A 55,383-nucleotide genomic window follows, 5' to 3' on the forward strand; every position below is an offset into this window, starting at 1 on the left:
GGAAGGCGCGCGGCATCACGAGGCCGTCGTACCACTCGTTGGGGGAAGCACCGTTCAGGGCGCGGTGCACCTCGTCCCACGGCGTGTCGTAGAGGAAGCAGTACTCGTCCGCCCCCACGCAGTAGCCATAGAGGAACAGCGTCTCGTCCGCATAGCCCAGCTCGCCATAGAGCAGCGCATCCGCCTCCGCCACGCGTCCCGTCAGCGGGGCGAAGTGATGGACCGGCAATCGAAAATGCCAGGTGGTGAGCTGCGACAGGAGCGTGCGGACATCGGACGGGAGTTCAGCGGACATGGGCGGGGACCCTGGCGTTGAGTTTCCATCAAGCCCTGGACGCGGCATCCCCGTCCAGCCAGGCGCCGCCCCAGGCGCAGCAGTCGCTCGTCGTGGGTGTGGAGGCAGGCGGCGGGGGCCCGAGAGCGGCCGCATGCTGGACCCCTTCGCGGGCACCGGCGCGACGCTGGTAGCCGCGGCGAAGCTCGGTCGTCGCGCCATGGGCATCGAACTCGAGGAGCGCTACTGCGAGGTGGCGGCCCGCTGGCTGGAACAGGCGCTGCGTGAAGGTGCGGGCCGCGCGGCCTGAGGAGGGATGGGAAGGGCGCCAGCTCCGCGCTGGCGCTCTACTCGTTCAACCAAAAGATCTGGTCCCCGCTGCTGAGCGCCCGTTCCAGGAACTCGCCGAAGGTCGCCGCAATCTGGCGTGCCTCGCGCGGGTACGTCTCATGGTAGGCGTCGAGGAGAGGGTAGGGGCTTCCCGGCCGGGAGGTGTCGACGAGGACGAAGTCCGAGTCCTGGCAGTCCACCAGCGGGAACCACGAGGCGGCAGGCGGAGCACCTTTGTCCCTGAAGCGGACGCGCTCCGTCTTCCGCTGGATGTCCGCGAGCGAGAGGATGCTGTAGTTCGCGTCAGGCAAGGGGCGGAACAGCTCGGCGCCGTTGCAATGCAGGTAGAATGCGCGTAGCTCCGCGTCGAGCCGCCAACCCGCCTGCGCCTCGAACGCGGCAATCTGCTCCGGCGTAGCTGGCGGGCGCGGGAAGTGGGCGCGAGAGATTTCGGCCAGCATCTGTTCCATTGTCATGGCGACTCGACGTAGGGCTTGTCCTGCCCCACTGGGCCCCGCGCGTGTAGCACGCGGGGTAGGCGAGATTGATGACGTCGTGCACCCGGAGCATCAGTGGGCAGAGCCCGTACGATGAATTTCTTGGGAGCACGACCGTCAACCCGCCCAGGGCCGGAAGGAACCGGGCCCGCAATGACCCCAAGGGCGCTTCGTGGGTGGGGGCTTAGCAACCCCCCCACCGGGGCGGTAGCGTACGGGCCGGAATGGACTTGCAACCCGGAGACAGGTTCGGCCGCTACGAGCTGGTGTCGTGGCTCGGTCGGGGAGGAATGGCGGAGACGTGGCGTGCTCGCCTGGTGGGCGATGCCGGCGTCACCAAGCCCGTCCTCATCAAGAAGGTGCTGCCGGAGTTCGCTGGCGACGAGGCCTTCATCTCCATGTTCATCAGCGAGGCGCGCATCTCCGCCACGCTGTCGCATGGCAACGTGGCCCAGGTCTTCGACTTCGGGAAGGTGGACGGCGATTACTTCCTGGCCATGGAGCTCGTGGACGGCCAGCCGCTCCACCGCATTCTCAAGCGCGCGGCCAGGACGGGGCTGACGGCGCTGCCCATTCCCCTGGCAACCTTCATCGCCCTGGAGATGTGCCGGGGGCTGCACTACGCCCACACCCGCACCGATGAGAAGGGCGTGCCGCTGGGCATCGTCCACCGGGACATCTCCCCCGACAACGTGCTCATCAGCTACGAGAGCCAGGTCAAGATCGTCGACTTCGGCATCGCCAAGGCGCGCTCCCTGCGCAACTACTTCACCGAGCCCGGAGTGGTGAAGGGCAAGTACCTCTACTTCTCGCCGGAACAGGCGCGGGGCGAGGAGGTGGATGCGCGCGCCGACGTGTGGGCCACCGGCGTGGTGCTCTACGAGCTGCTCTGCGGGCAGTTGCCCGTGTCCGGGGAGCAGTACACGCAGTTGACGGCGATGACGCGGCTGTCGACCGGTGAGTTCCCATCCCCCCGGCAGGTGCGCAAGGACCTGCCCGAGGAGCTGGACGAAATCGTCATGCGCGCGCTGTCGGTGAACCTCGACATGCGCTTCGAGTCCAGCCACGCCTTCGGCGACGCCCTGGCCTCGTTCCTCAACCGCTTCGCGCCCCGGTTCTCGTCCATGAACGTGGCGTACCTCGTCCGTGAGTTGTTCCGGAAGGAGCTGGCCAACGAGGAACGGCAGCTCGCGGTGCCACCCGCGTTCCTCGAGGAGCTGGCCGTGTGGCGCACCCACGATGCCGTGGCGCCCGCTCCGCCTTCGAACAGCGGAGTCGCCACGGTCGTGCGACCCATGCGCCGGAAGGCGACGGCAGGCGCCGCCGCGCCCGAGCCCGCGGTGGTGCCCGGCCGCTCGTCGCGCGTCTCCCTCGCCACCGTGGGCCTCGGCGCGGGCGCGGTCCTCGCCCTGGGGGCGGTGGCCCTGTTCCTGACGTCCTCTCCGAAAGCCGTGTCGAAGGACCCGTCGCCGCTCCAGCCCCTGGGTGGGCCAGTGATGACGGCGTCTCCCACGCCCGGCGCGCCGATGGGAGACACACCTCGCGCGAGCTCGGAGGGGCAGGGCGGGCCCGGGTCGGAGGAGGGGGAAGCCAGGCTCCCCACGAATGGAGCGTTGCTCCCCGCATCGAGTGAGGCGCTCCTGACGGATTCCGGAGTCGCCGAGTCACCGGGGGCCGCGGCTCTCGCGCCGGGGACGGAGGCCTCCTCGGTGGATGGAGGACCTGACTCGCTTTCGGCGCAGGCCCTGGCGCTCGCTCCGAGCGGTGCAGCCGACGCCGGCCTCGATGGGGCGCTGGTGCCAGAGACCGTCGCCCCTTCCTCCACCTGGTTGGACGCGAAGCGGCACGTCATCGTGCTGAATCGAAAGCTCGTCGCCTTCCCGGGGCTGTCCGCTGGCAGGACCTATCGAGTCTCGGAGCTCTCCGACGTGCCTCGTCCGGAGCCGGAGAGCGTCAAGGCACCGACTGCGTCGAATCAGCCGCCCGTTCTCTTCCTGCTCCTGGGGTCCTCGGTGTCCGGAGAGACCACCCTGGGAGAAGTCACCCGGGACGGCCAGGACTTCCGGGGCGCGTCGGCCATCTCCTTCTTCACGCTGGGCTCGCCGCCCAATGGCCGGGCGCCACAGCGGACCCTCCAGCTCTCGAGCTCGCAGGTGGGCCCTGCGAAGCAGTGGGTCTTCCACCCGGAGTCGAGGGTGGCCTCCGTGGACAAGGCGGCGCTGATAGAGGGCTTGAACCGCTGGGACGCGTATTCCCTGACGCTGACGTCCGCCGGCACGGGGGCGTTCATCCATGGCCTGTCCCGAGGCCCCGCGCGCAGGGTTGCCTGTGTCCAGTGGAGCCCATCCCAGCTGGCGGGAGCGCCTGCCGCGGGCTGGCCCGTGGCGTTCCTCGTGGAGCAGGACAGGGAAGTGCGTGTCGAGGGAGTCGAAGCGCTCAGGTGCGGCTTCGTCGACGATGACCCCTCCGACAACCAGGGCCGGGCGGAGCTCCAGCTCCGGCGGACGGGCAGGGCGAAGGGGGACTGGCCCCCCAGCTCGGAGCCCGAGGAACTGGCGCGGAACACCTCCAGGGCCATTCGAGAGCGGGACTACGTCAAGGCCACCCAGCTGGCCAGGCAGTGCCTGGAACTCGAACCCCTTCACGCCAGTTGCCTCCTCCATCTGGCAACGGCGCAGGCCCGGCTCGGGTACAACGAGCCCGCCGCGGAGAACTACCGGCTCTTCGTGCAGCATCACCCGGACGACCGCCGGGCTGACCGTGTCCGCAAGTTGCTCGCGGAACATGATGTGCAGATGCAGAAGCCACGGACAGGGCAGCCGTAGCACGGTTGCGGCGGGCCCGCGTCAGGTTCCGTGGGGCATTCCAACGGCTGACAATGTCCGCGTATGCTTTGGGGAGTACCCCTCCCGGAGGACGCATGCGAACGCTGCTATTCGGTGGTCTGTTGGCGACGGCTTTGATGTCGGTGGGATGTGGCGGAACCCTGGAGCAGGAGGACGCCCTGGACCTGGAGTCGCAGAAGGCCCCGCTTCCCGACTGCTCCTCCGGCGTGAATGATCTGCGCAACTCTTACAGCGACGCTGCCCACACGAGCCTGGTTGGGCAATGGGGGTGCTGGTGCGGCGGGTTGTACAACTGGGGCACCGGTTCGCAGTACGTCGAGTACATCCTGGAGTGCTAGCCATTGCGGCGGAGCGGCTCGCTCGTCTCGTCTGGCTACTGCGGGCGCACGAGGGTTACGTCCGAGCCGCTCCCCACGGCTGCCCAGGGGACACCGTGCGCGTCCAGCCAGAACGCATGGAGCGACGAGCCGGCGATGAGCTGCAACGGTTCCCACTCCGTGGCGCGGTGCCTGCGGAACATGCTCTCTGTGAGGATGTGAGGGGAGTCGCTGTCGCGCTCCCAGGCCACCCAGGGCTCATGGTTGGCATCCATGACGAGCCTCACGTTGAGGGGCCCGTAGAACGGGGTCTCTTCATGGACCTGCTCCGGCGGACCCCAGTCGTTGTTCGACAGGCCGTCATCCTTCCACCGTGAGACGAAGATGAGGCTGCCGCCAGACGACAGTCTTTCCGTCCAGGCGACTGCCGGCCCGGCGACCCCGTCCAGCGCGATGGCGACATCCCTCGCGTTTCCACCCTCCGTGGCGAGGAGCGGCCTTCCCAGGGGAGACCAGCGTCCATCTCGGAACTCCATCACGAAGACGTGCGGGAGGGCGTGGTCCACGGGCTTCTCGGACCAGGCCACGACCACGCGGCTGGCATCCACGGCGATGGCCGGGTACGCCGCGAGGGTACTGCCCTCTGGATTGGCGGTGAGGAGATACCCCAGACTCTCCCAGGCCATGCCGTTCCAGCGGACGACCCCGAGTTCCTGCTCGAAGCGCATCTGGTAGACGAGGACGGGGTGGCCATCCGGGGCCAGCGCCATCCGGAACCGGGCAGAGCTGGGGGACAAGGTGTCCTGCGGCTTGCCCAGGCGGGTCCACGACGTGCCGTCAAACCGCATCACGTGGATATACATGAGGCCGAAGAGGTCATCCTGTTCGCCCCAGGCAAGCACCAGATTGCCCTCGGGGGAGCTCACGAGCTGGGGTTGGAGGGCGTTGCGCGTCCGCGCGTCCACCTCGCGAGGTGCGGGAAGGCGCTCCCACGCCTCACCGTTCCAGCGCGCGACGCCTGGCTCGTCGATTCCGTCACGGCCCCCCTCCTCGAGACAGGCGACGAACGGCACCTCCCGTGGAGACGTCTGCAGGGCGAAGGCACAGGAGCCGGCGACGGTGGGCGTCTCGCTCATCGAGGGCACCGCCCGAGCGAAGGGCCAGTAGCTGAGCTCCTGCTCGATGCTGGAGAAATCCCATTCGAGCAGGTTGCCGGCCCGGTCCTTCAGGTCCCGCTGGGACAGCTCGGCGTGCAGCGTCACCGGTGGACGCAGGGGCGCCGTCGGCACCAGCCGGAGTGTCTTCCCGTCCTCGCTGAGCACCGCCTGGTGCGCGACCGGGACGCCGTTGCCATCCCGCAGCACGGTGGGCGAGGCCTGGAGCGATTCGGGCAGGAGCGGCTCGGAGAAGACAATCTCCACCGGTGTGTCCGCGGTGGGAAAGGAATGCCCTGGCCGCCAGGACGCGACCTTCGGCCGCTGTCGGTCCACGACGACCGACGCGCTCGGGCTTTCGACGCTCCGGCCTCCGGCCGTGGCCCGTGCGACGAAGGTGAAGCCGCCCTCGGCATGGGTGGCACAGTTGACGGTGTGGACGTATGGGCTGGCGAGCGTCGTGACGCTGCTCCCGTTCGTGACGAGCACCACCTTCTGCGGCGTGCGGCCCGAGAATTCGACGGAGAGCTTCCACGTACTGCCCTCTCCGCAGAACGCCGGCCCTGTCGCCCGCACGGTGACGCCGAGTTCGGGGGGCGGCACGTCCGGCGCGTCCGGCGCGGACTTCAGTGAGTCACAGGCGGTGAGCCCCAGGGCCGTGCAGAGCAGCAGGGGCATCCAGGGGCGTGACAGCGGGTGGGAGGACATGCGGAGGCTTTCGTGGCGGAAGGGGCGTAAGACTTCCCTTGGACACGCGAGGCCGCCGGGATGGGACGTGCGCACTGGCGCCGGACGAGTGGCAAGGTGCTCCGGGCCGAACAGGCGTTCACGGTCCGCAGACCCGTTTCGCCTCGTTCGCGCAGCCGTTCGTGTCCCGGCAGCTCGTGCAGCGCAACTTCGTGCTGTTGTGCTTGTAGTAGCAACTGACGGGCTCGGAGCGGGCGTCACGAACCTCGCAGAACACAATGGTCCCGGTGGAGCAGAGCGGCTCCGCGACGGGCTCGCCGCAGCATCCCTCGCCGTCGAAGTGGGGCCGCAGCTCCGTGGTGCACTCCATCCCGGTGGGCGAGTCCGTTCCCTCGTCTCCAAGGTCCATGCCGGAACACGCTGTGAGGGTGAGGGCAAGCAGCCATCGCCACGGTCTGGAGGTCATGTGTTGAGCCTGTCTGGGGAGGTGGGGCCCGGAAACACGAAGGCCGGCAGCCCTTTGCAGGACTACCGGCCTTCATTGTGAGCGGCGGAAGGGATTCGAACCCTCGACCCCGAGCTTGGGAAGCTCGTGCTCTACCAACTGAGCTACCACCGCAGGCGAAGCGAGAGCCAAAGTAGGGGGCGGCCCTCGCCTTGTCAACGGGAAGTGTCGGGCTACTCCCCCTCCTCGACAGTGAGCTGATAGGCGTCCTGGAAGTTGGCCTCGCGGTTCTTCGCGTCGCGCACCTCGAAGACGTAGACGCCCGGCTCGGCGCTGTAGCGGATGCTCTCCGGCTGGTCGCCCTTGGCTCGGTCGGCCGTCTGCACGAGTGTCAGCTTTCCGTCCGGCTGCACGCGGTGCAGGTACAGCCCCACGTCCACCTTGAGGATGCCCAGCAGGGTGGCCTTGATGGGCGTGCGCACCGGCCGGTCCGACAAGTCCAGCCGGTAGAAGTCCGTGTCCTTCACCGGGAACACCGTGCCGCGCACCGCCTTGCCCGGCGTCAGCTCCTGCGCCCGGTCCGCGGTGTTGTTGGGCTCGCGCTCCTCACCGCCGTTGTCCGCCACCGTGGTGATGCTGATGCGGTAGGGCTGCTCGGCGTTCTCGAAGTCCTTCACCCACTTGCCGTCCACCTTGCGCGACGCGCCCTCCACCCGGAAGTAGCAGGTGCCGCTGCACGCCACGTTGTTGAGGCGCTCGGGCTCCTTCACCTCGCCGTCGTTGGCGCGCAGGAGCACCGTCTCCTTCCCACCGTCGCCCTGCGGCGGCTCCACCATGGAGAGCACCAGGTCCAGCCGCTCCACGCCGGACAGCTCCACCTTGGCCAGCACCGGCTCGGCCGTCTTGAGCACGAAGTGGTCCAGGTCGCCCTTCGGCGAGAGGAAGCCCTCGCGGTAGCCCCCGGCCGTCAGCGGCGTGGCCTTGTAGAGCTCGTCGTTGGGCTCCAGCTCCGCGTTGGCGCCGGCCTCCTCCTGCGTCACCGTGAGCGTGTACGGCGCGGTGGCGCTGAAGGTGCGGCGGGCCTCCTTGCCCGTGCCCGTCCAGCCTCCCTTCACCACCACGTAGACGACGCGGTCCGTGGCGCGCACGCCAATGTTGCGCAGGGACAGCGCCTCGCCCTCCTTGCCCCGCAGGGTGAACAGCGGCGCCTCCGCCGCCGACAGCACGGACAATTCCGGCCGCACGCCCTCCACCCCGGACAGGTCAATCTTCAGCGCCACCGACGGAGGCTCGGGCGGTATCGCCGGCGCCGCCGTCCCGGCGTCCTGCGCCTGCGTCGCGGCCTGCGCCGCCGCCATGCCGCCCACCTCGCCCGGCGTGGGCTGGCCCTCGGCGGGCGGAGCGGGCGGAGGCGGCTCGCCCCCGGCGAAGGTGCCCTCGGCGGCGGGCGGGGTGCCTTCCTGCGCGGTGCCCTGGGGGGCGGCGCCCTCGCCCCCCGGAGGCGGCGGGGTGCTGCCGGAGCCCGGCGCGGGGGCGCCTTCCGTGCCCGTGCCGGGAGCCGGAGCCCCCTCGGGCGCGGGCGCGGTGCCCTCGGAGCCCGGAGCGGCGCCACCGGCGGGGGCGGCGGGCTCGGGCAATTCGATGCGGTACCAGTCCTCGTCCCCGGCGTGGCCCAGGAAGGCCGTCACCGTCTGGCCCAGGGGCAGGGGGGCCGCGTCCACGGCCCTGTCGTTGGGCTCGCGCTCCTCGCCGTCGTTGGGGGCGCGCATCCGCACGTCGAGGGTGTAGGCGCCGCCCACGCCCTTGCGCGCGGGCACCACGCGCACCCAGCGCTCGCCCTCCACGTAGAGGTTGGGGTAGCGCTCCGGCTTTCCCTCGCCCTCGCTGTTGATGGCGGCCAGCCGGTTGCGGTCCCTGTCGTACACCTCCAGGGTGATGTCGCCGCCGGGCAGCCCGGACACGGTGACGTCCGCGACGCGGGCCGCGGGGGGCGCCAGGCGGTACCAGTCCTCGTCCGCCTTGTTCGGCTGCGCGGCCAGGTCCGCCGTCACCGTGCTGTCCCGGGTGAGCGCGAGCGCCTGGTCCGGCCGCTCGTTGGGCTCCTTCTCCGTGAGGGCGGAGGGCCCCGTCTCCACCGGGCCCGCGTCCGAGACTGCCGGCGTCTTGTCCTCCTTGCAGGCAACCAGCATCGCCGCCAGCACACAGCCCCACCCCCAACGTCGCATCACGGTCTCCTCCGGAAACGGGCCGTCATCCTTCCTCGCGGCGACCCGGTGTCAAGCGCCCCAACATCCGCGCCGGTGCTTTCATCCGCGATTGGAGCCCCCTCGCCCGGCGATCAAAGATGCACGCCCATGCGAAGCCTGCTCCTCGCCACCCTCCTGTTCGCCACCGCCGCCACCGCCGCCTCCAACGTCCCCCCGGGCTATGTGGAGACCTCCGACTGGCTGGAGCGCAAGGGCCAGCCGGAGCACTACGGCCCCCTCAACCTGCTCGACGGCCGGGACACCACCGCGTGGTGCTCCACCGGCGAGTCCCCGGCCCCCATCACCATCGGCTTCAAGGACGCCGTCACCGTGGACGAGGTGCGCGTCTACACGGGGGACGGCACGGACCGGGCCGCATTCAAGGCCCGCGCCCGCGCGAAGAAGCTCACCCTCACCAGCGTGGACTCCGCCCGCGCCCTCAAGGTGGAGGACAAGCGCGGCCTGCAGGCCGTGACGCTCAGCCAGCCCCTGAGCGGCGCGCGCTTCATCCTCGAGGTGGTGGACCGCTTCCCCGGGGCCGACGACGCGGCGCCCGTCTGCATCACCGACCTGGTCTTCTACTCGGGCGGCAAGGCCCTCAACGGCACGTGGCTCGCCCCGCGCCTGAAGTACGACGCGCGCCTGGCGCCGCTGCTGGGCACCTGGTTCGGCGGCCTGGAGGGCGCACCCGAGAGCTTCCTGTCGTTCTACATGGACGGCACGTTCCGCTTCACCCGCGAGCCCCTGGAGGGCGGCGGCCCCACGTCCGTCACCGGCACGTACACGCTGTCCGGAAATCGACTGTCCCTGGAGGTGCCGAAGCGCGGAAAGGTGACGGCGCGCCTCCAGAAGGGTGGGGAGGAGGGCGTACGGGTGCCCGAGGCCTCGCTCGACGTGGAGGGGGCCCTGGCGGAAGAGTGGGGCCGCGAGTTCCGCGGCAGGCCCTGAGCCGAAGCGGGGCGGCGGCGAGCGCCACCCGGCCTGGGCTCCGGGGGGAGCCGGGCGCCTAGAGGGCCGCCAGCTTCTTCTTCGAGCTGAAGTGGCGGAAGAAGGCGATGATTTCCTCTGCCGCGATCTTCACGTCGGTGGCGTCCTGGAATTCCGATTCCAGGAAGATGCCACCGCAGGACTCACACGTGTCGTAGTGGAGCGGGTGCTGGCGGTCGCCACCGTCCACCCGGACGAGGTCCACCTGGCATTCGGGGCACTGACCCGTCAGTGCCTGCGCATCCACCTTGCCGCCCTGGCTCTCCAGCCCGGGGAGGTTGTTGTGGAGCAGGACCCGGTTGAGGTCCGCGACGTCGATCCAGAGACCGCCGCAGTCTCCACACTTTCGCAACGTCAGATCATCCCCCTCGAGATCTGCCATCTCGACGTTGCAGCTGGGGCAATCCATGGGGCCGTTCAATCTCCTGCAGTGGGGGAGGGAAGCTCCCCAGTGGTTCGGAGAATGATAGGTCGCGCGAAAATTCGGATGCAACCCACGTTGCCGCTTCTGTTGGCAACGCGCCGTCTCTGCGCCCCTCCCCCTAGTCCCTCACGCCTTCGCCTTCACCCGCCGGATGTCCGCGCCCAGGCTCCGCAGCTTGCGCTCCAGGCGCTCGTAGCCCCGGTCCAGGTGGTACACGCGGCTGACGTCCGTGCGCCCCTCGGCCCGCAGGCCCGCGAGGATGAGGGACGCGCTTGCCCTCAAGTCGGTGGCCATGACCGGCGCCCCGCTCAGCCCCTTCACCCCCTTCACCACCGCGGTGTGCCCCTGGATGGTGATGTCCGCCCCCAGCCGGTGCAGCTCCGGCACGTGCATGAAGCGGTTCTCGAAGATGTTTTCGCTGATGACGGACGTTCCGTTGCTGACGGACATGAGGGCCATGAGCTGGGCCTGCATGTCGGTGGGGAAGCCCGGGTGCTCGGTGGTGTTGATGTTCACCGCGTTGAGGGTGCGGGGGGCCTTGCAGCGCAGGCCGCCGCCCTCGGCGGTGATGGTGCAGCCCGCCTCGCGCAGCTTGTCCACCACGGCCTCCAGGTGCTCGGGCACCGCGTGCTTCACCAGCACGTTGCCGCCGGAGATGGCCGCCGCGACGAGCAGGGTGCCCGCCTCGATGCGGTCCGGGAGGATGGCGTGCTCCACGGGGTTGAGGCCCTCCACGCCCTCGACGGTGATGACGGAGGTGCCGGCGCCCTCGATGCGGGCGCCCATCTTGTTGAGGACGCGGGCCAGCTCTTCGATTTCGGGCTCGCGGGCGCAGTTCTCCATGACGGTGCGGCCCTTCGCGAGCACCGCGGCCATCAGCACGTTCTCCGTGCCGGTGACGGTGATGACGTCGAAGTTGACGGTGCCGCCCTTGAGCTGCTTGGCCCGGGCCTCCACGTAGCCTTCCGTCAGGTGGATGTCCGCGCCCAGGGCCTTGAGCCCCTTGAGGTGCTGGTCGATGGGGCGCGCGCCAATGGCGCACCCGCCCGGCATGGACACGCGCGCCCGGCCGAAGCGGGCCACCAGGGGGCCCAGCACCAGCACGCTGGCACGCATCGTCTTCACCAGGTCGTACGGGGCTTCCGGGTGGATGTGGCCGTTGACGCCCACCTGGCAGACGTCCTTCTTGCGGGCGGTGAGCCGCTCCGCGTCGCAGCCCATGGTGCGCAGCACCTTGAGCATGGTGCCAACGTCCGCCAGGTCCGGGACGTTGCGGTAGGTGGAGGTACCATCCGCCAGCAACGCCGAGGCCAGGATGGGCAGCGCCGCGTTCTTCGCGCCCGAGGCCTGCACCTCACCGTGCAGCTCCGCGCCACCCTTCATCACGATCTTGTCCATGGTTCCCTAGCTTCTTCAGCCCTGTGGCCCGTCAGCCACGGGCTGTGTCCCAAAAGCCATGCGCTCCCGCCGCTCCAGGTCCTTCTCCACTCGCGCGTCCGCGTAACCCGCGGCCCGCAGGAGCTCCAGGACGGCAGGGCCCTGTGTCTCGCCAATCTCCATTGCAAGGAGCCCGCCAGGCTCCAGGAAGCGTCGCGCACCCGTCACCACCCGGCGGATGGCCACCAGGCCGTCCGGCCCGCCGTCCAGCGCCAGCTTCGGCTCGCGGCGCACCTCGGCGGACAGCGTCGCGATTTCCGCGGTGTCGATGTAGGGCGGGTTGGAGACCACCACCCGGAAGCGCGCGTCCGGCGGCAGCGGGGAGAAGAGGTCTCCCTGCAGCACCGTCACCCTGTCCGACACCTTGAGGGCCTCCGCGTTCTCCTTCGCCAGCGCGCACGCGTCCGGGGACAGGTCCGTGGCCACCACCGTGGCCTGCGGGCGCTCGGCCGCGAGGCTGATGGCGATGCAGCCCGAGCCCGTGCACACGTCCAGGGCCCGCGCCGGCGCGTCCTTCGGCAGCATGCGCAGCGCCGCCTCGACGAGGAGCTCCGTCTCCGGCCTCGGAATCAGCACCCGCGCGTCCACCTTGAAGGTGCGGTTGTAGAACTCGCGCACGCCGGTGAGGTACTGCGTGGGCTCACCGCCCAGGCGCCGTTCGATGAGCGCGCGGAAGGTGCCCAGCTCCTCCTTGGAGAGGGGCCGGTCCAGGTCCACGTACAGCCGGACGCGGCCCACCTTGAGCACGTGCGACAGGAGGACCTCGGCGGTGAGCCGGGGGCTGTCCACCTGCCGCTTCTCGAAGTGCTGCGTCGTCCAGGTGAGGACCCTGCGGATGGTCCAGGTCTCGCTGCTCATGCGTCGGGAGAGGCAGGCCGCGAGCCGCCGGTCTGCGCCTTGAGCGCCTCGGCCTGGTAGTAGGTCCGGCAGGCGGTGATGACGTCCTCGATGCCGCCCCCCATGATGCCCGGCAGGTTGTGCACGGTGAGCCCGATGCGGTGGTCCGTCAGCCGGTCCTGCGGGAAGTTGTAGGTGCGGATCTTCTCGCTGCGGTCGCCGGTGCCCACCTGCGAGCGGCGGGTGGAGTCACGCTCGGCGCGCAGGCGCTCCTGCTCCATCTCGTAGATTTTCGCGCGGAGCATGCGCAGCGCCATGTTGTAGTTCTTGAGCTGGCTCTTCTCCTGCTGGCACTTCACCACGATGCCCGTGGGCCGGTGGGTGAGGCGCACCGCGGAGTCCGTCGTGTTGACGCTCTGGCCACCGGCGCCGGTGGAGCGCATCGCCTGCCGGTCGATGTCCGACTCGTTGAGCTTCACGTCCACCTCCTCGGCCTCGGGCATGACGGCCACCGTAATCGTGGAGGTGTGGATGCGCCCTTGAGTCTCGGTGGCGGGCACGCGCTGGACGCGGTGCACGCCGGACTCGTACTTCAGGCTGCTGAAGACGGCGTCCCCGGACAGCGTCACCGTGGCGTCCTTGATGCCTCCGGCGTTGCCCGCGCTCATGTCGATGATGTCCGACTTCCAACCCCGCCGGTCCGCATAGCGGAGGTACATCTGCATGACCTCCTCCGCGAAGAGGGACGCCTCGTCGCCACCCGCGCCGGCGCGAATCTCGAGGATGACGTTCTTCTCGTCGTTGGGGTCCTTGGGCAGCAGCAGGAGCTTGAGCTGGGCCTCCAGCTCCTCGCGCTGCTCCTTGAGGCCGGGCAGGGCCTCGCGGGCATAGGCCTTCTCGTCCGCGTCCGAGCTGCCGAGCCAGGCTTCGACCTCGTTCAGGTCGGCCAGCACCTTGCGGTAGGTGCGGAAGGTGTCCACCAGCTTCTCCAGGCCCGCACGTTCCTTGGAGACCTTCTGGAGCCTCGCCGAGTCGGCGAGCACGTCGGGGTTCGACAGGTCGGCGGTGAGGCGCTCGAACCGGCGCTCGACGTCTTCGAGTTTGTCAATCATCGTTCTTCCGGGGGGTATTGCCCCTTTGTCCGCCCTCTGGCAAGGGTGGGCGGAGTCAAGAAAATCCTTGGCTGCCTGGGCGGTCGCATGAAAGAAGGGCCGCCCTCACCGCCTTTGGCGGTCGGTCTCACATCACCTACCCGGAGTCCTTCCACATGCCCGCCCAGAAGGGAAATCGTTCCAAGAAGAAGGTCGCCAACCGCGCCAAGGGTCGGAAGGCCCAGCTGAAGCGCCGCCGTAGCCGCGCCAAGAAGGGCCAGTCCAACAACAAGGTCTAGTTGGCCGGCTACTCCCTCCCTCGGGGTTCGGGGGAGGGAGGCGGGCGGGCCCACGGCTCCAGCTCGGGCAGCATCCGCTCCACGGTGCCCGACGAGCTGGCCAGCAGTCGCAGGACGTCCTCCGCCTCGGCACCCGTGACGGGCACCGGCTGGAAGGGCAGCTCCGGGAAACGGTCGGAGCGCAGGGGCAGCACCTCGCTGGAGAGGTAACCGCCGGGCCCGAAGCGGGCCTTCCACAGCGCGCTGCGCTTGTCGCGCGGGTTCCAGTTTCCACCAAAGACGAAGTTGCCCAGCGAGTAGACGACGGGCGCGCCCTGGAACAGCTCCATGGACTGGAGCACGTGCGGGTGGCTGCCGAGCACGCCGCTGGCGCCGGCTTCAATCGCCGCGTGGGCCAGGCGCACCTGGTACGGCTCCGGCGAGTAGGTGCCCTCGCGGCCCCAGTGGAAGAAGGGCAGGACGATGTCCGCCTGCTGCTTCGCGGCGAGGATGTCCTCGCGGAGCATCCGCTCCATGACGTCCACGTCGGAGAAGTGCCCGGCCACGCCCGGCGTCGTCTCGGTGGCGTAGACCTCGGGCGGCTCGATGTTGCGCTCGCCGAGGAAGAAGTAGCCGAGGAAGGCCACGCGCAGGCCGCCCACGGTGAGGATGGCGGGCCGGCGCGCCTCGGCGAGATTCCTTCCCGCGCCGAAGTAGGGGATGCGCGCCGTCTCCAGCGTCACCAGCGTGTCCACCAGCCCCTGGGGGCCGTAGTCCATCATGTGGTTGTTGGCGAGGCTCACCACGTCCACACCGCCGGCCAGCAGCGCGCCCACCAGCTCTGGCCGCGCGCGGAAGTTGAAGTTCTTGGGCAGCTTCTCGCCGCCCTCGGTGAAGGGGCACTCCAGGTTGACGGCGAAGAGGTCCGCCGCGTCGCCCAGGGGCTTCACCTCCTTGAAGCCGTACGCGAGCATCTCCTCGCGCGAGCGGCCCTTGGCCACCTGGTCGTCGAAGTACGTCTGGAGATTGTGACCCAGCGTCACGTCGCCACCGACCACAAGAGTAATGGGCTGGACAGGCGGGCCGGCGTCCGCTGCCCCCGCCAGCGTGTCCGGCGGGGCAGGGAGCGAGACGACGCCCGCGTCCGGTGGGACGGGGACGCTCTGGCCGGGCCCCGGCACTGGAGGAAGCTCCGCTGGGGGAGCGGGGCGCGGATGACAGGCGGCGAACACGAGCAGCAGGAGGGCGGCGTGGCGCATGGGCAGGGGGAAACTCTACCTTGCACCTGTCGTTGCGCGGCGCGTAGATTGCCCGCGCGCTCATGGCCCGGGAAAAGGACAACATCGCGCTCTCCGACGAGCACAACACTCGCGGAATCGAGCTGGCGGACCGGGGTTGGCTCGACGAGGCCATCAAGGAGTTCAAGAAGGCCATCGATCTGGACCCCAGCTCGGCCCACGCGCACGACAACCTGGCGACCGTCTACGCGGAGAAGAAGCTCTTCCGCGAGGCGCTCACCGAGTACCTCACCGCCCTGAAGCTGGAGCCGGAGAGCGCCACGGCGCACTACAACCTGGCCTGCTTCCTCTCCACCCACGCCGGGGAGATGGCGGTGGAGGAGTACAAGGAAGCCATCGAGCTGGACCCGGAGTATCCGGACGCGCACCTCAACCTCGGCCTCACCTACGCGGACCAGGGGCGGGTGGAAGAGGCCATGCGCGAGCTGCAGACGGCCATCGAGCTGGACCCGCAGGACGCCTTCCCGCGCCACGAGCTGGCCGCGCTGATGATGGACGAGGGCGACTACCGCTCCGCCATCACCCAGCTGAAGGAAGTGGTGCGGCTGGAGCCGGACAACTTCGAGGCGCAGTTGGACCTGGGCATCTGCTACGCGCAGAAGGGCTTCTACGCGGAAGCGGAGCGCGCCTACGAGCGGGCCCGGGCGCTGAACCCCGAGGACCTGCTGCTCAACTACAACCTGGCCGCGTTGTTCGCGCTCTGGGGACGGCCGAAGGACGCCGTGCAGTACCTCCAGAAGTCGCTGGCGGCGGACCGACCGAAGGTCATGGGGTGGCTGTCCACGGACCCCATGTTCGACGCCCTCAAGGGCGACCCCGACTTCGAAGCCCTGTTCTGAGCCACCGCCATGGGAATGGAATGGGTGTTCCTCGGGCTGGCGATCCTCCTGGTCTTCGCCAATGGCTTCTTCGTGGCGACCGAGTTCGCCATCGTGAAGATTCGCGCCACGCGCCTGCAGGCGCTGGTGGACGAGGGCCAGCCGGGCGCCGCCACCGCGATGAAGATGGTGAGCCACCTGGACGCGTACCTGTCCGCGACCCAGTTCGGCATCACCCTGGCGTCGCTGGGGCTGGGCTGGCTGGGTGAGCCGGCCTTCGCCGCGCTGCTGGAGCCGGTGCTGGTGAAGCTGGTGCCGGAGGGCTCCGCCACGACGGTGGCCCACACCGCGGCGGTGGTCATCGGCTTCAGCATCATCACCTTCCTGCACATCGTCGTCGGAGAGCTGGCGCCCAAGAGCCTGGCGATTCAACGCGCCGAGGCCACGACGCTCGCCGTCGCGCTGCCGATGCGGGTGTTCTACTTCGTCTTCTACCCGGCCATCGTTCTGCTCAACGCGCTGGCCGCGTGGGTGCTGCGCCTGTTCGGCCTGCACTCGGTGGGCGAGGAGTCGCACGACGCGCACAGCGAGGACGAGCTGCGCGTCATCCTCCACAGCTCGGCGCAGGCGGGGGCGATTACGACGGCGCGCGCGGAGCTGCTCGAGCGGGCGCTGGAGATGGCGCAGAAGACGGCGCGGCAGGTGATGGTGCCGCGCAACCAGGTGAAGTTCCTCGACGTGGAGGAGCCGCTGGACAAGTGCATCGCCGACGCGCGCGCGGCGGGCCACACGTGGCTGCCGGTGTGCCGCGGCAACCTCGACGAGGTCGAGGGCCTGGTCAACGCGAAGGACCTCTTCTTCCTGCTGTCGCGCGGGGAGCTGCGCAGCCTGGCCCAGGTGCAGCGGCCGGTGCTCTTCATCCCGGAGAACGCCACGCTGGAGCAGCTGCTGGCCGAGTTCCGCCGCCGCCGCCGTCAGACGGCGCTGGTGGTGGACGAGCACGGCGGCACGTCCGGCCTGGTGACGATTTCCGACGTGGTGGCCGAAGTCGTGGGCGACGTGGCGGAGCTGGGCCGCCGCGTGGAGGAGGTCCGCTCGCTGCCGGGCGGCCGCTTCGAGCTGCCGGGCACCACGCAGCTGGATGATTTGGAGGAGCGGCTGGACGTCAGCTTCGACCTCGACGAGGACGAAGAGGGCGAAGTCACCACCATCGCCGGCTACCTCATGGCGCGGCTGGGGCGTGTCCCGGAGAAGGGGGACATCCTCAAGCTCGACATGTGGCGCATCCAGGTGGAGGAGGTGGACGGGCCGCGCGTGGTGCGGGTGACGGTGGAGCCCCAGTCCCGCCCCGCCACGCCGCTGCGCCCGGCCTCGGATGCCGCGTCTTCTCCGGCCTCGGAGTCCGCGGCGGCGCCTCCAGGGGAGACGCCGCCGACGTCCTCGAACGAGTCGGCGTAGCGCCTAGCCCTTCGGGTCCTTCTTCGCGGCCACGGCCTTCTTCATCACCTTCGACTTGCTGGCGGCCTTGGGCGGCTCCGGGCGCTCCACCTTGAGCAGCTCCAGGTCGGTGCTACCGGCGGTCTCCAGCTTGATGATGCCCACGCCGGGGGCGAACCAGATGAAGCTCTCCATGGAGCGTCCCTGGGCGCCGGGCCGGCTGGAGCGCGCGGTGGTGATGTTCTTCACCTTGAGCGCCTTGAACGTCCCGGCGGCGACGGTGACCTCCTCCTCGCCCACCACCGTGGCCTCCTTGTCGAACGTGGTGGCGATGGTGGGGCGCAGGCCGCCCGTCTTGCTCGCGGGCGGCTGGAGCTTCACGGAGAGGCTGTTCTTCCACGTCCCTCCGAGCACCATCGTCGAGGGCGCGGGCACGGCGACGCCCTCGGCGCTCACCACCTGCACGTCCATGCCGGACGCGGAGAGCAGGGTGCCCTCCAGGCCGCCCAGGCCCGTGCGGATGCCCTCGGAGGTACAGGTGGCCTCCGTCTGGCCCTGGCGGTTCTTCAGCTTCACCGCGACGGTGCCCTTGAGGCCCTCCGGCACCGGCGTCACGTCCTGCGTGGAGAGCACCATCTCCGAGGACTTGCCTGCCCGGTAGGTCAGCTTGAGGCCGTCCTCCAGCGGGAAGTAGGGGTTGGGGCAGGCGGCCGTAGAGGCAACCGCCGGCGTGTCAGACCGGGGTGCTACGTCCGGCGTAGGAGACGCTCCCATGAGGAGCGACACGGCAAGAAAGGGCTGGAACGTAGGCAACCTCCAGAAAAAGCAATTGGAAGGTAGGGTGGGTCTCCCACTTTGCAACCCCACAGGACGGCCGAACGGGGGCTGAGCCTGCCCTGTTGAAGGGCAAGCAGCCGAACGTATGGCCACCTGAGGCATGGTCACGCTTGATCGGCCGGGGGGCGACTGGTACTCCTGCCGATCGTTCCGGAGCCGATTTTTCGGCCTCGCGCTCACTTTATTCCCCGTACTCCGCGCCTCACCAGGAGCCCGCTGGCATGCGAATCAAGCGGTTGGACATCACCGGCTTCAAGTCCTTCATGGAGCGGAGCGTCTTCACCTTCGATGAAGGCGTCACGGGCATCGTCGGGCCCAACGGCTGTGGAAAGTCCAACGTCGTGGACGCCATCCGCTGGGTGATGGGCGAGCAGAGCGCGAAGAACCTCCGGGGTCGCGGCATGGAGGACGTCATCTTCAACGGCTCGGAGAACAAGCCGCCCTTGTCCATGGCGGAGGTGTCGCTGACCTTCCTCGTGGACGAGACGGACCAGCTCGCCCCGCAGTACCAGGGCTTCTCCGAAGTCACGGTGACGCGGCGCCTGTTCCGCAACGGCGACTCCGAGTACCTCATCAACAAGACGCTGTGCCGCCTCTTGGACATCACCGAGCTGTTCCTCGGCACCGGCGTGGGCACCAAGGCCTACTCCATCATCGAGCAGGGCCGCGTGGGCCTCATCGTCTCCAGCAAGCCGGAGGACCGGCGCCACCTGCTGGAGGAGGCCGCGGGCGTCACCAAGTACAAGGCCCGCCGCAAGGCCGCCGAGCGGAAGATGGAGGCGACCGACGCCAACCTCCTGCGCGTCACGGACATCACCAACGAGCTGGAGAAGCGGCTCGACGTGCTGTCGCGCCAGGCGAAGAAGGCGGAGAAGTACAAGAAGCTCAAGTCGCGCATGCGGGACATCGACCTGCACGCCGCCAGCCACCGCCACCTGGAATTGCTCGCGGAGAAGCAGGTCCTCAAGTCCCGCCTGGAGAACCTGGGCTCGGAGGAGCGCGAGAGCCTGGACCGGGTCAAGGGGCTGGAGGAGTCCATCACCCAGCGCCGCGCGGAGCTGGAGGCCGAGGCCGCCGCCCTGCAGACGCTCGCCGCCGAAGTGCACGCGATGGAGAGCAGCGTGCAGCGCGACACGCAGGAGCTGTCGTACGGCAAGCGCGACCTGGAGGAGACGCGCGCCCGCGTGGCCGCGGCGAAGGTGGAGCTGGACGGGCTCCTGGCGCGGCAGGCGGAGATGGCCGAGGCCATGGCCGCGCGCGAGGCGGAGCTGTCCGGCATCGCCGGCTCGTGGAAGGAGGACGAAGTCGCCATGCAGGTGGCGCAGGAGGAGCTGCGCCGCGTGTCCCAGCTCCAGACGGAGGTGGCGCTGCGCCTCGAGCAGGAGCGCGCGGGCCTCGTGGCCGTGGCCGGGCGCCTGGCCAACCACGAGAGCAACCTCGTCAACCTGGCCCGCCAGCGCACCGACTTGGAGTCCCGCCGGGCGAAGCTCCAGGGGGAGCTGGACGCGCTGCGCGCCCAGGAGTCGCAGCTGGAGGGGGTGCGCGGCGACGTGGCGAAGCGGGTGGAGGACACCCGCCACCTCGCGGCGGAGCTGGCCGAGCGCAAGGGGCAGGAGGAGGAGGCCCTCAGCCGCACCCGCGCCGACTTCACGGAGAACGAAATCCAGGTCATCGCCCTGCGCGAGGAGCTGAGCGACAAGCGCAGCCGGCTGTCGTCCCTGGAGGACATCCAGAAGAACTACGACGGCTTCGACCGGGGCGTGCGCGCCGTCATGATGCGCGCCGGCACGGTGGCCCGCGAGCAGGGCATCTTCGGCCTCGTGGCCGACGTCATCTCCGTCACCCAGCGCTACGAGCGCGCGGTGGAGGCGGCGCTGGGCGAGCGCCTGCAGCACGTCATCGTCGAGAGCCGCGACAAGGGCGTGGAGCTGGTGGAGTACCTCAAGGGCCACGCGGAGGGCCGGGGCAGCTTCCTGCCGGTGCCCGCGCTGGACTCGCTGCCGCCCGTGCAGGAGCCGGACTTCAGCCGCCCGGGCGTGCTGGCCCATGCCCCGCGCGAGGTGACGTGCGAGGAGACCCTGCGTCCGCTGGTGCAGCTGCTGCTCGGGGACGTGGTCATCGTCCAGGACATCGGGGCCGCGCGGGCGTACGCGGAGGCCGGCGGGCCCACGTGCACGCTCGTCACGCAGGACGGCGAGGTGTTCCGTCCGGACGGCACCATCGTCGGCGGTGAGCGCGAGGGCGCGGCGGTGGGCGCGCTCCAGAAGAAGCGCGAAATCGCCGAGCTGGCCGCCGAGGTGGCCCGGGTGGAGGAGCGCTACAACGAAATCCTCACCCGGCACTACACGCTCCAGAAGCAGATGGGGCACACCGAGGGCGTCCTCAAGGGCCTGGCCAAGAATCAGCACGCCGAGGAAGTGAATCTCGCCAGCCAGGAGAAGGACCTCCACAAGGCGGGCGAGGACCTGGCCCGGGTGCGCGAGCGGCTGCGGGCCCTGGAGTCCGAGGACGGGCAGCTGGCGCAGAGCCACAGCGCGCTGGCGCACGAGGAGGAGACGAGCCGCGGCGAGGTGGCGCACGGCCAGGCGGACCGCGAGGGCCGCGAGGAGCGCGTCAAGCAGCTGGCGGGGGAGCAGGAGTCGCTGCGCCAGCGGGCGGAGACGGCCAACGGCGAGCTGACGGGCCTGCGCATCAAGGTGGCCGCCGGCAGCGAGCGCGGCGAGTCCGCGCGCAAGGAGCTGGAGAGCCTCGTCACCCAGCGCAAGGACATGGAGACGCGCGTCACCCGCCTCCAGGCCACGTTGCTGGAGGGCGGCTCGCGCGCCGAGGAGCTGGACCGCCGGATTGCGGACACCGAGGGCGGCCTGTCCCAGCGCGCCGAGGCGCACCGGCTGGCCGCGGAGGGTCTGGAGGCCCGCCGCGCCGCGCACACCCTGGCATCCTCCGAGGTGCGTGAGCAGGACACCCAGTTCCGCGAGCTGCGCGGCCGGGTGGACGAGCTGATGCAGGGCCTGTCGCAGATTACGCTGCGCGAGAAGGAGATTGGCCTGGAGCTGGAGCACCTGGCGGCGGGCATCCGCGAGCGGCACCAGGTGGACCTGGCGCTGGAGCTGCACCGCTACCACCTGCTGCCGGCGCTCGCCCCGGAGACGGAGGCGGAGCTGAAGGATTTGCGCGCCCAGGTGGAGAAGATGGGGGAGATCAACCTCACCGCCATCGACGAGCACGCGGAGCTGTCCAAGCGCTACGACTTCCTCTCCTCGCAGAAGAAGGACCTGCTGGCCTCCATCGAGCAGCTCAAGGAGGCCATCCAGCGCATCGACGCGGCCAGCCGCGAGCGCTTCAAGCAGACCTTCGACGTGGTGAACGAGAAGTTCCAGGCCATCTTCCCGCGCCTGTTCGGCGGCGGGCGTGCCAGCCTGGTGCTCACCAGCGAGGGCCCCAACGCGGAGCAGGGCGTGGAAATCGTCGCCCAGCCGCCCGGCAAGAAGCTGCAGAGCGTGAACCTGCTCTCCGGTGGCGAGAAGGCCCTCACCGCGGTGGGGCTCATCTTCGGCATCTTCCTCATCAAGCCCACGCCCTTCTGCCTCCTGGACGAGGTCGACGCGCCGCTGGATGAGGGCAACGTGGGCCGCTACAACGACATGGTGAAGGAGATGAGCAAGCAGTCGCAGTTCATCCTCATCACCCACAACAAGCGGACCATGGAGGTCTCCAACACCCTCTACGGCGTCACCATGGAGGAGCCGGGCATCTCCAAGCTCGTCAGCGTCCGCATGCGCGAGGCCGGCGCCTTCAACGACGACAAGGTTACGGCGGCCTGAAGTCCCGGAGGGGGCCCTTCGCGGGCCCCTTCCCGCGGTACGCGGTACCCCTGAAATACAGAAGGCGCGGGACCCGGCTCTCGGGACCCGCGCCTTCGTGTTTCCACCGTCAGGGACTGACTACTTCTTGTACGTCTTCTTCGGGCAGGCGCCCTTGTCCTGGGTGGCGATCTTCTGCGCCTCGGCGAGCTCCTTCACCGTCTCGTCCAGGTTCTTCTGGGTGGCGGCCTCGGCCTCCGTCCAGCCCTCGGCGTCCTTCACCTTCATCTCCTGGGCGATGGCGAGCGCGGCCTGCTCCGTCTCCTGGCGGCCCTGGATGGACTCGGTGACGCGGGTGTCCGCCGCCACCAGCGCGTTGCACTTGCTCTCGAGCTCGTCGAAGAGCTTGTAGTTCTTGGTCTTCTGGTAGCGGTCCACCACCTCGGCGAAGGCCTGCGCCGCGGGGGTGCGGGCGCCGTCGGCGATGGCCTGGTCCGCGGCGCGCTGCGTGCGCACCAGGTCCAGCTGGAGGAAGCGCAGCTCCGAGGGCAGGGTGGCCGAGGCCTCCGAGGTGGCATTGGAGTTGAAATGGACGAAGCGGTAGCTGAAGTTCAGCTCGTCGGAGGACAGCTTCGCAGGCAGCGCGGCAAGCTTCGGCTGGAGGCAGGCGGCGAGCTGGTCACCCTCGGTGCTGCCGGAGGGCTCGAACGTCACCTGGGCGGGCGTCTGCTGGGCCTTCACCAGCTTCACCTTGGCCGTCAGCGCCGGGGGCACCTTGTCCTTGAAGTTGGCGTAGCAGTCACACCAGCTCGGCTGCGCCAGGCGCACGGAGCCGGTGAAGTCCGAGCCCTCGTTGATGCCGAACTTGACGGAGTTCAGGCCGCTGGCGGTGTGCTCGAAGGGGAGGGTGGCCTCCACCGGCGCCGCGCCCTTGGCGAGCGCCGCCGGCTGCACCTGCGTGTCCAGCACCTTCTGGATGCAGGCGGTGCCCTCGGGGGTGAGGTTCTGCCCGGAGAGGACGTGCGTGGCGCCCTGGTCCGTGACGGTGGTCTTCACCTCCACCTTGGTCGCCGCCTCGGGGCCCCGGTTCTTCGGGTCCACCAGGCACTCCTGCACCTGCGGGCGCGCGGACAGGAGCGCGCCGAGCACCACGCCCTGGCTGTTCTGCTCCGGCATCTTCAGCTCGCGCGGGAAGCAGGAGACCAGGTCGAACGGCGGCTGGTTGGTGATGCGGACCTTCTCCTCGGTGGGCACGGCCTTGCCAGCAGCCGCGGCATCGGGCTTCTGCTGGCCGGCACAGGCGGCGACGGTGAGGGCGAAGGAGGCTACGGCAAGACGACGCAACATGCGGTTGTTCTCCCTGGGGGTGGGACTGCGTCCGGGCGTCTACTTCTCCAGGCCTTCGGCGTTCTTGAGGTCCTTGAGACGAAGCCCGTTCTTCTTCAAGAGTCGGTAGAGGCTCTGCATCGACAGGCCGGTGCGCTGCTCGGCGGCCTTCATGTCGAAGCCCACCGTGCGCATCACCTCGGCGAAGTACAAGCGCTCGAAGTCCGCGAGCACCCGGTCCTTGGCCTCGTGGTACGGCATGTTGGTGACGATGGCGGACACGTTGGTGGCGGGGGCCTGGCCCTCCTCACGGCGCGAGGGCTGCGCGAGGAAGTCCAGCCAGCTGCTGTTGCCCGTCTCCTCCATCAGCGCGCCGCGCTCGAGCACGTTGCGCAGCTCGCGCACGTTGCCCGGCCAGTCGTAGCCCTCGAAGAGGGCCAGCGTCTGCGGGGTGAGCGTCACGCTGGAGCGCAGCGTCTGCGACAGGGCCTGGGCCAGGACGGGCAGGTCCTCCCGCCGGGTGCGCAGGGGCGGCAGGCGCACGCGCGCCACGGCCAGCCGGAAGTAGAGGTCCGCGCGGAAGCGGCCCTGGCGCACGTCCTCCTCCAGGTTGCGGTGCGTGGAGGCGATGACGCGTACGTCCACCGCCACCGGCTGCCCGTCCAGCGAGGGCACCTCGCGCGTCTCCAGCACGCGCAAGAGCTTGCCCTGCACCTGGAGGGGCAGCTCGCCCACCTCGTCCAGGAAGAGGGTGCCGCCCCGGGCCGCCTCGAAGACGCCGCGGGCCTCGCGGTCCTCGCCCTCGCCGGCGCGCAGGCCGCCGAACAGCTCGCGCTCGGCCTTCTCCTCGGAGATGAGGTTGCAGTCCACGACCTTGAAGGGGCCGTGCCGCCGCGAGGAGTGCTGGTGCACGGCGCGCGCCGCCAGCTCCTTGCCGGTGCCCGTCTCACCCTCGATGAGCAGGCTCATGTCCTCGCGGGCCACGCGGCGCAGCTCCGTGAAGACCCAGCGCATCTTCTCCGAGGCGCCCACCAGCGAGCCGAAGGACTCGGCGCCCGCCACCTCCACCTCGGTGGGGCGCGGCGCCACCTTCACGGACAGCTTCGTCTTGCCCAGCTCCAGCTTGTCCCCGCTGGCCAGGTAGGCCTGGACCACCTGCCGTCCGTCGAGGAAGGTGCCGTTGCGGCTGCCGGCGTCGCGCAGCAGCAGCCCGCGCGAGGTGCGCTCCACCTCCAGGTGGCGGCGGCTCACCGTCGCGTCCGTGAGCACCAGGTCGCTGGCGGGGTCCGAGCCCACGCGCACCAGCCCGTCCTGGGTGGTCACCTTCTTGCCTTTGTCCGGCCCACCCACCACCTCCACGGTCCACTCGTGGATGGGGATGCGGGTGGTGCGGCCTTCCTGGTCCGTCTGGGCGGTCTGGGTGGTCTCGGGCCTGGGTTCCATCATGGGGTCCTCTTTAGGTGCGAGGGGACCAGGGGGGCAAGCACGACTCGCACCTCTACCCCCTCTGAGTCACGTCTGAGCGCATCAGGGCAGCGAGAGTGAAACAATCCTCCCGGAGGGTTGCCTCACGCGAGCCTCCACCGGGACGGGGGACAGCCGCGTCCGGGCGAGGGCCTGGGGTGGGGCGGGGCGGTCGTCCAGGGACAGCACCTGGTCTCCCGCCGCCAGCTTCGAGCCGGGCGGGGCCTCGCGCACGAAGAGGCCCCCGGGCTGCCGGGCCAGCGCGTCCAGCACGGCGGGCTCCAGGCCCGGGTTGGCGAAGCGCAGGCGCTGCCGGCGGAGCACCTCCGCGTCGAGCAGGTCCTTCCCGGCCAGCTCTGCCTCCAGGGGGAGCGTCTCCCAGGGCAGCCAGGCCACGGACGTGGCCACGGGCGGGGAAGGGACGCGCGGCGGCTGCAGCGTGCCGGAGAGGGCCTTCAGGGCCTCGCGGGTGAGCGTTTCCATCAGCACCGTCAGCTCCGGGGTGGGGTCCGCGCCGTCGTCCGTGACTTCGGCGAAGGGGTCCGCCGGGGCCTCGCCGGATACCTCCAGCACGACCTGCCGGCTGGCGGGGTGGAGCACCTCCACCGTGCCCAGATACACCACGGCTTCCTGGGCGCTCCGGCCCACCGTGTGGCCACGACTGTCCACCATTTCACGTTGGCCGGCCTGGACGCGGCGCTCGGCCCGGGGGCGGAGCACCAGCGCGGCCTCCGGACGCACGCCGTAGGGGGCCAGCACGGCGACCGCGTCGCTGGCCGTCCACGCGTCGTCCGCCTCGGGCCGGTACACCCGCACCTCCGTGGGGCCGAAGAAGAGGGCCTGCACGCCGGGCTCGGCCAGCGCCACGTCCACCAGGCGCTGGGAGAGCTCCACCGCGCGCCACGGGGGCGCTTCCCAGCGGAAGCCGAAGGGGTAGACCACCACCGCGGACGCGCGGAGGTCCTCGGGCACGGTGCGCTGCACCTGGACGGCCGGGCCCCGGCACGCCAGGGCCCCGAAGGCCGCCAGCAGCAGGACTGCGCGCGCGAGGAATGACGGGCCGATGCGCTTCACGGCCCCTCATCCAAGACGAACGGCCCCGCGGAATCCAGAAAACCCGTGCGGACCCGCCGCGCCGCGCTCAGTAGCGCGCGGGCGAGTCGCTGGCGGGGAAGGACTCCTTGGACTCCTCGTCCACGATGTCGTCCCTCGCGTTGCCGCCGGAATTGACGCTCGCGTTGCTCTGCGTCTTCAGCGAGCGCGTGGGGACGCTCTTGCCCGAGCCCGCCTTGGACTTGCGGCCGGTGCCCGCCTTCTCACCGCCCAGCATGCGGCCGCCGAGCAGATTCTTGGCGCGCTCGGAGAGGTTGCGCTGCTCGTCCTGCAAGTCCCTGAAGAACTGGGCGAGCTCCTGGTCGCCCGACTCCTCGGCGTCGGCGATGTACTGCCCGGCCGTCGAGGCGCCCTTGAGGAGGTGATACAGCGCGCTGACGAGGTTGTAGTGCTCGTCACGGGTGCCTGTCTGCGCTTCTTCGCCTGCCATTGCCGCCTCCCGCGAAAGGTGGGTGTGCCACGGGAGGGAAGCTATGCACGGCGCCCCGGGCAGCCGGAGCGGACCGCACGCCTGCCTGGTTGGCTCAGGCCTGGAGCATCGGGTCCAGCTTGCCCTCGGTGTCCAGCCGGGACAGGTCCGAGTAGCCGCCCACGTGCGCGTCGCCGATGAAGATCTGCGGCACGGTGCGCTGGCCGCCGCTCATCTCCACCAGCCTCGAGCGCATGGAGTCGTCTCCGGTGACGTCCACCTCTTCGTAGTCGACACCCTTGCGCTTGAGCAGGTCCTTCGCGCGGACGCAGTACCCACAGTAGGTCGTCGTGTAGATCTTCACGGGCTTCACGGGCAGCTCCTCCTTCTTCTTGCCTTCCAAACTAAGGGCCGGAAGGCCCCGCCGCCACCTTGCCTGGAAAAACACAACGGCCCCCGGCTCCCTGTGAAGGAACCGGAGGCCGCTGTCAGGCCGTCACCCCGGCATGGGAGCCGGAGTGGGGGGCGACTACATGCCCATGCCGCCCATACCGCCCATGCCGCCCATACCGCCGCCGGCCGGGGCCTCCTTCTCCTCCTTCGGGCGCTCCGCCACCATGGCCTCGGTGGTGAGCATGAGGGAGGCCACGGACGCCGCGTTCTGCAGCGCGCTGCGGCTCACCTTGGCCGGGTCGATGACGCCCGCGGCCAGCAGGTCCTCGTATGCGCCGGTCGCGGCGTTGAAGCCGAACGGACCCGTGCCCTCCTTGACCTTGTTCACCACCACGCTGCCCTCGAGGCCGCCGTTGCCGACGATCTGGCGCAGGGGCTCCTCGAGCGCGCGGCGGATGATGTCCACGCCGAACTTCTCGCCGACGGTGAACTCCACGCCGTCCAGCGCCTTGAGGCACCGGATGAAGGCCACGCCGCCGCCGGGCACCACGCCCTCCTCGACGGCCGCGCGAGTCGCGTTGAGCGCGTCCTCCACGCGGGCCTTCTTCTCCTTCATCTCCGTCTCGGTGGCCGCGCCGACGTTGATGACGGCCACGCCGCCCACCAGCTTCGCCAGCCGCTCCTGCAGCTTCTCGCGGTCGTAGTCGCTCGTGGTGTTCTCGATGGTGGCGCGGATCTGCTTCACGCGCGCCTCGATCTCCTGCTGGCTGCCGGCACCGTCGACGATGGTGGTGTTGTCCTTGTCCACCGTGATGCGCTTGGCGCGGCCCAGGTCCTGGAGCGTCAGCGTGTCCAGCTTGATGCCCAGGTCCTCGGCGATCATCTTGCCGCCCGTCAGGGTGGCGATGTCCTCGAGCATGGCCTTGCGGCGGTCACCGAAGCCCGGCGCCTTCACCGCGCACACGTTCAGCACGCCGCGGATCTTGTTCACCACCAGGGTGGCCAGGGCCTCGCCCTCGACGTCCTCGGCGATGATGAGCAGCGGCTTGCCAGCGCGAGCCACCTGCTCCAGCACGGGCAGCAGGTCCTTCATCGACGAGATCTTCTTCTCGTGGATGAGGATGAGGCAGTCGTTGAGGACGGCCTCCATGCGCTCCGGGTCCGTCACGAAGTACGGGGAGAGGTAGCCGCGGTCGAACTGCATGCCCTCGACCACGTCCAGGGTGGTCTCCAGGCCCTTGGCCTCCTCCACCGTGATGACGCCCTCCTTGCCGACCTTCTCCATCGCGTCCGCGATGATCTGGCCGATGGTGGCGTCGCCGTTGGCGGAGATGGTGCCGACCTGGGCCACTTCCTTCTGACCCTTGGTGGGCTTCGCCAGCTTCTTCAGCTCGCCGACGATGACCGTGACGGCCTTGTCGATGCCGCGCTTGATCTCCATCGGGTTGTGACCCGCGGCGACCAGCTTCGCGCCCTCGCGGAAGATGGCCTGCGCCAGCACGGTGGCCGTGGTGGTGCCGTCACCGGCGACGTCAGACGTCTTGGAGGCGACCTCCTTGACCATCTGCGCGCCCATGTTCTCGAACCGGTTCTCCAGCTCGATTTCCTTGGCGACCGTCACACCGTCCTTGGTGATGGTGGGCGAGCCAAAGCTCTTCTCGATGACGACGTTGCGGCCCTTGGGGCCGAGGGTGACCTTGACCGCGTCAGCCAGGATGTTGACGCCACGGAGGATGGCCTCGCGGGCGCGCACGTCGAACAGAATGTCCTTCGCCATATTGGATGGTTCCTTGAAGGAAAGAGGTGGGAAGGAAGGCGATTACTTCTCGAGCACGCCGAGCACATCCTCCTCGCGGAGGATCAGGTGCTCCTCGCCGTCGAGCTTGATCTCGGTGCCGGCGTACTTGCTGAACAGGATGGTGTCACCGGCCTTGATGTCCATGGGCCGGACCTTGCCGTCCTCGAGCACCTTGCCGTTGCCCACGGCGATGACCTTGCCCTCGAGGGGCTTCTCCTTCGCCGTGTCGGGGATGAAGAGACCGCCCTTGGTCTTGGACTCCTCGGGGACGCGCTTGACGATGAGCCGATCCTGCAGGGGACGAATCTTCATGGCCTGCTCCTTTGCGTAGCGCCCGGCCCGGGATGACTGCCGGCCGGGACGCCTCTTGGGGGTAATTGGGTCGTGACGACCCGCGGCATTTAGCACTCGCACCTCACGAGTGCTAACGCCTAGGCGCGGCGGATAATAACCAGGGAAGTCGACCCGTCAAGCGATGCCGGACCGGCGTCGCAGATGCTGCCAACTGCGCGGCATTCCTATGTTTTTTGTATTCCCAGCCACCGTGCCGGGACTGCACCCGGCCGCACGGCGGGCGGGCCCGGATTGGCACTCGAGAGGGTCGAGTGCCAACGCAAGTGCCCGGAATCACTGGGAGTCACCTTTGCCGTGTCCCGGCGCCATTGGTACCTTTCCCGTGTCCCCCGGGGGCGTGGATGGCCTTCGGGACTGACGGGAGGTGTCAATGAGTGAACTGGTGGCGTCCCTGTCGCTGACGGAGTTCTTCAAGTCGCTCCTGGACGAGGTGATTGGCCGGCAGCGGGTGCGGATTACAGAGGTAACGGAGTTCTACCTCGTGAATCTGCTCTCGGAGTTCGCGCTCACCGACAAGCTGTTCACCCGCGAGGAGGACGGCCGGAAGGACCACGAGCCGCTGGCGCTGCTCTACCACCAGGCGCTGCAGCAGGAGCGCAACGAGCGCATCCGCACGCTGCGGCGGCTGGGGGACGTCTCGCTGTACACGGCGGGCTTCTTCTCCAGCGCGCTGCAGTCCGGCGTGGTGGGCCCGGACTACTACATCCAGATGGGTGGCACGGCGTACGGCCAGGTGGCGGAGCTGTCGCCGGCGGCGCAGGTGTACGGCGAGCTGCGCGACAAGTTCCGCGCGCTGGTGGAGGTGCTGGAGGAGATTGCCGCGCGCGGCATGGTGAAGGCCGGCCCGAGCGGCGCGCTCAAGGTCTACGAGTCCTGGGCGCGCTCCGGCAGCGACAGGCTGGAGCGGGTGCTGGTGGACGCGGGCATGGTGCCTCCGCCCAAGGGGCTTCCCAACTAGCGGGCGGGTGGCGGCGATGATTGGACGGGTGCAGGACCATCTGGAGGCCATCTACGGCTTCACGTGCGCGGCGCGGGCGGAAGTCTTCGTCGTGGACACCGAGGCCGCGGTGCAGCTGGGCGGCACGGGGCGCTCCGAGGAGGAGCTGCTGGTCCACGAGGACGGGGACGACCTGGAGCTGGCCCTGTACCTGTCCCCCGCGCTGCTGGACCGGCTGAAGCCCTACGCGTCCGGCCCGCTGGGGTACCTGCTCGACGGAGACCTGGACGGGTACTGCCAGGTGGCCGAGGGCGTCAGCCACTTCCTCTACGTGGCGCACACCGCGGCGCATGGGCGGACGGTGTCGCTGCTGGAGCTGGAGGCCCAGGCGGAGGTGGACAAGTTCGCCGTGTGCCTCCTGCACCGCTGGGGAGAGGGGGTGGGCGCCTGGGCGAAGGAGCTGCTCGAGCGCCTCTTCCAGCGCGTCTCCTACCGGGAGCGCCTGTCGTCCCAGGAGCGGTGGCGCTACGAGGAGGCGAACCGGCTGTCGCTGCGCTTCTGCTCCCGGCTGATGGGGCACGTCACCGGGCGGCGGTTGGACCGGCTCCTGGGGGACCTGCGCTACGCCTACCGACTGGGGGCGGAGGCGAAGCTGCGTCATTTCGCGCACGGTGGATGAGCACCCGCCCGCCCGCTTCGGATAGGGTGGGTGGGTATGCCACGCGAGGCGTCCGCAGGAGGGGTCGTCATCCGGGAGAGTGCCGGCACCTGGGAGGTGGCCGTCATTCGTCCCCACGGGCGCCCGTTGTGGGCGCTGCCCAAGGGGCACGTGGACCCGGGGGAGAGCCCGGAGCAGACGGCGAGCCGCGAGGTGCACGAGGAGACGGGCCTCACCGTGACGCTCATCGCGCCGCTGGGCGAGATTCGCTACGTCTACCAGTTCCGGGGGCAGCGCATCTTCAAGCGCGTCCACTTCTTCCTCTTCCGCTACCAGGCGGGCGCGCTGGGGCCGTTGCCGGGGCCGCGCGTGGAGGTGGACGAGGTGCGCTGGGTGCCGGTGACGCAGCTGGTGCCGCTGCTCGGCTACAAGGGAGAGAAGGCCGTGGCGTCGCGCGCGGTGCGGTGGCTGCGCTCACAGGGCCTGCTCCCTGAGGCCGCCCCCGCTCCGGTCAGGATACCGGAGACCGAGGGCGGCTGAAGCCTACGGGAGGCTCAGGGCTTTTCGGCGGGGGTGTACTTGCCGGACAGCGCCTCGCGCACGTCACGGTCGAACTTCACGCGGCCGGTGGCCACCTCGCGCAGGGACAGCACGGGGGGCTTGTTCTTGGACGTCTCGATGATGGGGCGGGCGCCCGCCATCAGCTGGCGCGCGCGCTTCGCCGCGAGCAGCACCAGCGCGAACCGGTTGTCGACGAGGGGGAGGCAGTCTTCGACTGTGACGCGAGCCATGGAACGTCCTTCGGAATTCGGTGGGGCGACAGAAAGCGTGGAAACCTAAAGAGCACCTCCCGTCGAGTCAAGGAAGGACGCACGGGCAGGGCCGCCGGGCGGACAGGCGCCCCCACCCTGGGTGGGCGTTCCCGGGAGATCCGGGGTTGGGACGGACACGGGCTCCAACCCCCGCCCGCCCATCCACCTCCGCGCGCACCGCGTAGTCCCTTTTGAAACACAGACACGCTCCGCATGGCGCGGGCGGTGAAACGAAAAGGGACACGACGATGAGCAGTCATCACGACGAGTACACGGGCAGCGAGTCGAGCAGGGACATGGAGGTCCGCGAGGAGGCTGGGGCGGAGCAGCGTGCCTTCGCGCCGTTCGACGACGACCTGGAGGAGGCGAAGATCACCTGCCGCACGGGCAGCGCGCTGCCGGCCGAGCCGGACATCATCAGCAGCAAGATTCTCACGGTGCAGGGCACGCGGACGGCGCTGCTCGACCTGCGGCTGGGCTCGAAGGTGACCTTCAACCCGGGCGCGGCGCCGCAGCTGTGCACCATCAGCCCGGACGACGCGCAGCTGCTGCCGGGGCGCTACGTGAACCTGGCCAACGCCACCCGCGTGGCGCAGTTCCCCGGGCGGCTCCTCTTCCAGCTGGACTTCCAGGACGGGCAGCGGCCCGGCACGCTGGCCTTCCGGCTCAAGTTCGAGGAGCAGCGCATCCAGCCCAAGCGCGCCGTCATCCTCGCGACGGTCGACCTGGTCGCCCGCACGGTGATGATTGCCCGCGGCTGAGCGCGGGCCGTCGCCTCAGGTGTACCACCAGGCCCAGAGGATGAGGACGCCCTGCAGGGGCAGCCGCAGCCAGAGCAGCGTGGGGGGGAGCTTCTTGAACCGCTCCGGGTTCATCGTCATGTAGAGGTTGGCGGGGAAGATGGCCACGAAGAGCGCGACGAGCCCCCACGCTGCGAGCTGGCGCGTCTGCGGCACCACGAGCCCCACGCCCAGCAACACCTCCGCCACGCCACTCAGGAACACGAGCGGCCCGTGCCACGGGAGGTACGGCGGCATGATGCGCAGGTAGAAGCGCGGGTTGCGGAAGTGGTTCAGCCCCGCGGCCACCATGAACAGGGCGAGCAGGTACATCAGGACGAGCTTCACGGTTTCCATGGGGGGGCGGTAACTCCTCCGGTGGCATGCAAGCGCGCGGAGGAGCCCGGGTCCAGCCATGCCTTCGCTACTTCGCCGCGAAGGCCGCGTCGACGATGGCCCTCGCCTCCTGGACGATGGACTGGAGGTGCGCGTCGTCGCGGAAGCTCTCCGCGTAGATTTTGTACACGTCCTCGGTGCCGGAGGGCCGCGCGGCGAACCAGCCATTCTCCGTCACCACCTTCAGCCCGCCGATGTCCGCGTTGTTGCCGGGCGCGCGCGTGAGGCGCTGGAGGATGGGCTCGCCCGCGAGCGTGGTGGCCTTCACCGACTCCGGCGACAGCTTCTTGAGCGCCGCCTTCTGCGCGGGCGTCGCCGGCTGGTCGATGCGTGTGTAGCGCGGCGCGCCGAACCTGGCGGCCTGGGCCAGGTAGTGCTCGCCCGGGTCCTTGCCGGTGAGCGCGAGAATCTCCACGGCCAGCAGGTCCATGATGATGCCGTCCTTGTCCGTGGTCCACACGCTGCCGTCGCGGCGGAGGAAGGACGCACCGGCGCTCTCCTCGCCGCCGAAGCCGAGCGAGCCGTCCACCAGCCCGTCCACGAACCACTTGAAGCCGACCGGGACTTCGACGACGCGAAGGCCCATCCCCTTCGCCACGCGGTCGATGAGGGCGCTGCTCACCAGCGTCTTGCCCACCGCGGTGCCGGGCTTCCATTCGGGCCGGCGTTGGAAGAGGTAGGCGATGGCCACCGCGAGGTAGTGGTTGGGGTTCATCAACCCCATGCTGCGCGTGACGATGCCGTGCCGGTCCGAGTCCGCGTCGTTGCCGAAGGCGATGTCGTACTGGTCCTTCAGCCGCACCAGGTTCGCCATGGCGTACGGCGACGAGCAGTCCATGCGGATCTTCCCGTCATGGTCCAGCGGCATGAAGCGGAACGTCGGGTCCACCGTGGGGTTGACCACGTGCAGATTCAGCCCGTACCGCGTGGCGATGGGCTCCCAGTACGCCACGTTGGAGCCACCGAGCGGGTCGGCGCCGATGTGCAGCTTCGCGCCGCGCAGCGCCTCCATGTCCACGACGTTGCCCAGGTCCTCCACGTACGGGGTGATGAAGTCGTGCGGCTTCACCGTGGGCGCGGTGCGCGCGCGCTCGTGCGGGGTGCGCTGCACGCCCGCGTTGCCCGTGGCCAGCAAGTCATTGGCGCGGCGCTCGACGCCCGCGGTGACGTTCGTGTCCGCGGGGCCGCCGTTGGGCGGGTTGTACTTGATGCCGCCGTCCTCGGGCGGGTTGTGGGACGGGGTGATGACGATGCCGTCCGCGAGCCCGGTGGTGCGGCCCTTGTTGTACGTGAGGATGGCGTGGGAGATGACGGGCGTGGGCGTGGCGATGTCACTGAAGCGCACCTGCACACCGTTGGCGGCGAGCACCTCCAGCGCGGTGAGCTGCGCCGGGTCGGAGAGGGCGTGCGTGTCCTTGCCCAGGTACAGCGGCCCGTCGATGCCCTGCTGCTTGCGGTACTCGCAGACGGCCTGCGTCACCGCGACGATGTGGGCCTCGTTGAAGCTGCGGCGCGCGGAGGAGCCGCGGTGGCCGGACGTGCCGAAGGCGACGCGCTGCTCCGGCACATTCACGTCCGGGCGCTCTGCGTAGTACGCGGCGCGCAGCTTCTCGGGGTCGATGAGGAGTTCTACCGGTGGGGGCTTGCCAGCGAGAGGGTGGGCCATAGCGGCGCCACCATAGGCAGGACGCACGCCGGATGGATCCCCCATGTTGCGGCACCTGTACGCCGGTACACCGTGGCGAGGGCCTTCAGTCCCGTGTCACGCCCCACCCACGCCGGGATGTGGACTCGCGAGCAGAAGCCCCGTCCTTCAGCGCGCCTCGGCCGCGCCGGGGGTGGTCGGGGCCTCCTGGTCGGGGATGTAGAAGGCGCCCGAGCGCGCGGCGAGCGTGGCCGCGGTGAGCAGGCCCACCATCACCCCGAAGATGACGATGCCGGCGAGCGTCACCCAGTCGGAGACGGACGCAGGCTGGAGCATCGAAGAAAGGGCCGCGCCGAAGTCGAAGCCCCCGGCGGGATTCGTCCGCACCGCCTGCATCGCGCCGAGCAGCGCCGTCGTCAGCCCGCCCAGCACGATGCCCGCCACGCCCGACAGGACGGCCGTCGTCGTCAGGGCGCCACGGCTCATCGCGCGGGCGACCGGACGGACCTGCGTCTCCACGTCGAAGTTGGGGTCCTTCACGCCCGGCGGCACGAAGCGCGCGAGCAGCAGCAGGCCGGGGATGCCCGCCACCATGGTGACCCAGAAGAAGTTCTCCCAGCCCATGGCGTAGACGGCGAAGCCGCTGATGGGCCCGGCCACCACGCGAGGGATGGAGAAGAGGCTGGAGAGCAGCGCGAACTGGGTGGCGGAGAAGCGCTTCTGCGTGAGCCGCAAGAGCAGCACGGAGAAGGCGCCGGTGCCCAGGCCCTGCGTCACCTGCTCGAAGCCGATGGCGGAGTACATGAGCACTTCATTGGGTGCCCCGGCGCGCGCCACGAGGACGTAGCCGATGTTGGAGACGATCTGCACCACGCCGAACAGCCACAGCGCCCGGCCCAGGCCCAGCACCGTGGTCCACGCGCCGCCAATCAGCGTGCCGGCGATGGTGCCGAACAGGCCGATGGTACCCAGCGCCACGCCGCGGTCGGTGGCGCTGTAGCCCATGTCCACCAGGAAGGGGCGCAGCAGCGAGCCGCCGAGGTTGTCCGCCAGCTTGTACGCGAAGACGAACGCCAGGATTTCCAGCGCGCGGTGCCGCTGCAGGAAGCCCACGAAGGGGTACCAGACGGCATCCTTCAGCGAGCGCGGAGGCGGGACGTGCTCCTCGGGCTCAGGGGCGAAGCGGGTGACGAACAGCAGCGGGATGTAGAGCAGCGCCAGTCCGATGACGACGATGCTCCACGAAATCCGTCCCGCCAGGGTGATGGCCGCAGAGCCGGCGATGAACATGGCGGCGCGGTACAGCGCCACGCGCGCGCCCACCGCCACGCCCTGCTCCTCCTTGCGCAGCACCTCCACCGAGTACGCGTCGATGGCGATGTCCTGCGTGGCCGCGGAGAACGCCACCGCCATGGCCAGCGCGCCCACCACCCACGCGGCTTCTGGGTGACCGCCCACGCCCGCCAGCGCCAGCGTGGTGATGAAGAGGGCCACCTGCGCCAGCGCCATCCATCCCCGCCGCCGTCCCCAGAAGGGCGGCACGTAGCGGTCCATGAGGGGCGACCAGAGGAACTTGAAGGACCAGGGCGCCTGCGCGAGCGTGACGAGTCCCACCACGCGGATGTCCACACCCGCGCTGCGCAGCCAGTCGGGAATCGCAATCCAGACGAGGCCCAGGGGCAGACCCGAGGAGAACGAGAGCAGCGTCACCGCGGCCGTCCGCCAGGACGCCATCGCCAGCGCCAGGCTCTTCAGTGTCCCCGGACGCTGTGCGCGCTGCTCTGTCTTCTGCCCATTACTCATGGCGCGCACTATACCGAGTCGCCTCTGGAGCGACGGGTTTCGTGTTCACCCTCGGTTGACGGGCTGCCAGCCTTCCAACATGTCCGGTCGCCAGAGCGAGAGGAGCGGGCGGCCGGGCGCGCTCGCTCCCGGCTACTCGTCCAGCGCGGTGAAGTCCGGGCACGTCGTGCGCACCCCCTCCGTCGGATTGAAGAAGTCCCAGCTGCGCGCGATGAAGGTGACGCGGCCCAGGGCATTCCAGCACTCGGTGTACTTCGCGCCCTGGATGTCCCCGGCCAGCACCAGCAGCACGCCCATGCCCCGGCCGTCCGGCGCCCAGCGCGTGGTCAGCTCCACGTCCTCCAGCTTGCCGCCGATGACGAGGTCCGTGGCGGGCAGGCGGAACTTCATCTCTCCCAGGCCGCCTTCCGCCTCGCGGTAGGTGTAGCGCACGGCCTCCGTCAGGCCGCCCCGGGGCGTGAAGGCCATCTCCACCCGGGTGGGCAGGGCCTTCGTCTGATAGTCGATGTCCAGCCGGTCCAGCGTGATGAGGCCGCCCGCGGCGAAGTCCTCCTGAACGGCCCGCTTCACGTCCAGGGACAGCGTGCCCACGCCCTTGCGGATGCCCGCGTCCGCCTGGAAGGCGCCCGTCAGGAAGGCCCACCACGCGGTGTCATCGGCGCCGGTGCGGCGGTACTCCAGCTGGTAGTCGAAGCGCAGCTCCGCACGCTCCATCACGAAGCGCACGTCGAAGCCCGGGTGGTCCTTGTCCTTGAACGGGCCCCACACCCGGCGGTCCGGCTCGCGCGTGGTGGGCGACGTGGCGCGGATGCTCTCCAGCAGCGTCAAGAGCCCGTCCACCGCGGTGTTGAAGTCGCGCCCCGTGTCGTCCGTGTCCGAGGCGAGCTGGGACACCTCGCCCAGGTTCACCAACAGCCCGTCCTTGCGCGTCGTCAGCCCGCCGCCCGTGCGGCCCTGGCTGCTCGCGGGCAGCTTCGCGGCCAGGTCCTCGCGCTTGGGCAGCGCGTTGAGGAACTCGAGGTCGTCGTTGGAGAAGTCGCCGCCGCACGCGGCCGCCGCCAGGCACAGGCAGGCCATCGCCAGGTGTCGCATCGCGTGCTCCTTCATGGCTGGTAGGTGAGGAGCGCGCCCAGCTCCCAGTAACCCAGCGAGCGCTGCTCATCGACGGTGTATTGCAGGTAGTGGAGGCGGGCCTGACCGGTGACGTACAGGCGCGGCAGCGGCTTCCAGCGCACGCCGCCCACCACGCCCGGGGAGAACATGGCGAACTTCTGGTCCGGGAAGGCCTCGTCCTCGAAGTCGCGCCGCAGCATGAGGTACGCCAGCCGTCCGCCCACGAAGGGCGTCACACTTCCATGGGGCCACTCAGCGGTCAGCGTGGTGCCCAGGCTCGTCACCGAGTAGCGGTAGGCCGGCCCCGCCAGTGTGGGCAGCGCCAGCACGGCCTGCTTGCCGCCCACCGCCACGTCCACGCCCCACACCCAGTCGCGTCGGAAGTAGTCGTGCAGCTGCGCCTCCGCGCCCAGCAGGCCCACGGAGAGGAACAGCGTGTCGCGCGTGGGCGCGTCCAGGAAGGACTGCACCCCGCCGGAGAATCCCACCGTCCACCACGCGCCGCCGTCCCGCGCGGCGCCCTTCACCGGGTCGTCGGAGAAGGGCGCGTCGCGCAGCCGCGTCTCCTCCAGCACCGCCGCCCGCCCGCGCGGCACCTCCACCTCGCCGATGCGCAGCCGGTCCGGAAGGCGGCGCTTCACCCGGTACGTGCCCGGCGCCAGCGCCACCCGGCGCTCCACGTCCGCCGTCTTGTCCAGCTCCGCCACCACCATGCCGCCCGGGTCCACGAAGTAGTACGTGCCCGCGGGCGCGGCGCCCGGCACCAGCAGCCCCTCGCCGCTGGCGCGCAGGTCCGTCAGCACCAGGTCCCCGTTGCCGGCCAGGTCGTAGCTGAACGTCGGGTGCTGCGGGCCCGCGGTGCTCGCCGCCGTGTCCGCCACCGTGCGCGCGTACGCATGCGAGTACGCCTCGAACAGCGTCACCCGTCCGTCGCCGCTGCGGTCCGCATCACCCAGGAGGCCGCTGGCCAGGTGGTGTGAGAAGTAGCTGCCGCGCAGCGCGTCCGACTCCTGCGAGTCCTCGTCCGCCGAGCTGGAGGTGAGGATGACCAGGCCCCGCGCATCCCTCGCCGCGCCGGATTCAATCTCGAAGGCCGGTGCCCGCCGCGCGCCCTTGGTGCGCGTCAGCGCGCCGGAGCGGCACGAGTCCAGGATGGCGATGCGGATGTCCACCGGAGCATCCGCCAGCCGGCGCTTCAAATCCTCGTAGGCCAGCCGCGAGTCGCCCAGCCGCAGCGAGCCGTCCTTCGCATGGCCCGAGTAGTAGACCATCAGCGCCGTGCGCTCGCCCCGGGCCCGCGCCGCGCGCGCGCGTCCCTCCAGCTCCGTCAGCGCGGCGAGGAAGTCCCGCGAGTCCTCGTCGAGCAGCAGCTTCGCGTCCCCGGGTGCCACGCCGCCCAGCCGCTGCAGGAGCTCGAACATCTTCCGCGCGTCGTCGCGGGCGAACTGCAGGGGGCGCGTGTCACCGCCGCCCTCGTCGTTGCCCGCCACCAGCGCGAAGCGGCGCAGCACATCCGCGTGCGCGGCCGTGGCCACCAGGGCCAGCGACAGGGCCAGGGCCCGAAGGGAGGAGGGCAGGGGGCTCATGGCTTGATCAGCACCCAGTGCGTCTGTTCACCCGGCACGTCGAGCAGCGCCATGCGCTCCACGTTGCCGTCCGCCGCCAGGAAGGCCCGCCGCGCCGCGTCCACCAACGCGTCCACCGACACGGGCGCATCCGTCAGCACCAGCACCACGCGCTCGGCGCCGGAGCCCGTCAGCTCCCAGCTGTCCGGCAGCCAGTGCATGTCCGCGCCGGGCTCCACCGGAAGGCTCTCGCCCGACTCCGGGTGGAGCGGCGTCACCTCGCCGATGGCGTCCACCGACACCGCCGCCACGTACCGGTGCTCGTGGGCCTGGTAGCCCAGCCTCACCCGCTCGCCGTAGTCCAACGCCTCGGGCGCGTCCGTGCGGGCCTCGCGCTGCGGGCCCGAGCCACCGCCGATGCGCAGCTCCGCCACCGCGCCGCCCTTGAGGCCATTGAGTCCCCGGCCGTTGCTCAGCAGGGGCCGGGCCAGCACCACCACCAGCACCGAGGCGGCCATCGCCACCGTCGTCGCCACCCAGCGCCGGGGCGGCGTGCGGAAGGACTCGCTGCGCCGCTGCCGCTGCACCGCGCGCTCCACGCCGGCCTCGAAGTGCTCGAAGGGAACCGCGGCCTCGAAGCGGGCCTGGTCTTGCTCGAGCCCCCGCAGGGTGGCGCCGCAGGCCGCGCAGTTGGCCGCGTGGGCGCGGGCACGGGCGGCCTCGGCGGCGGCCAGCTCCCCGGCGCTCAGGCGGCGCAATGTCCACTCCGACTCGTGCGCGCTCATCGGACCCTCAGCTCCTCTCCACCCAGCTCGGCGAAGCGCTCCAGCCTCTTGCGGATGGTGGGGACCGAGCGCCCCAGCACCGTCGCCACCTCTTCCAGCGTCATCCCGTCCACGTGGTAGTGCACCACCGCCGCCTGCGTCTCCACGTCCACCTTCGCCAGCAGCCGGCGCACCAGGTCGCGCGTCTCCAGCTCGCCCGCGCCGCCGTGCCCTTCCGAGCGCGCCGCCGCGTCCCGCTCGAACCACTGCCGCCAGCCCGCCCGCTCCGAGCGGAGCTGGTTGAGGCAGTGGTTGGTGGCAATCTTCATCAACCACGTCAGCGGCGACGCCTCCGCGCGGAAGTCGTCGCCGTGGGTGAGGGCGCGGGCGAATACGTCGTGCATCGCGTCCTCTGCCTTCGTCGCGTCCTTCAGGAGGTAGCGGCAGCGGCCCATCACGCTGCCGCCATACTTCGTGTACAGCTCGCGCATGAGGGCCCGCCGGTCCTGGTGGTGGCCACCTTGAATCACCTTGAGGACCGGCTGGCTCGTTCCCGTCACGCGCCGCAGCCTACCGCGAGCTGCGTCACGGCGTGACAGGCGTGGTGAAGTTGCCGCAGGCGCTGACCGTTCCGTATCCAACGGCCGGATTGAAGCTGACCGCGAAGTAGGCGCTGAGGAAGTTGCTGTCCCAGCACTCGCTCACCGTCGCCTTGCCGAACAGGTCCCCGCCCGACAGCTCGATGTCCGAGCGGCCAGCCCCGGTGGCCTCCCAGCGGCTCTTGATGGAGAGGTTCTCCAGCTTCGTGCGCGTGGAGTCGGTGTCGATGTTCTTCTTCAGGACAAAGTCCAGCTCGCCGCCCGCGCCCGGGGCCTGCTTGAAGCTGTAGTTCGCGTCCACGCGGCCGCCCTGCACCTCCTCGTCACGGACCTGGTGGAACTGCGCCACCACCGACGCCACCGCCTTCGCGTCCGTGCGCGAGTACTGGATCTCCGCGGTGCCCATCTCGTTCTGGTTCTGGTTGGGCAGGGTGCGCATCTGCTCCCAGTCGATGAGGAACTCGCCGGAGCCGAAGCCCTTCACGCGCTCGCCATCCGCGTCCACCGCGGCCGTGTGCGAGCCGGACAGCACCGCCACGAAGGCCGAGTCCTCCGCGTTCTTCGCCTTGCCCTCCAGCACCCACGAGTAGGTGTCGTCGTCCGTGCGCGTGACGGTCAGCTTCCAGGTGCTGGGGCTGAGCGCGTCCGTGTGCGGACCCCACACCGCCACGTCCCCCTCGATGGAGGTCGGCGTGTGCTTGACGATTTCCTCGATGAGGTTGAGCACCGCCAGCGTGCCGCCGTTCACCGTCACCGCGGCGCCCACGGTGAGCTGGTAGTACTCCGCCGTCTGCCCCTGCCCGTAGAACGCCGAGGTCAGCCCCTGGCCGTTCTTCTTCGGCGCCTTCATCTCCACCATGTCCTTGGAGGGAAGGCCCTCGCGGAACGACTCCTCGTCGTTCTTCGCGGAGTCACAGCCAGCGACCAGCAGGGCGGCACACAGCAGGCTCTTGCGCAGCATGGTTCTTCTTCCTTTCGGCCGGCCCCCGGCGGGCCGTGCGGCAACGTGTTCGCCCCAATGGACACAGCCCCGCCGAAAAACAGAAAAGGCGCCTGTCTGGCCGGGGAAAGTTTCGGAAAATCAACGGTTTGGCGGTTGGCTGTCCGCTCCCCAGGCATTTTCACCCGGCCTTCGCACGGCGGAATTCCTCCATCCCTACCTTTCGCGCATGGAAATGAGACACCCCAACCATCCCGGGGAGATGGGCACGGACGCCACGCTGGCCGAGCGCGACCGCGCTCCGGACGAGATCAACGCCCGCGCCCGGGCGATTGGGCTCCTGGTCGATGCGGGAGTGCCCTTCGTGGTGGGCGGTGCGTACGCGTACGCGACCTATACCGGCATCTACCGGGACACGAAGGACCTGGACCTCTTCCCACGCAAGCGTGACGCACTGCGCGCGCTCGAGGTGCTGGAGGCGGACGGCTGGCGCACCGAGCGCGCGGACGAGGTGTGGATCTACAAGGCCTACAAGGGCGACTACTTCGTCGACTTCATCTTCTCGTCCGGCAACGGCGTGGCGGTGGTGGACGACGAGTGGTTCAGCCACGCCAAGACGTGCGCCATCTTCGGGCACGAGTGTCTGGTGGCGCCCGCCGAGGAGATGATCTGGTCCAAGGCCTTCGTCAACGAGCGCGAGCGGTATGACGGCTCGGACGTGAATCACCTCATCCTGAAGGCGGGGCGGAGCATGGACTGGGAGCGGCTGATGCGCCGCTTCGACCGGTACTGGGAGGTGCTGCTCAGCCACCTGATGATGTACCGGTTCGCCTATCCGTCCGAGCGGGACATGGTCCCCGACTGGGTGATGGCGGAGCTGATGAGCCGCACGCTGCACACCATCCGCGAGGGGTGCTGGGAGGACAAGCTGTGCCGCGGGAACCTCATCTCGCGGGTGAACTATCACGTCGACATCCACCACTGGGGCTTCCGCGACGGGCGGGCCTGGGACGAGAACGAACGACAGCAGGGAGACGAGCGTGGCACGCGATCCGAGCTCGAAAATTCGGTTGGCGGCAGTCGGTGACCTTCACTGCCGCGAGGACCAACACGGACGCTTCCGACAGCTCGTCAAACAGGTGAACGCCACGGCGGACCTGCTCGTGCTGTGCGGGGACCTGACGGACAGGGGAATGATCGAGGAGGGCAAGGTGCTCGCGGAGGAGCTGTCCGCGCTGCGTGTGCCGTGCGCGGCGGTGCTGGGCAACCACGACTACGAGCACAACCAGGTCAAGGAGATCAGCAGCGAGCTGTCGAAGGTGGGCGTCCACCTGCTCGACGGGGACCACTTCATCTTCGAGAAGGTGCTGGGCGTGGCGGGCGTGAAGGGCTTCGGCGGCGGCTTCGGCAACGCGACGCTGCAGGCCTTCGGCGAGGGACAGACGAAGGCCTTCGTGCAGGAGGCGGTGCACGAGTCGCTCAAGCTGGAGGCCGCGCTGAGCCACCTCGACACGGCGAAGAAGGTGGTCATCATGCACTACTCCCCGGTGCCGGAGACGCTGGACGGGGAGAACATCGAAATCCGCCCGTTCCTCGGGACGAGCCGGCTGTCGATGCCGATTGACCACTACGGCGCGGAGGCCGTCTTCCACGGACACGCGCACCACGGCACGCGCAACGGGAAGACCAAGAGCGGCATCCCCGTCTACAACGTGGCCATGCCCCTGCTGGCGAAGCACACCCCGGACCAGCGGTACGTGTTGCTGGAAGTGTAGAGGGGCCTGCAATGGGGGACGGGGTGGCCCGTACACGCGAGGCCATGCTGCACATCCGCGCCGTGTCGAAGACCTATCCGAATGGGGTGCGTGCGCTCCAGGGCATCGACCTGACGATTGAGAGGGGACTCTTCGGTCTGCTCGGGCCGAACGGGGCGGGCAAGTCCACCCTGATGCGCATCCTGGCCACGCTCCAGCCGCCGGACGCGGGGCAGCTCACCTTCGACGGCGCCGACGTGCTCGCGGACCCGCGCGCGCACCGGAGGCACCTCGGGTATCTGCCGCAGGACTTCGGCGTGTACCCCGGCGTGTCGGCCAGCGAGTTGCTGGACCACCTGGGCGTGCTCAAGGGCCTGACGGACCGGCGCGCGCGGCGCGAGCAGGTGGACGCGCTGCTGCACCAGACGAACCTGTATGAGCACCGCAAGAAGGCCGTCAGCGGCTTCTCGGGAGGCATGCGGCAGCGCTTCGGGATTGCCCAGGCACTGCTGGGCGACCCGCGGATGCTCATCGTCGACGAGCCCACCGCGGGGCTGGATCCGGAGGAGCGCAACCGGTTCCACAACCTGCTGAGTGAAGTGGGCGAGAACGTCGTCGTGCTGCTGTCCACGCACATCGTCGAGGACGTGCGCCAGCTCTGTCCGCGCATGGCCATCCTGTCCGGAGGCCGCGTGCTGCGGGAAGGCGCGCCCGAGACGCTCGTCGCGGAGCTGGCCGGCCGCGTGTGGCGCAAGACGGTGGAGAAGCACGAGGTCGCCGGCCACCGCGCGTCCCGCTCCGTGCTGTCCACGCAGCTCTCCGGAGGGAAGACGGTGCTGCGCGTGTTGGCGGACGCGTCGCCGGGGCCGGGATTCGAGTCCGTGCCGGCGGACCTGGAAGACGTCTACTTCTCCGCCCTGTCGTCCGGGCCTCACGCGGTCTGAGGGGACGTCATGCTCGGCGAGGTGCTTCGCTTCGAGTGGCGCTACCAGACGCGCCAGCTTGCCTTCTTCGTGGCCGTCGCGGCCTTCGTGGGAATGGCCTTCGTGTTCGTCGGCACGGGCTACGGCCCGGACAACGTGCACGTCAACTCGCCGCACTCCGTCATGCAGTCGATGGGGCTGCTGTCGCTGTTCTCCATCTTCGTGCTCAGCTTCTTCTGCGCGAACGCGGCCCTGCGCGACAGCGAGCACAAGATGGAGGAGCTCGTCTACGCGACCTCCATCCACAAGCTCACGTACCTGTCCGCCCGATTCACGGGAGCGCTGCTGGCCGCGCTCGCGGTGTTCACGGTGGCCGCGCTGGGGCTGATGCTGGCGCCGAGGGTGTTGGCCGTGGACCCGGAGCGGCTCGGGGACACGGAGGTGCTTCGCTACGTGTGGGCGCTCGCGGTGATGGTGCTGCCCAACCTGGTCTTCGCGGCGTCACTGCTGTTCGCCATCTCCGCGCTGACGCGCAGCGCGCTGGCCAGCTACATCGGAGCCGTCTTCCTCTACGCGCTCTACTTCGTGGGCTCCATGTTGGGGGACTCGCCGCTGATGGCGGGGGCCGCGCCGCAGACGCCCGAGGCCATGGCGCGCGCCGCGCTGCTGGACCCGTTCGGCCTGTCCGCGTTCTTCACGCAGACGCGGTACTGGACAGAGCATGAGCGGAATACCCGCCTGCTCGGGCTGGAAGGCCCCTTCCTGCTGAACCGCCTGCTGTGGCTGGGCGTCTCGGCGTGTGTGCTGGGCTTCGTCTACCAGCGCTTCGCCTTCCGTGTGTCGCCCGGGTCGAAGACGGGCAGGGGAGGGACGAAGGAGGAGGCACCGCCAGGGACCGCGTACCGGCCGGTGGCGAGCGAGGGCAGTGCGGTTGCCCTCGCCTGGGCCGCGCTGAGGTCCGCGGTGCGGCTGGAGTCGCGGTACGTGTTGAAGAGCGGGGCCTTCCTGTCGCTGCTCGCGCTGTGGGTCGTCGTGGTGGGCATGGAGGTCGTCGCGGGCTCCACCCGCACGGAGTACGGCACGCACCTGCTGCCGACGACGGCGGTGCTGCTCCCGAACCTCCAGCAGACGCTGTCGCTCATCGGCACCCTCACGCTGGTCTACTTCGGCGCGGAGCTGGTCTGGCGCGAGCGCGTCGTCCGCATGAGCGAATTGGTCGACGCGACGCCGGTGTCCAGCGCCGTGCTCTACGTGTCCAAGCTGGCGGTGCTGGCCGTGCTGGTCGTCATGCTGGCCGCCTCGGCGGTGGGCATCGCGGTGCTGTTCCAGATCTCGCGCGGCTACTTCCACCTGGAGCCGGGGCTGTACCTGTCGCTCCTGTACTTCACGGGGCTGCCGCTGCTGCTGTTCGCGGTGGCGGTGCTGGGGCTCCAGACGCTGAGCCCGAACCGGTACGTGGGCATGTTCCTGGCTCTGCTCCTGGCGCTGGTCCTCCGTCAGGGCGGAGTGGTGGGACTGGAGCACGGCCTGCTGCGCTACGCGGGTGGGCCTCCGGTGCGGTACTCGGACATGAACGGCTTCGGCCCCGCTACCGCGTCCTTCTCCGCGTTCATGGTGTACTGGGGCGCGTTCGCGGGCCTGCTGGGACTCGTCACCTGCGGCCTGTGGCGGCGCGGCGTCAGTCCTCCGCTGCGGGCGCGTTTCGCGGCGCTGCCTCGTGTGTGGGGGCGGAGCGGAAGGGTGGGCGCGGCGGCCTGCCTGGGCGTGTTCATCGTGGCGGGAGGCTTCATCTTCCACGGCACGAACGTGCTGAACCTCTACGAGACGCGCTCGCAGCGCGCCGACTGGAAGGCGGACTACGAGAAGGCCTACCAGCGCTACGAGACGTTGGCGCAACCGAGCATCGTGGCGGTGAAGTCCAATGTCGACCTCTTCCCCCAGGAAGCGCGCTACCAGGCGGCCGGCACGTACCAGCTGGAGAACCGGACCTCGGAGCCCATCCAGACCATCTGGGTCTCCGTGCAGCGCGACGTGAGCCTGGCCGCGCTGAAGCTGGCGGGCGCGCGGCTGCACTCTCACGACGCCCGCTTCGGGATGTATGAGTTCCGGCTTGAGCACCCCATGCCGCCCGGTGCGCGGGCCGAGCTGACCTTCAAAGTCGATGTGGTGCGACGGGGCATCGACACTTCGGAGCCCGAGGACTCCATCGTCGAGAACGGCTCGTTCATCGCCAACGTGGAGGCGTTCCCCACCATCGGCTACCGCAAGGGCTACGAGCTCAAGGACGCGCGCGAGCGACGCAAGCGAGGCCTTCCCGAGACACCGGTGGTCGAAGCCATCGACGAGGGAGACCTGGGGCTCTCGGAGGAGGGCGGCCGGCAGCGCGCGTGGACCACGCTGGAGACGACGCTGTCGACGTCGGACGACCAGCTCGCGGTGGCGCCCGGTGCGCTGCGTAGGGAGTGGCGGGACGGCGGACGACGCTACTTCCACTACGTCATGGACCGGCCCACGGTGAACTGGTTCGCCTTCGTGTCCGCTTGCTACGCGGTGGCGAAGGTGAAGCATCAGGGCATCGACGTGGAGGTGTATTACCACCCTGAGCATGCGGCCAACGTGGCCCGGATGATGGCCGCGGCGACGCGCTCGCTGGAGGTCTTCGGCGCGCAGTTCGGTCCGTATCCGCACGCGCAGTTGCGCATCGTGGAGGTGCCTTCCTACTGGGGCTTCGGCGCGCTCGCGCTGTCGAACACCATCTACTACCCGGAGCACCGGGGCTTCGTGGCGGACCTGCGCGGCGCGGAGGGCGTGGACCTCATCACCCGGCGCATCGCGCACGAGGTGGCCCACCAGTGGTGGGGACACCAGGTGGACCCGGCGAACGGCCCGGGGGCATCCACCATCACCGAGTCGCTGGCGAAGTACTCCGAGCAGCTCGTGCTGAAGGCCACGTACGGCGAGCCGCACGTGCGCGGGGTGCTCGCCTTCGACCTGGACCGCTACCTGAGGGGCCGGGCCTCGGAGGACGGCGAAGAGCCGGCGCTCACCGGGGTGAAGGACCAGTCGTACCTCTACTACGGCAAGGGCGCGGTGGTGATGAACGCGCTGAGCGACCTGTTGGGCGAGGCGGCGGTGAACCGGGCGCTGCGAAGGCTCGTGAGTGAGCGCGCCTGGCCGAACGCGCAGCCGACGGCGCTCGACCTGGTGGCCGCGCTGCGTACCGAGGCGTCCGAGGCCCACCGTGCACTCATCGACCAGTGGATGAAGGAGGTCGTGCTCTACGACTTGAAGGTGGAGTCCGCGACGTACGAGCCGCTGGCGGACGGCCGCTACCGCGTCACCGCCCGGATTGCCGCGGCGAAGACGGCCCACCGTGGAAGTGAGGACGTCCCGCTGGAGCTGGACGAGGAGCTGGATGTCGGCGTGTTCGCCCAGCACCCGGAGGCCATGTCCGCGACGGAGTCCCCGCTGTACGCGGCGAAGCACCGCTTCACCGGTGCCTCGACGGAGGTCTCCGTCATCGTGAAGGAGCGGCCCGCCTACGTCGGCGTGGACCCGTTCCTGCGGCGGGTGGAGCTGGAGCGCTCGGACAACCTCCTGAAGCCCGTCACTCTCTCTGCTCCAGCTCGGTGAAGTGGCCCGCGTTCAGGTCCAGGTGCACGAGCTGGCAACAGGGCGAGCGGTACAGCCCTCGGGAAGGTGAGTGGTGATTCATGTCGCGGTGTGTCAAGGTCGATCCGCGAGGCTGCCATGACCCCACTCGAAGCGATGGATGTCCCGGCGTCCGTGCCGGAAACCCCGGTGGTTCCTCCAGCGCGAGCGAGCGGTGGCGGGGTGGAGTTCGCCATCGGCGTCCTCAACGGCGTTGTGGGGGACTACCTGCACCGGAGCGACAACGGGCTGGCCACGCCGATGGAGCTCTTCCACGACGGGCGCCCGCTGGCGCTCGACCGCGAATCGCTTCGTCGCGCGTATCCCCACTCGCGGGGGCGGCTGGCGCTCTGGGTCCACGGGCTCGCCGTCACCGAGGCCGTGTGGTCCTACCCTGAGGAGCCGGCGACGACATACGGCGCGCAGCTGGAGCGCGACCACGGCTTCACGCCGCTCTACCTCCGCTACAACACGGGCCTGCACATCTCCGACAACGGTGAGTCCCTGGCGCGGCTGCTGGAGGAACTCGTCGCCGCGTTCCCGGTGCCCGTCGAGGAGCTCGTCCTGGTGGGCTACAGCATGGGCGGGCTCGTGGTGCGCAGCGCATGCCACGTGGCCGCCGAGGCGGGCCAGGCGTGGCTGTCTCGCGTCCGCCGCGCCGTGTACATCGGCGTGCCCCACCTGGGCAGTCCGCTGGAGCGGGTGGGCAGCGCCGTCTCGTGGGTGCTGCGCAAGGTGCCGAATGCGTATACGCAGCTCATCGCGGACGTGGCGGACCTGCGCAGCAGTGGAGTGAAGGACCTGGGCGTCGCCCGTCTCCTGAAGCGGGACTGGGAAGGCGCGTCCCCGGACGTGCCTCTCCAGAGTCGCGCGCATCCCGTTCCGCTGCTCCCGGGAATCTCACACCACCTGGTCGTGGGTGCGCTGGCCGAGAAGGAGCGGCACCTCGTCTCCCTGCTGTTCGGAGATGGCGTCGTCCCGCTGACGAGCGCCGCGGGCAGGGCCGGGAACACGGTGCACGACCTCCTCGTTCCGCCGGAGCACGTGCGCGTCGTCCCGGGCGCGCACCACTTCGCGCTGGCGCACGACGCGCGCGTCTACGCGCAGCTCCAGTCCTGGTTCGAGGAGGTGTCCCCATGAAGCGCTGGCGCGGGCTGAAGTCCCTGGTGCAGGACGTGGTGGACAAGGGCGCGAAGGCCGTCGAGGGCGTCCACCGTCGCACCGCGGCGGTGCCCTTCCGGCTGCTGCGCCGGATTCGGCCACTGGACGCGCCCGTCCGCCGCATCCACGAGCTGCATGACCTGGCCCTGTCCACCTCCTACGCGATGGTGCGCCTGGTGACCCGCGTGGCCGGCAAGACGGTGGATGTCGCGCTCGACGTGGTGGAGAAGCGCTCGTCCCGCGCGCGCATCCGCGAGGTTCCGCCTCCGCCTTCGCTGCCGCCGTCCACGCCCTGAAGGCCGCGACGGCGCACCCGGGGTGCGAGAGGGCGGGCAGGCAGGCAGCGCTTCCCAGGCCGGGTGCTTCCAGTCCGTTCGCTCCAGCTCCACCTTCCTCGAAGGGGAGCGAGCACCATGGATTCGGAGGACCCGTCCGCAGAGCTGGGGGCCGCGAAGGTTCCGCTGGTCTCCGCCGAGCAGCAACAGAAGGTTCGCCGTACACAGCGAGGCAAGAAGCCCTCGCTGCTGGCCCGGGGTGACTTCCGGAGTGTCGACGAGCGGATGGCCGCGGGCCGGGCCCTGCGCAAGCGCTGTCCCCGGAGCGACCATGCCCTGTGGAAGCCCTTCCGGGGCCGGGAGCCGCTGGAGCAGCTCCGACTCACCGACTCGACACGGCTGCCGTGGCTCGTCCCCGTGCGCCACGAGCGCATGGCGGAGTCGAGCTTCGCCTTCCTCCGGGGCACGCCCTTCGTCATGGCGCGCGACTTGTCGCGCACACCGGTGAGCGGCCTTCGCAGCCAGATATGCGGAGACGCGCACCTGGCCAACTTCGGCCTCTTCGGTACGCCGGAGCGCCGCCTCATCTTCGACCTCAACGACTTCGACGAGACGCTGCCCGGCCCCTTCGAGTGGGACGTGAAGCGGCTGGCGGCCAGCTGCGTGGTGGCGGCGAGGCAGAACGGGCTCGGCAGTGGGAAGAGGGCGGCCCGCCACGCGGTGAGGGCCTACCGGCGGATGATGCGCGAGCTCGCCCCGCAGGGGCTGCTGGAGGTGTGGTCCCGGGGCGTGGACGCGGAGCAGCTCATGCGCGACTGCTCCAGTGCGGATGGGCTCGCGCAGCAGGCCGTGGAGAAGGCCCTGCGCCACACCAGTGCCCACGCGGTGGAGAAGCTCACCGAGGAGCGCGACGGCAAGCGGCATCTCGCGTACCAGCCTCCGCTGCTCTTCCCGCTCGCCTCGGTGAAGATGGGCATCTCCGCGGCGGAGCTGCGCCGGCGGATGAAGCGCCTGACGTTGGGCTACCTGTCCTCGCTGGACGGCGCCATGAGGGACCTCTGCCTGCGGTACCAGCAGCGCGAGTGGGGCTTCAAGGTGGTGGGCGTGGGCAGCGTGGGGCTCCAGGCCTACGTGGTGCTGTGCGAGGGCAACGGCGGAAATGATCCGCTGGTGCTCCAGGTGAAGGAGGCGCAGGCCTCCGTGCTGGAGCCCCACCTGGGCCCGAGCGGCTTCCGGAGCCACGGCGAGCGCGTGGTGGTGGGGCAGAAGCGGATGCAGGCCTTCTCGGACTTGTTCCTCGGGTGGACGGAGGTGGAGGGGATGGGCGCCTTCTACGTCCGGCAGTTGCGCGACATGAAGGGCTCGCTGGACGTGGAGAAGATGGAGCCGGACGTGTTCCTCGAGTACGCGGAGTCCTGCGGCGCCACGCTGGCCCGCGCCCACGCGCGCACGGGAGATGCCGCGGCCATTTCCGGCTACCTGGGCAGCGGACCTTGTTTCGAGGAAGCCGTGGCCGACTTCGCCTGCACCTACGCGGACCAGGTGGACGAGGACTACGGGCGCTTCATCGAAACGCCGGAAGCGGGGAAGCTGCACTGACAGACCACCCCCGGGAGGTTGTCGCGTCCTCGCGCCCCACCCGGTGGTTGTTCTTTCGCCGAGCCCCAACGAAGCGGGGTTGGACTCCGTTGTCGGCTACCCACCAGGACGCGGCGATTCCGCCTGGGCCTTCATCCCTGGTGCCTGCGTAGATACCTTGTGGACGGAGACGCGGACCGGACGATGCGAGGGCATCGGAGCGCCGCGGGTCGAGGACACACACACCATGCTGCGTGTGAAGACGTACATCGCCCAGTCAGGCATCCATGGCGTCGGTCTGTTCGCGGGTGAGCCCATTGCCAAGGGGGCGGTCGTCTGGGGGTTCGACCCGCCGGTGGACCAGCGCTTCACGCCGGACGACGTGAAGCAGATGCCGCCGATGATGAAGAGCTTCCTGTCCCGCTACGCGTACAGCGACCGGGGCACGCTGGTGCTGTGCGGTGACCACGCGCGCTTCATGAACCACTCGCCCCAGCCGAACTGCGGCAATGACCCGACCCGCCAGTACACCCTGGCGCTCCGGGACATCGCCCAGGGCGAGGAGCTGACCGACAACTACGTCACCATGGAAGACAGCTGGGAGCCGTTCGCCGGCATCATCGAGCCCGAGCGGATGTGAGCGGCGGGCGCGTGTGGCTTCACGCGCCCACGCTCAGGGCGTGGGCGCCGCCGTCGCGTCGGGCCCGCCGTCAGCGGGGGAGGGCGGGGCCTCCAGCACGTCCTCCACCTTCGCGGGCAGCTCCACCCACGTGGCGGACACCTCCAGTACGTCCGGCCCGGAGCCGCGCGCGTATACCGCGCCGGGCTTGTCCTTCACCTCGTTGCCCAGCCACAGCCGCGCCAGTTCCTTCCCGTCCGCGCCCTGGAGCACCGCGCCCCTCGACGCGTCGGAGATGCCGTACTTCGCCCAGCTCTTCGGCTTCGCCTCGCCGAAGGCCGACGCCTTGAAGGTGTCCAGCGAGCCCAGCACCGACGCCACCTTGAAGTGCTGCGCCTTGCCCTGCTTCGGGGACTCCACCTCCCACACCCCGGCGCCGCCGTCCGTGCCCGTCACGCGCGCCACGGCAATCGGCTCCGCGCCGCCGCCCGGGTGGAACACCAGGCGCTTCACGTCCTCGCGGCGGAAGGCCAGCACGCGCTTGTCCTTCAATTCCGGCACGCCCACGTCCAGCACGGCCAGCGCGCTCTCGGGCACCTCGCCCAGCAGCGACTGTGAGCCCTGCTCGCGCAGCGCATAGACCTTCGTCTCCCCGCCCTCCGTCACCTGGGACAGGCGCAGGCGCACCGGTTCGCCCGTGGCCGGCGTGAAGCGCGCGTCCACCACCGGCGCCTCCAGGCCCAGCTTCTGGCGCGCCTCCGCCGAGTCTGCCGGGAAGGACAGCGCCCGCTGCTCCTTCAGCGCCGTCAGCAGGTCCGCCACCTTCACCTCGTCCGCGCGCTCCGCCACCGGCTTCACCAGCCGCCACCCCGTCCCGCCCGTGTCGCGCGCCAGCAGGTACGCGTTCGCCTTCGCCTTCACCTCGATGCTCTGGAGCGAGGGCTCCTCCAGCGGCCCGAGGAACTCCTTCGTGCGCAACGCGAAGCTGTCCCTGTCCAGCGACCAGCGCACCGCACCCGGCGCGGCGTACACCTTCGGGTCCCCCTCGCGGCGCACGTAGACGGAGCCGTCGAAGGTGTTCTCGATGCCGCCGTGCAGCGTCACGGTGTGCTCCCGCGCCGGACTGCCCACGGACGCCGTCGCCGTCACGGAGAAGACGGGCGTCTTCAGCCCGTACTTCTCCAGGTCCGCGTCGGTGGGCGCCTCCTCCACGGTGGCGCTGAACTTCGACGAAGCCAGCGTGCTCGTCATCGCCTCCACCGCCGCCGTCTCCGCGCGGGCAGACACGGGGGAGGTGACTCGCCACGTGCCGTCCTTCTCGCGCGCCAGCTCCGTGGTGCCGCCGCTCGCCTTCACCGTGAGCTTCGTGAAGACGGGGGCGGGCGGAGCCTTGCCGTCCTCGTCCTTCGCGCCGGCCTCGGGGGCGGCGAAGAGCTGCTCCGACACCTGCTTGCGCTCGGCCTCGCGCGTGTCGGGCTCCTTCACGCCGTACCACGCGTAGAGGCCCAGGCCCGCCGCGGCGGCGGTGAGGGCGAGCAGCGCCACCAGGTTCTTCTGGGTCTGCTTCACTTGTTGCGCCTCGAGAGCCAGATGGCCAGCCCCATGCCCAGCAGCGACAGGGGGAGCAGGTCCGTGGAGACGAAGCGGATGCCGTCCATCGACGCCTCGTCCAGCTCCAGCGTGGACACCTCGCGGTCCGGCGGGCGGATGGTGATGCGCTGAATCTGGTTGGACGCCCAGCCCAGCGCGTTCATCACCAGGTTGCGGTTGGGCTCGTGCCCCCAGTTCGGGTCCAGGAGGAGCTCCGAGTCACCCACCACCACCAGCCGCGCCACGTCGAAGCGCTTGTCCTGCGCGTCACTCGTGACGCGTGTGGCGGCCACCGCCAGCGTGAGCTGGCCCGTCTTCTCGCCGTCGGAGGGCATGGCGTTCTCCTCCGGCTTCGTCTCCACCCAGCCGTACTGCGAGGTGAGCACCAGCGGATCCACCTTCACGCCCGGGACCAGGCCGAAGCGCAGCGCGGACAGGCTGCGCGGGGTGGGGAACTCGATGTTCAGCCCGCGCGCCTTCAGCGGCTTGACGATGTCGTGCTCGCTGTAGAAGGCCGACAGCACCACGTACGGGTTGCCGCTGTTGAACTGCGCGTCCGCGGCGATGCCGTCATCCACCTGCACGCCGTACTCGGCCAGCAGCGCGTCCAGGCCGTCCTCCAGCCCCGCGTCCGCGAAGTAGAGCAGCCGCCCACCCGTGGCGAGGTACTTCTGGAGTGCCTCCACCTCCGGCTTCGCGTACGGCGTGCGCGCCCCCGCGATGATGAGCACCGAGGCGTCCCTGGGCACCTCCGTCTTCCCCGCGAGGTTGAGCGCCTCCGGGGTGTAGCCCTCCTGCCGGAGCTGCCGCGTCAGCTCGGACAGGCTGGCGCCCGGGTCCGTGGGCGGCGCCTGCTCCTTCACCAGCGGCCACTCGCCGTGTCCGGTGACGAAGTAGACCTTCTGCGTCCCCACCGCGGCCAGCTTGATGAGGGCGTTGGTCAGCTCCTGCTCGGACAGCATGTTGAGCGTGGTGTGCGACTCGTTGGCGCCCTCGCCGCGCACCAGCACCACCGTCGCCTGGCCCTCCTTGAGCTGGTACTTCGCGGCCAGGTCCGGGCTGCGGCGCGGGTCCTTGAAGGCGTACTCGAACTTCTCCGGCGCCTGCGCGTGGTAGCGCTGGAACAGCTCGTCCAGCAGGCCGTAGTTCGGGTGCGAGGGCGGGATGAAGCCGAGGGCGCGCACCTTGTCCGGCAGCGCGGCCAGGGTGGACGTCGTCTGCGGCGCCAGCGTGTAGAGCTTCCCCTTCGTCAAATCCCAGGTCTGGTTCTTCTGGTGGGCGATGTAGTTCACCGCCACCAGGCCGGCCAGCACCACCAGCGCGGTGAGCACGGTGGTGGCGAAGAAGAAGCTCGACTTGCGCGAGGCGAACTGGCCGAACTGCTTGTAGTTGGTGGCGACGTACGCGCCGAGCAGCACCAACCCGAGGCCCGCCTTCACGCCGGCGGCCACGAGGCTGCCCGAGGTGACGAACAGCGTGAACGGGCTCGACAGCAGCAACAGGAGTCCGAAGGCTCCCAGCACCTTACCGATGTTGGACGCTTTCATGTCGGTTCAGGCCCAGCGCTGCGCTTCCACCGTGCGGTGGGTGAGCAGCAGAGAGAAGACGATGACGGAGGCGAAGAACACGAGCGACTGCACGTCCATCACCCCCTTGAGCATGTTCTGCAACTGCGCGTCGAAGGACAGATAGGACAGTACGGAGCGCAGTGGCTCCTCCACGGACTGCGCCACGCCGGACAGCAGCATCCACGGCAGCAGCACGGAGAAGGTGAGGAAGGCCGCCAGCATCTGGCTCTCCGTCAGCGCGGAGATGAACAGCCCCACCGCCATGCAGGTGGCGCCCCACACCAGCAGCCCGCCGTAGCCCAGCAGCACGGTGGACCACTCCAGCGCGGTGCCGGACTCCGCCTTGCCGAACGCGGACAGCAGCAGCGGGAAGACGATGGTGAGCCCCAGCGTGGCGGAGATGACGCCCAGCCCGCCCAGGTACTTGCCCACCACGATTTCGATGGGCCGCACCGGCGCCGTCATCAGCAGCTCGAAAGTCTTGTTGCGCTTCTCCTCGGCGAACAGCCGCATGGAGAGGAAGGGCGCCACGAAGAGGGTGATGATGAGGACGGTGCCCCACAGCTGCACGACCACGCCGTCGGTGAGGTTGCGGTAGACGCTGAAGTCCGGGGGCATCTGCTCCCAGCCCATCAGCCGCGCCATGTCCTGCACCTGTTTGAACTTCTGCAGCAGGTCCACGAAGAAGAACGACGAGAGCGCCACCATCGCCGTGAAGACCGCGTAGGCCCACGGCGTCGTGAAGTAGATGGACAGTTCCTTGCGGGCAATCGCCAGGGCGGTGCGCATGGATGGGTTCCTTGAAGGCGTGCGCCGCTCAGGCGGCGGTCAGCTTGATGAAGACTTCTTCCAGCGACGCGCTCTCCGCCTGGCCGTGGAGGCTGGCCAGCTTGCGGATCTCGTCGTAGGCGACAATCTTCCCCTGGTTGATGATGAGGGCCTTCTCGCACGTCATCGTCACCTCCGGGAGGATGTGCGTGGAGAGGATGACGGTGTGCTTGCCTGCAAGCCCCTTGATGAGGGCGCGGACCTCGGCGCGCTGCGCGGGGTCCAGGCCCTCGGTGGGCTCGTCGAGGATGAGCACCGGCGGCGAGCCGAGCAGCGCCTGGGCGATGCCGACGCGCTGCTTGTAGCCCTTGGAGAGGTTCTGGATGACGCGGTCCAGGACGTGCGACACGCCGGTGAGGCCGGCCACCCGCTCCACCTCTACCTTGAGGCCGCGGCCGGGCAGCCCCTTCAGGGACGCCACGAACTTGAGGTACCCGCGCACCGTCATCTCCGGGTAGAGCGGCGGCGTCTCCGGCAGGTAGCCGATGCGCCGCTTCACCTCCAGCGGCTGCTCGAAGACGTCGA

Annotated in this window: 51 protein-coding genes and 1 tRNA gene (1 of these 52 cut by a window edge); 20 read left to right on the top strand and 32 right to left on the bottom strand. The window is 69.7% G+C overall.

Going from position 1 to position 55,383, the window contains the following annotated elements; genetic code table 11:
- The coding region (locus tag G4D86_RS35160) for a hypothetical protein (protein ID WP_163998492.1) at positions 1 to 295 on the bottom strand (295 nt) is incomplete at its 3' end.
- A gap of 133 nt (positions 296 to 428) precedes the next feature.
- On the opposite strand from G4D86_RS35160, the gene G4D86_RS53230 reads away from it, so the two are divergent.
- The gene (locus G4D86_RS53230) at positions 429 to 584 is read left to right on the top strand and encodes a DNA methyltransferase (RefSeq protein WP_338050628.1); all 156 of its coding nucleotides are present in this window, start codon (positions 429 to 431) and stop codon (positions 582 to 584) included.
- Positions 585 to 621: 37 nt separating this feature from the next.
- Here the strand turns inward: G4D86_RS53230 and G4D86_RS35170 are convergent, their stop codons facing one another.
- Complete coding sequence (locus G4D86_RS35170) at positions 622 to 1,080, bottom strand: SMI1/KNR4 family protein (protein WP_163998494.1); 459 nt, start codon at positions 1,078 to 1,080, stop codon at positions 622 to 624.
- Positions 1,081 to 1,325: 245 nt separating this feature from the next.
- Here G4D86_RS35170 and G4D86_RS35175 point away from each other — a divergent pair, with 245 nt between their 5' ends.
- On the top strand, positions 1,326 to 3,926 hold the full coding sequence (locus G4D86_RS35175) for a serine/threonine protein kinase (RefSeq protein ID WP_163998495.1): 2,601 nt from the start codon (positions 1,326 to 1,328) through the stop codon (positions 3,924 to 3,926).
- Between the two features lie 95 nt (positions 3,927 to 4,021).
- Positions 4,022 to 4,285, top strand: a complete 264-nt coding sequence (locus G4D86_RS35180; RefSeq protein ID WP_163998496.1) for a hypothetical protein — start codon at positions 4,022 to 4,024, stop codon at positions 4,283 to 4,285.
- Between the two features lie 35 nt (positions 4,286 to 4,320).
- Here the strand turns inward: G4D86_RS35180 and G4D86_RS35185 are convergent, their stop codons facing one another.
- The 4 genes from G4D86_RS35185 to G4D86_RS35200 form a co-directional block, all read right to left on the bottom strand.
- Complete coding sequence (locus tag G4D86_RS35185) at positions 4,321 to 6,126, bottom strand: Ig-like domain-containing domain (RefSeq protein WP_163998497.1); 1,806 nt, start codon at positions 6,124 to 6,126, stop codon at positions 4,321 to 4,323.
- A 118-nt stretch (positions 6,127 to 6,244) separates the two neighbouring features.
- Positions 6,245 to 6,514, bottom strand: coding sequence for a hypothetical protein (locus tag G4D86_RS35190; RefSeq protein WP_163998498.1), 270 nt, complete (start codon positions 6,512 to 6,514; stop codon positions 6,245 to 6,247).
- 137 nt (positions 6,515 to 6,651) lie between these two features.
- Positions 6,652 to 6,724, bottom strand: a tRNA-Gly gene (locus tag G4D86_RS35195).
- A gap of 59 nt (positions 6,725 to 6,783) precedes the next feature.
- Positions 6,784 to 8,775 carry an ABC transporter substrate-binding protein gene (locus G4D86_RS35200; protein ID WP_163998499.1) on the bottom strand — a complete coding sequence of 664 codons (1,992 nt, stop codon included), beginning with the start codon at positions 8,773 to 8,775 and terminating at the stop codon, positions 6,784 to 6,786.
- Positions 8,776 to 8,904: 129 nt separating this feature from the next.
- On the opposite strand from G4D86_RS35200, the gene G4D86_RS35205 reads away from it, so the two are divergent.
- The gene (locus tag G4D86_RS35205; RefSeq protein ID WP_205519979.1) at positions 8,905 to 9,744 is read left to right on the top strand and encodes a discoidin domain-containing protein; all 840 of its coding nucleotides are present in this window, start codon (positions 8,905 to 8,907) and stop codon (positions 9,742 to 9,744) included.
- 58 nt (positions 9,745 to 9,802) lie between these two features.
- On the opposite strand, the gene G4D86_RS35210 is transcribed toward G4D86_RS35205, so the two are convergent.
- The 4 genes from G4D86_RS35210 to prfA form a co-directional block, all read right to left on the bottom strand.
- Positions 9,803 to 10,192 carry a zf-TFIIB domain-containing protein gene (locus G4D86_RS35210; protein WP_163998500.1) on the bottom strand — a complete coding sequence of 130 codons (390 nt, stop codon included), beginning with the start codon at positions 10,190 to 10,192 and terminating at the stop codon, positions 9,803 to 9,805.
- Positions 10,193 to 10,333: 141 nt separating this feature from the next.
- Positions 10,334 to 11,605, bottom strand: a complete 1,272-nt coding sequence (gene murA / locus G4D86_RS35215) for a UDP-N-acetylglucosamine 1-carboxyvinyltransferase (protein WP_163998501.1) — start codon at positions 11,603 to 11,605, stop codon at positions 10,334 to 10,336.
- Positions 11,606 to 11,620: 15 nt separating this feature from the next.
- Entirely contained in the window at positions 11,621 to 12,502 is an 882-nt protein-coding gene (gene prmC / locus G4D86_RS35220; protein WP_163998502.1) for a peptide chain release factor N(5)-glutamine methyltransferase, read from the bottom strand.
- Positions 12,499 to 13,593 carry a peptide chain release factor 1 gene (gene prfA, locus G4D86_RS35225; RefSeq protein ID WP_163998503.1) on the bottom strand — a complete coding sequence of 365 codons (1,095 nt, stop codon included), beginning with the start codon at positions 13,591 to 13,593 and terminating at the stop codon, positions 12,499 to 12,501. The genes prmC and prfA overlap by 4 nt, the downstream gene beginning before the upstream one ends.
- A 155-nt stretch (positions 13,594 to 13,748) precedes the next feature.
- Here prfA and G4D86_RS53955 point away from each other — a divergent pair, with 155 nt between their 5' ends.
- The gene (locus tag G4D86_RS53955) at positions 13,749 to 13,871 is read left to right on the top strand and encodes a hypothetical protein (protein WP_013941470.1); all 123 of its coding nucleotides are present in this window, start codon (positions 13,749 to 13,751) and stop codon (positions 13,869 to 13,871) included.
- Positions 13,872 to 13,879: 8 nt separating this feature from the next.
- Here the strand turns inward: G4D86_RS53955 and G4D86_RS35230 are convergent, their stop codons facing one another.
- Complete coding sequence (locus G4D86_RS35230) at positions 13,880 to 15,109, bottom strand: CapA family protein (RefSeq protein ID WP_163998504.1); 1,230 nt, start codon at positions 15,107 to 15,109, stop codon at positions 13,880 to 13,882.
- Positions 15,110 to 15,171: 62 nt separating this feature from the next.
- Between G4D86_RS35230 and G4D86_RS35235 the strand changes: the two genes are divergently transcribed.
- The gene (locus G4D86_RS35235; protein ID WP_163998505.1) at positions 15,172 to 15,987 is read left to right on the top strand and encodes a tetratricopeptide repeat protein; all 816 of its coding nucleotides are present in this window, start codon (positions 15,172 to 15,174) and stop codon (positions 15,985 to 15,987) included.
- A gap of 9 nt (positions 15,988 to 15,996) precedes the next feature.
- Entirely contained in the window at positions 15,997 to 17,424 is a 1,428-nt protein-coding gene (locus G4D86_RS35240) for a hemolysin family protein (RefSeq protein ID WP_205519980.1), read from the top strand.
- A gap of 3 nt (positions 17,425 to 17,427) precedes the next feature.
- On the opposite strand, the gene G4D86_RS35245 is transcribed toward G4D86_RS35240, so the two are convergent.
- Positions 17,428 to 18,177: a TapB family protein gene (locus tag G4D86_RS35245; RefSeq protein WP_163998506.1), complete on the bottom strand. Its 750-nt coding sequence runs from the start codon at positions 18,175 to 18,177 to the stop codon at positions 17,428 to 17,430.
- Positions 18,178 to 18,461: 284 nt separating this feature from the next.
- Between G4D86_RS35245 and smc the strand changes: the two genes are divergently transcribed.
- Positions 18,462 to 22,064 carry a chromosome segregation protein SMC gene (gene smc / locus G4D86_RS35250; protein ID WP_163998507.1) on the top strand — a complete coding sequence of 1,201 codons (3,603 nt, stop codon included), beginning with the start codon at positions 18,462 to 18,464 and terminating at the stop codon, positions 22,062 to 22,064.
- Positions 22,065 to 22,184: 120 nt separating this feature from the next.
- On the opposite strand, the gene G4D86_RS35255 is transcribed toward smc, so the two are convergent.
- The 7 genes from G4D86_RS35255 to groES all read right to left on the bottom strand — a co-directional run bounded on the left by G4D86_RS35255 (position 22,185) and on the right by groES (position 28,858).
- Positions 22,185 to 23,390, bottom strand: coding sequence for a hypothetical protein (locus G4D86_RS35255; RefSeq protein WP_163998508.1), 1,206 nt, complete (start codon positions 23,388 to 23,390; stop codon positions 22,185 to 22,187).
- 39 nt (positions 23,391 to 23,429) lie between these two features.
- Positions 23,430 to 24,812, bottom strand: a complete 1,383-nt coding sequence (locus G4D86_RS35260; RefSeq protein WP_163998563.1) for a sigma 54-interacting transcriptional regulator — start codon at positions 24,810 to 24,812, stop codon at positions 23,430 to 23,432.
- A gap of 84 nt (positions 24,813 to 24,896) precedes the next feature.
- Positions 24,897 to 25,907 (bottom strand): hypothetical protein, encoded by a 1,011-nt coding sequence (locus G4D86_RS35265; protein WP_163998509.1) that lies wholly within the window; start codon positions 25,905 to 25,907, stop codon positions 24,897 to 24,899.
- A 67-nt stretch (positions 25,908 to 25,974) separates the two neighbouring features.
- Entirely contained in the window at positions 25,975 to 26,376 is a 402-nt protein-coding gene (locus G4D86_RS35270; protein ID WP_163998510.1) for a hypothetical protein, read from the bottom strand.
- Between the two features lie 94 nt (positions 26,377 to 26,470).
- Positions 26,471 to 26,728: a glutaredoxin 3 gene (grxC, locus tag G4D86_RS35275; protein WP_163998511.1), complete on the bottom strand. Its 258-nt coding sequence runs from the start codon at positions 26,726 to 26,728 to the stop codon at positions 26,471 to 26,473.
- A gap of 156 nt (positions 26,729 to 26,884) precedes the next feature.
- Positions 26,885 to 28,525, bottom strand: a complete 1,641-nt coding sequence (gene groL / locus G4D86_RS35280; protein ID WP_163998512.1) for a chaperonin GroEL — start codon at positions 28,523 to 28,525, stop codon at positions 26,885 to 26,887.
- 42 nt (positions 28,526 to 28,567) lie between these two features.
- Positions 28,568 to 28,858, bottom strand: coding sequence for a co-chaperone GroES (gene groES, locus G4D86_RS35285; protein ID WP_163998513.1), 291 nt, complete (start codon positions 28,856 to 28,858; stop codon positions 28,568 to 28,570).
- A gap of 412 nt (positions 28,859 to 29,270) precedes the next feature.
- Here groES and G4D86_RS35290 point away from each other — a divergent pair, with 412 nt between their 5' ends.
- Genes G4D86_RS35290 through G4D86_RS35300 form a run of 3 tightly spaced genes read left to right on the top strand, consistent with a single transcriptional unit; the run spans position 29,271 to position 31,035 of the window.
- Entirely contained in the window at positions 29,271 to 29,858 is a 588-nt protein-coding gene (locus G4D86_RS35290; RefSeq protein ID WP_205519981.1) for a hypothetical protein, read from the top strand.
- Positions 29,859 to 29,874: 16 nt separating this feature from the next.
- Positions 29,875 to 30,516: a hypothetical protein gene (locus G4D86_RS35295; protein WP_163998515.1), complete on the top strand. Its 642-nt coding sequence runs from the start codon at positions 29,875 to 29,877 to the stop codon at positions 30,514 to 30,516.
- Positions 30,517 to 30,552: 36 nt separating this feature from the next.
- Positions 30,553 to 31,035, top strand: a complete 483-nt coding sequence (locus G4D86_RS35300; RefSeq protein WP_163998516.1) for an NUDIX hydrolase — start codon at positions 30,553 to 30,555, stop codon at positions 31,033 to 31,035.
- A gap of 14 nt (positions 31,036 to 31,049) precedes the next feature.
- Here G4D86_RS35300 and rpoZ read toward each other — a convergent pair whose 3' ends face one another.
- The gene (gene rpoZ, locus G4D86_RS35305; protein ID WP_163998517.1) at positions 31,050 to 31,286 is read right to left on the bottom strand and encodes a DNA-directed RNA polymerase subunit omega; all 237 of its coding nucleotides are present in this window, start codon (positions 31,284 to 31,286) and stop codon (positions 31,050 to 31,052) included.
- Positions 31,287 to 31,555: 269 nt separating this feature from the next.
- Between rpoZ and G4D86_RS35310 the strand changes: the two genes are divergently transcribed.
- A complete protein-coding gene (locus G4D86_RS35310; RefSeq protein ID WP_163998518.1) occupies positions 31,556 to 32,068 on the top strand; it encodes a hypothetical protein in 513 nt (170 codons plus the stop codon).
- A gap of 15 nt (positions 32,069 to 32,083) precedes the next feature.
- Here G4D86_RS35310 and G4D86_RS35315 read toward each other — a convergent pair whose 3' ends face one another.
- The 8 genes from G4D86_RS35315 to G4D86_RS35350 all read right to left on the bottom strand — a co-directional run bounded on the left by G4D86_RS35315 (position 32,084) and on the right by G4D86_RS35350 (position 40,932).
- Positions 32,084 to 32,443, bottom strand: a complete 360-nt coding sequence (locus tag G4D86_RS35315; protein WP_163998519.1) for a DoxX family protein — start codon at positions 32,441 to 32,443, stop codon at positions 32,084 to 32,086.
- Positions 32,444 to 32,510: 67 nt separating this feature from the next.
- Positions 32,511 to 34,148: a phosphoglucomutase (alpha-D-glucose-1,6-bisphosphate-dependent) gene (gene pgm / locus G4D86_RS35320; RefSeq protein WP_163998520.1), complete on the bottom strand. Its 1,638-nt coding sequence runs from the start codon at positions 34,146 to 34,148 to the stop codon at positions 32,511 to 32,513.
- Between the two features lie 147 nt (positions 34,149 to 34,295).
- Positions 34,296 to 35,930 carry an AmpG family muropeptide MFS transporter gene (locus G4D86_RS35325; protein ID WP_163998521.1) on the bottom strand — a complete coding sequence of 545 codons (1,635 nt, stop codon included), beginning with the start codon at positions 35,928 to 35,930 and terminating at the stop codon, positions 34,296 to 34,298.
- Between the two features lie 132 nt (positions 35,931 to 36,062).
- Positions 36,063 to 37,022, bottom strand: coding sequence for a hypothetical protein (locus G4D86_RS35330; RefSeq protein ID WP_240360635.1), 960 nt, complete (start codon positions 37,020 to 37,022; stop codon positions 36,063 to 36,065).
- 11 nt (positions 37,023 to 37,033) lie between these two features.
- Positions 37,034 to 38,629: a caspase family protein gene (locus G4D86_RS35335; RefSeq protein WP_163998523.1), complete on the bottom strand. Its 1,596-nt coding sequence runs from the start codon at positions 38,627 to 38,629 to the stop codon at positions 37,034 to 37,036.
- Complete coding sequence (locus G4D86_RS35340) at positions 38,626 to 39,393, bottom strand: DUF4384 domain-containing protein (protein WP_163998524.1); 768 nt, start codon at positions 39,391 to 39,393, stop codon at positions 38,626 to 38,628. Before G4D86_RS35340 ends, G4D86_RS35335 begins: the two co-directional genes overlap by 4 nt.
- Positions 39,390 to 39,932 (bottom strand): RNA polymerase sigma factor, encoded by a 543-nt coding sequence (locus G4D86_RS35345; RefSeq protein ID WP_240360636.1) that lies wholly within the window; start codon positions 39,930 to 39,932, stop codon positions 39,390 to 39,392. Before G4D86_RS35345 ends, G4D86_RS35340 begins: the two co-directional genes overlap by 4 nt.
- A 25-nt stretch (positions 39,933 to 39,957) precedes the next feature.
- Complete coding sequence (locus G4D86_RS35350) at positions 39,958 to 40,932, bottom strand: hypothetical protein (protein WP_163998525.1); 975 nt, start codon at positions 40,930 to 40,932, stop codon at positions 39,958 to 39,960.
- 241 nt (positions 40,933 to 41,173) lie between these two features.
- On the opposite strand from G4D86_RS35350, the gene G4D86_RS35355 reads away from it, so the two are divergent.
- The 8 genes from G4D86_RS35355 (at position 41,174) to G4D86_RS35390 (ending at position 50,893) form a co-directional block, all read left to right on the top strand.
- A complete protein-coding gene (locus G4D86_RS35355; protein WP_163998565.1) occupies positions 41,174 to 41,998 on the top strand; it encodes a nucleotidyltransferase in 825 nt (274 codons plus the stop codon).
- On the top strand, positions 41,982 to 42,686 hold the full coding sequence (locus G4D86_RS35360; protein WP_163998526.1) for a metallophosphoesterase family protein: 705 nt from the start codon (positions 41,982 to 41,984) through the stop codon (positions 42,684 to 42,686). The genes G4D86_RS35355 and G4D86_RS35360 overlap by 17 nt, the downstream gene beginning before the upstream one ends.
- Before the next feature lie 23 nt (positions 42,687 to 42,709).
- Complete coding sequence (locus tag G4D86_RS35365; RefSeq protein ID WP_338050629.1) at positions 42,710 to 43,609, top strand: ABC transporter ATP-binding protein; 900 nt, start codon at positions 42,710 to 42,712, stop codon at positions 43,607 to 43,609.
- 9 nt (positions 43,610 to 43,618) lie between these two features.
- On the top strand, positions 43,619 to 47,221 hold the full coding sequence (locus G4D86_RS35370; protein ID WP_163998527.1) for an ABC transporter permease/M1 family aminopeptidase: 3,603 nt from the start codon (positions 43,619 to 43,621) through the stop codon (positions 47,219 to 47,221).
- Positions 47,222 to 47,338: 117 nt separating this feature from the next.
- Positions 47,339 to 48,379, top strand: a complete 1,041-nt coding sequence (locus tag G4D86_RS35375; protein ID WP_240360637.1) for an esterase/lipase family protein — start codon at positions 47,339 to 47,341, stop codon at positions 48,377 to 48,379.
- Entirely contained in the window at positions 48,376 to 48,696 is a 321-nt protein-coding gene (locus tag G4D86_RS35380) for a hypothetical protein (RefSeq protein ID WP_163998528.1), read from the top strand. The genes G4D86_RS35375 and G4D86_RS35380 overlap by 4 nt, the downstream gene beginning before the upstream one ends.
- 117 nt (positions 48,697 to 48,813) lie before the next feature.
- Positions 48,814 to 50,274: a DUF2252 domain-containing protein gene (locus G4D86_RS35385; protein ID WP_205519982.1), complete on the top strand. Its 1,461-nt coding sequence runs from the start codon at positions 48,814 to 48,816 to the stop codon at positions 50,272 to 50,274.
- Positions 50,275 to 50,500: 226 nt separating this feature from the next.
- On the top strand, positions 50,501 to 50,893 hold the full coding sequence (locus G4D86_RS35390) for an SET domain-containing protein (protein WP_163998529.1): 393 nt from the start codon (positions 50,501 to 50,503) through the stop codon (positions 50,891 to 50,893).
- Between the two features lie 33 nt (positions 50,894 to 50,926).
- Here G4D86_RS35390 and G4D86_RS35395 read toward each other — a convergent pair whose 3' ends face one another.
- The 4 genes in view from G4D86_RS35395 to G4D86_RS35410 are tightly spaced (at most 28 nt apart) and all read right to left on the bottom strand, a layout consistent with a single transcriptional unit that may run on beyond the window.
- Positions 50,927 to 52,441: a DUF4340 domain-containing protein gene (locus tag G4D86_RS35395; RefSeq protein WP_163998530.1), complete on the bottom strand. Its 1,515-nt coding sequence runs from the start codon at positions 52,439 to 52,441 to the stop codon at positions 50,927 to 50,929.
- Positions 52,438 to 54,009 (bottom strand): GldG family protein, encoded by a 1,572-nt coding sequence (locus tag G4D86_RS35400; RefSeq protein WP_163998531.1) that lies wholly within the window; start codon positions 54,007 to 54,009, stop codon positions 52,438 to 52,440. Before G4D86_RS35400 ends, G4D86_RS35395 begins: the two co-directional genes overlap by 4 nt.
- A gap of 6 nt (positions 54,010 to 54,015) precedes the next feature.
- Positions 54,016 to 54,819, bottom strand: coding sequence for an ABC transporter permease (locus G4D86_RS35405; RefSeq protein ID WP_163998532.1), 804 nt, complete (start codon positions 54,817 to 54,819; stop codon positions 54,016 to 54,018).
- A gap of 28 nt (positions 54,820 to 54,847) precedes the next feature.
- Positions 54,848 to 55,383, bottom strand: partial view of an ABC transporter ATP-binding protein gene (locus G4D86_RS35410; protein ID WP_163998569.1) — the 3' portion only. Its footprint extends 187 nt past the window's final position; 536 of the gene's 723 nt are visible here — the last part of the coding sequence; its start codon lies off the right edge, out of view; its stop codon occupies positions 54,848 to 54,850.

Origin of the sequence: Pyxidicoccus caerfyrddinensis (genome assembly GCF_010894405.1) — a bacterium.
Taxonomy (GTDB): Bacteria; Myxococcota; Myxococcia; order Myxococcales; family Myxococcaceae; genus Myxococcus; species Myxococcus caerfyrddinensis.

Bases quoted from the DNA above. Each gene is read 5' to 3' on its own strand.
- G4D86_RS53230 (WP_338050628.1), top strand. From the start codon at position 429: ATGCTGGACCCCTTCGCGGGCACCGGCGCGACGCTGGTAGCCGCGGCG.
- G4D86_RS35170 (WP_163998494.1), bottom strand. From the start codon at position 1,080: ATGACAATGGAACAGATGCTGGCCGAAATCTCTCGCGCCCACTTCCCG.
- G4D86_RS35175 (WP_163998495.1), top strand. From the start codon at position 1,326: ATGGACTTGCAACCCGGAGACAGGTTCGGCCGCTACGAGCTGGTGTCG.
- G4D86_RS35180 (WP_163998496.1), top strand. From the start codon at position 4,022: ATGCGAACGCTGCTATTCGGTGGTCTGTTGGCGACGGCTTTGATGTCG.
- G4D86_RS35185 (WP_163998497.1), bottom strand. From the start codon at position 6,126: ATGTCCTCCCACCCGCTGTCACGCCCCTGGATGCCCCTGCTGCTCTGC.
- G4D86_RS35190 (WP_163998498.1), bottom strand. From the start codon at position 6,514: ATGGACCTTGGAGACGAGGGAACGGACTCGCCCACCGGGATGGAGTGC.
- G4D86_RS35200 (WP_163998499.1), bottom strand. From the start codon at position 8,775: ATGCGACGTTGGGGGTGGGGCTGTGTGCTGGCGGCGATGCTGGTTGCC.
- G4D86_RS35205 (WP_205519979.1), top strand. From the start codon at position 8,905: ATGCGAAGCCTGCTCCTCGCCACCCTCCTGTTCGCCACCGCCGCCACC.
- G4D86_RS35210 (WP_163998500.1), bottom strand. From the start codon at position 10,192: ATGGATTGCCCCAGCTGCAACGTCGAGATGGCAGATCTCGAGGGGGAT.
- murA (WP_163998501.1), bottom strand. From the start codon at position 11,605: ATGGACAAGATCGTGATGAAGGGTGGCGCGGAGCTGCACGGTGAGGTG.
- prmC (WP_163998502.1), bottom strand. From the start codon at position 12,502: ATGAGCAGCGAGACCTGGACCATCCGCAGGGTCCTCACCTGGACGACG.
- prfA (WP_163998503.1), bottom strand. From the start codon at position 13,593: ATGATTGACAAACTCGAAGACGTCGAGCGCCGGTTCGAGCGCCTCACC.
- G4D86_RS53955 (WP_013941470.1), top strand. From the start codon at position 13,749: ATGCCCGCCCAGAAGGGAAATCGTTCCAAGAAGAAGGTCGCCAACCGC.
- G4D86_RS35230 (WP_163998504.1), bottom strand. From the start codon at position 15,109: ATGCGCCACGCCGCCCTCCTGCTGCTCGTGTTCGCCGCCTGTCATCCG.
- G4D86_RS35235 (WP_163998505.1), top strand. From the start codon at position 15,172: ATGGCCCGGGAAAAGGACAACATCGCGCTCTCCGACGAGCACAACACT.
- G4D86_RS35240 (WP_205519980.1), top strand. From the start codon at position 15,997: ATGGGAATGGAATGGGTGTTCCTCGGGCTGGCGATCCTCCTGGTCTTC.
- G4D86_RS35245 (WP_163998506.1), bottom strand. From the start codon at position 18,177: ATGGGAGCGTCTCCTACGCCGGACGTAGCACCCCGGTCTGACACGCCG.
- smc (WP_163998507.1), top strand. From the start codon at position 18,462: ATGCGAATCAAGCGGTTGGACATCACCGGCTTCAAGTCCTTCATGGAG.
- G4D86_RS35255 (WP_163998508.1), bottom strand. From the start codon at position 23,390: ATGTTGCGTCGTCTTGCCGTAGCCTCCTTCGCCCTCACCGTCGCCGCC.
- G4D86_RS35260 (WP_163998563.1), bottom strand. From the start codon at position 24,812: ATGGAACCCAGGCCCGAGACCACCCAGACCGCCCAGACGGACCAGGAA.
- G4D86_RS35270 (WP_163998510.1), bottom strand. From the start codon at position 26,376: ATGGCAGGCGAAGAAGCGCAGACAGGCACCCGTGACGAGCACTACAAC.
- groL (WP_163998512.1), bottom strand. From the start codon at position 28,525: ATGGCGAAGGACATTCTGTTCGACGTGCGCGCCCGCGAGGCCATCCTC.
- groES (WP_163998513.1), bottom strand. From the start codon at position 28,858: ATGAAGATTCGTCCCCTGCAGGATCGGCTCATCGTCAAGCGCGTCCCC.
- G4D86_RS35290 (WP_205519981.1), top strand. From the start codon at position 29,271: ATGAGTGAACTGGTGGCGTCCCTGTCGCTGACGGAGTTCTTCAAGTCG.
- G4D86_RS35295 (WP_163998515.1), top strand. From the start codon at position 29,875: ATGATTGGACGGGTGCAGGACCATCTGGAGGCCATCTACGGCTTCACG.
- G4D86_RS35300 (WP_163998516.1), top strand. From the start codon at position 30,553: ATGCCACGCGAGGCGTCCGCAGGAGGGGTCGTCATCCGGGAGAGTGCC.
- rpoZ (WP_163998517.1), bottom strand. From the start codon at position 31,286: ATGGCTCGCGTCACAGTCGAAGACTGCCTCCCCCTCGTCGACAACCGG.
- G4D86_RS35310 (WP_163998518.1), top strand. From the start codon at position 31,556: ATGAGCAGTCATCACGACGAGTACACGGGCAGCGAGTCGAGCAGGGAC.
- G4D86_RS35315 (WP_163998519.1), bottom strand. From the start codon at position 32,443: ATGGAAACCGTGAAGCTCGTCCTGATGTACCTGCTCGCCCTGTTCATG.
- pgm (WP_163998520.1), bottom strand. From the start codon at position 34,148: ATGGCCCACCCTCTCGCTGGCAAGCCCCCACCGGTAGAACTCCTCATC.
- G4D86_RS35325 (WP_163998521.1), bottom strand. From the start codon at position 35,930: ATGAGTAATGGGCAGAAGACAGAGCAGCGCGCACAGCGTCCGGGGACA.
- G4D86_RS35330 (WP_240360635.1), bottom strand. From the start codon at position 37,022: ATGCGACACCTGGCGATGGCCTGCCTGTGCCTGGCGGCGGCCGCGTGC.
- G4D86_RS35335 (WP_163998523.1), bottom strand. From the start codon at position 38,629: ATGAGCCCCCTGCCCTCCTCCCTTCGGGCCCTGGCCCTGTCGCTGGCC.
- G4D86_RS35340 (WP_163998524.1), bottom strand. From the start codon at position 39,393: ATGAGCGCGCACGAGTCGGAGTGGACATTGCGCCGCCTGAGCGCCGGG.
- G4D86_RS35350 (WP_163998525.1), bottom strand. From the start codon at position 40,932: ATGCTGCGCAAGAGCCTGCTGTGTGCCGCCCTGCTGGTCGCTGGCTGT.
- G4D86_RS35355 (WP_163998565.1), top strand. From the start codon at position 41,174: ATGGGCACGGACGCCACGCTGGCCGAGCGCGACCGCGCTCCGGACGAG.
- G4D86_RS35370 (WP_163998527.1), top strand. From the start codon at position 43,619: ATGCTCGGCGAGGTGCTTCGCTTCGAGTGGCGCTACCAGACGCGCCAG.
- G4D86_RS35375 (WP_240360637.1), top strand. From the start codon at position 47,339: ATGACCCCACTCGAAGCGATGGATGTCCCGGCGTCCGTGCCGGAAACC.
- G4D86_RS35380 (WP_163998528.1), top strand. From the start codon at position 48,376: ATGAAGCGCTGGCGCGGGCTGAAGTCCCTGGTGCAGGACGTGGTGGAC.
- G4D86_RS35385 (WP_205519982.1), top strand. From the start codon at position 48,814: ATGGATTCGGAGGACCCGTCCGCAGAGCTGGGGGCCGCGAAGGTTCCG.
- G4D86_RS35390 (WP_163998529.1), top strand. From the start codon at position 50,501: ATGCTGCGTGTGAAGACGTACATCGCCCAGTCAGGCATCCATGGCGTC.
- G4D86_RS35400 (WP_163998531.1), bottom strand. From the start codon at position 54,009: ATGAAAGCGTCCAACATCGGTAAGGTGCTGGGAGCCTTCGGACTCCTG.
- G4D86_RS35405 (WP_163998532.1), bottom strand. From the start codon at position 54,819: ATGCGCACCGCCCTGGCGATTGCCCGCAAGGAACTGTCCATCTACTTC.